Source organism: Pelagibacterium sp. (genome assembly GCF_048264985.1).
Lineage (GTDB): Bacteria > Pseudomonadota > Alphaproteobacteria > Rhizobiales > Devosiaceae > Pelagibacterium.
Map to the genome: position 1 here is coordinate 56429 of NZ_JBLXCL010000003.1, position 57671 is coordinate 114099.

52 protein-coding genes and 1 tRNA gene (1 of these 53 cut by a window edge) are annotated in these 57671 nt (G+C 58.4%); 24 read left to right on the forward strand and 29 right to left on the reverse strand.

Going from position 1 to position 57671, the window contains the following annotated elements; all coding sequences use genetic code 11:
- Nucleotides 1–65 precede the first annotated feature (65 nt).
- From ACN0TA_RS11955 to ACN0TA_RS11975, 5 genes are all read left to right on the forward strand, one after another.
- On the forward strand, nucleotides 66–905 hold the full coding sequence (locus ACN0TA_RS11955; protein WP_417583174.1) for a sugar phosphate isomerase/epimerase family protein: 840 nt from the start codon (nucleotides 66–68) through the stop codon (nucleotides 903–905).
- Between the two features lie 124 nt (nucleotides 906–1029).
- The gene (locus tag ACN0TA_RS11960; protein ID WP_417583176.1) at nucleotides 1030–2067 is read left to right on the forward strand and encodes a Bug family tripartite tricarboxylate transporter substrate binding protein; all 1038 of its coding nucleotides are present in this window, start codon (nucleotides 1030–1032) and stop codon (nucleotides 2065–2067) included.
- A 79-nt stretch (nucleotides 2068–2146) separates the two neighbouring features.
- Nucleotides 2147–2683, forward strand: coding sequence for a tripartite tricarboxylate transporter TctB family protein (locus ACN0TA_RS11965; protein WP_417583178.1), 537 nt, complete (start codon nucleotides 2147–2149; stop codon nucleotides 2681–2683).
- A 19-nt stretch (nucleotides 2684–2702) separates the two neighbouring features.
- Nucleotides 2703–4217 carry a tripartite tricarboxylate transporter permease gene (locus ACN0TA_RS11970; protein WP_417583180.1) on the forward strand — a complete coding sequence of 505 codons (1515 nt, stop codon included), beginning with the start codon at nucleotides 2703–2705 and terminating at the stop codon, nucleotides 4215–4217.
- Nucleotides 4198–4881: a TetR/AcrR family transcriptional regulator gene (locus tag ACN0TA_RS11975; protein WP_417583182.1), complete on the forward strand. Its 684-nt coding sequence runs from the start codon at nucleotides 4198–4200 to the stop codon at nucleotides 4879–4881. The genes ACN0TA_RS11970 and ACN0TA_RS11975 overlap by 20 nt, the downstream gene beginning before the upstream one ends.
- On the opposite strand, the gene ACN0TA_RS11980 is transcribed toward ACN0TA_RS11975, so the two are convergent.
- The 12 genes from ACN0TA_RS11980 to ACN0TA_RS12035 form a co-directional block, all read right to left on the reverse strand.
- Complete coding sequence (locus ACN0TA_RS11980) at nucleotides 4878–5594, reverse strand: spermidine synthase (RefSeq protein ID WP_417583184.1); 717 nt, start codon at nucleotides 5592–5594, stop codon at nucleotides 4878–4880. The genes ACN0TA_RS11975 and ACN0TA_RS11980 overlap by 4 nt on opposite strands.
- A gap of 126 nt (nucleotides 5595–5720) precedes the next feature.
- Nucleotides 5721–6422 (reverse strand): LrgB family protein, encoded by a 702-nt coding sequence (locus ACN0TA_RS11985; RefSeq protein ID WP_417583186.1) that lies wholly within the window; start codon nucleotides 6420–6422, stop codon nucleotides 5721–5723.
- Nucleotides 6415–6795: a CidA/LrgA family protein gene (locus ACN0TA_RS11990; RefSeq protein ID WP_417583188.1), complete on the reverse strand. Its 381-nt coding sequence runs from the start codon at nucleotides 6793–6795 to the stop codon at nucleotides 6415–6417. The genes ACN0TA_RS11985 and ACN0TA_RS11990 overlap by 8 nt, the downstream gene beginning before the upstream one ends.
- Nucleotides 6796–6801: 6 nt before the next feature.
- Nucleotides 6802–8037, reverse strand: coding sequence for an amidohydrolase family protein (locus tag ACN0TA_RS11995; RefSeq protein ID WP_417583190.1), 1236 nt, complete (start codon nucleotides 8035–8037; stop codon nucleotides 6802–6804).
- A gap of 10 nt (nucleotides 8038–8047) precedes the next feature.
- The gene (locus ACN0TA_RS12000; RefSeq protein WP_417583192.1) at nucleotides 8048–9022 is read right to left on the reverse strand and encodes an ABC transporter ATP-binding protein; all 975 of its coding nucleotides are present in this window, start codon (nucleotides 9020–9022) and stop codon (nucleotides 8048–8050) included.
- Nucleotides 9012–10019 carry an ABC transporter ATP-binding protein gene (locus ACN0TA_RS12005; protein ID WP_417583194.1) on the reverse strand — a complete coding sequence of 336 codons (1008 nt, stop codon included), beginning with the start codon at nucleotides 10017–10019 and terminating at the stop codon, nucleotides 9012–9014. Before ACN0TA_RS12005 ends, ACN0TA_RS12000 begins: the two co-directional genes overlap by 11 nt.
- A 143-nt stretch (nucleotides 10020–10162) precedes the next feature.
- A complete protein-coding gene (locus tag ACN0TA_RS12010) occupies nucleotides 10163–11107 on the reverse strand; it encodes a succinylglutamate desuccinylase/aspartoacylase family protein (RefSeq protein ID WP_417583196.1) in 945 nt (314 codons plus the stop codon).
- A gap of 24 nt (nucleotides 11108–11131) precedes the next feature.
- Nucleotides 11132–11977 carry an ABC transporter permease gene (locus ACN0TA_RS12015; protein ID WP_417583198.1) on the reverse strand — a complete coding sequence of 282 codons (846 nt, stop codon included), beginning with the start codon at nucleotides 11975–11977 and terminating at the stop codon, nucleotides 11132–11134.
- Nucleotides 11978–11982: 5 nt separating this feature from the next.
- The gene (locus tag ACN0TA_RS12020; protein WP_417583200.1) at nucleotides 11983–12963 is read right to left on the reverse strand and encodes an ABC transporter permease; all 981 of its coding nucleotides are present in this window, start codon (nucleotides 12961–12963) and stop codon (nucleotides 11983–11985) included.
- Nucleotides 12964–13014: 51 nt separating this feature from the next.
- On the reverse strand, nucleotides 13015–14190 hold the full coding sequence (locus ACN0TA_RS12025) for a M24 family metallopeptidase (protein WP_417583202.1): 1176 nt from the start codon (nucleotides 14188–14190) through the stop codon (nucleotides 13015–13017).
- 63 nt (nucleotides 14191–14253) lie between these two features.
- Complete coding sequence (locus ACN0TA_RS12030) at nucleotides 14254–15792, reverse strand: ABC transporter substrate-binding protein (protein WP_417583204.1); 1539 nt, start codon at nucleotides 15790–15792, stop codon at nucleotides 14254–14256.
- 39 nt (nucleotides 15793–15831) lie between these two features.
- Nucleotides 15832–16866, reverse strand: coding sequence for a GntR family transcriptional regulator (locus ACN0TA_RS12035; protein WP_417583206.1), 1035 nt, complete (start codon nucleotides 16864–16866; stop codon nucleotides 15832–15834).
- Nucleotides 16867–17084: 218 nt separating this feature from the next.
- On the opposite strand from ACN0TA_RS12035, the gene ACN0TA_RS12040 reads away from it, so the two are divergent.
- Nucleotides 17085–18056, forward strand: coding sequence for an aldo/keto reductase (locus ACN0TA_RS12040; RefSeq protein ID WP_417583208.1), 972 nt, complete (start codon nucleotides 17085–17087; stop codon nucleotides 18054–18056).
- A gap of 48 nt (nucleotides 18057–18104) precedes the next feature.
- Nucleotides 18105–19277 (forward strand): hypothetical protein, encoded by a 1173-nt coding sequence (locus ACN0TA_RS12045; protein WP_417583210.1) that lies wholly within the window; start codon nucleotides 18105–18107, stop codon nucleotides 19275–19277.
- 46 nt (nucleotides 19278–19323) lie between these two features.
- Here the strand turns inward: ACN0TA_RS12045 and ACN0TA_RS12050 are convergent, their stop codons facing one another.
- A complete protein-coding gene (locus ACN0TA_RS12050) occupies nucleotides 19324–19851 on the reverse strand; it encodes a MarR family winged helix-turn-helix transcriptional regulator (RefSeq protein WP_417583212.1) in 528 nt (175 codons plus the stop codon).
- Nucleotides 19852–20114: 263 nt separating this feature from the next.
- Between ACN0TA_RS12050 and ectA the strand changes: the two genes are divergently transcribed.
- From ectA to ACN0TA_RS12075, 5 genes are all read left to right on the forward strand, one after another.
- Nucleotides 20115–20675, forward strand: a complete 561-nt coding sequence (gene ectA / locus ACN0TA_RS12055) for a diaminobutyrate acetyltransferase (RefSeq protein WP_417583214.1) — start codon at nucleotides 20115–20117, stop codon at nucleotides 20673–20675.
- 176 nt (nucleotides 20676–20851) lie between these two features.
- Nucleotides 20852–22132, forward strand: a complete 1281-nt coding sequence (ectB, locus tag ACN0TA_RS12060; RefSeq protein ID WP_417583216.1) for a diaminobutyrate--2-oxoglutarate transaminase — start codon at nucleotides 20852–20854, stop codon at nucleotides 22130–22132.
- A gap of 33 nt (nucleotides 22133–22165) precedes the next feature.
- Nucleotides 22166–22567, forward strand: coding sequence for an ectoine synthase (locus ACN0TA_RS12065; protein ID WP_417583218.1), 402 nt, complete (start codon nucleotides 22166–22168; stop codon nucleotides 22565–22567).
- Between the two features lie 45 nt (nucleotides 22568–22612).
- Entirely contained in the window at nucleotides 22613–23539 is a 927-nt protein-coding gene (gene thpD / locus ACN0TA_RS12070; RefSeq protein WP_417583220.1) for an ectoine hydroxylase, read from the forward strand.
- Nucleotides 23540–23615: 76 nt separating this feature from the next.
- The gene (locus tag ACN0TA_RS12075; RefSeq protein ID WP_417583222.1) at nucleotides 23616–25070 is read left to right on the forward strand and encodes an aspartate kinase; all 1455 of its coding nucleotides are present in this window, start codon (nucleotides 23616–23618) and stop codon (nucleotides 25068–25070) included.
- Between the two features lie 77 nt (nucleotides 25071–25147).
- Here ACN0TA_RS12075 and ACN0TA_RS12080 read toward each other — a convergent pair whose 3' ends face one another.
- The gene (locus ACN0TA_RS12080; RefSeq protein ID WP_417583513.1) at nucleotides 25148–25819 is read right to left on the reverse strand and encodes an RluA family pseudouridine synthase; all 672 of its coding nucleotides are present in this window, start codon (nucleotides 25817–25819) and stop codon (nucleotides 25148–25150) included.
- 143 nt (nucleotides 25820–25962) lie between these two features.
- On the opposite strand from ACN0TA_RS12080, the gene ACN0TA_RS12085 reads away from it, so the two are divergent.
- From ACN0TA_RS12085 to ACN0TA_RS12100, 4 genes are all read left to right on the forward strand, one after another.
- Nucleotides 25963–26892 carry a transglycosylase SLT domain-containing protein gene (locus ACN0TA_RS12085; RefSeq protein ID WP_417583224.1) on the forward strand — a complete coding sequence of 310 codons (930 nt, stop codon included), beginning with the start codon at nucleotides 25963–25965 and terminating at the stop codon, nucleotides 26890–26892.
- A gap of 138 nt (nucleotides 26893–27030) precedes the next feature.
- Nucleotides 27031–28965 carry an autotransporter assembly complex protein TamA gene (locus tag ACN0TA_RS12090; protein ID WP_417583226.1) on the forward strand — a complete coding sequence of 645 codons (1935 nt, stop codon included), beginning with the start codon at nucleotides 27031–27033 and terminating at the stop codon, nucleotides 28963–28965.
- Entirely contained in the window at nucleotides 28965–33308 is a 4344-nt protein-coding gene (locus ACN0TA_RS12095) for a translocation/assembly module TamB domain-containing protein (RefSeq protein ID WP_417583228.1), read from the forward strand. Before ACN0TA_RS12090 ends, ACN0TA_RS12095 begins: the two co-directional genes overlap by 1 nt.
- Nucleotides 33309–33742: 434 nt before the next feature.
- Nucleotides 33743–34624 (forward strand): hypothetical protein, encoded by an 882-nt coding sequence (locus ACN0TA_RS12100; protein ID WP_417583230.1) that lies wholly within the window; start codon nucleotides 33743–33745, stop codon nucleotides 34622–34624.
- 106 nt (nucleotides 34625–34730) lie between these two features.
- Here ACN0TA_RS12100 and ACN0TA_RS12105 read toward each other — a convergent pair whose 3' ends face one another.
- Entirely contained in the window at nucleotides 34731–37034 is a 2304-nt protein-coding gene (locus tag ACN0TA_RS12105) for a methyl-accepting chemotaxis protein (protein ID WP_417583232.1), read from the reverse strand.
- A gap of 264 nt (nucleotides 37035–37298) precedes the next feature.
- Nucleotides 37299–37835 (reverse strand): translation initiation factor IF-3, encoded by a 537-nt coding sequence (infC, locus tag ACN0TA_RS12110; protein ID WP_417583515.1) that lies wholly within the window; start codon nucleotides 37833–37835, stop codon nucleotides 37299–37301.
- A 221-nt stretch (nucleotides 37836–38056) separates the two neighbouring features.
- Here infC and ACN0TA_RS12115 point away from each other — a divergent pair, with 221 nt between their 5' ends.
- A complete protein-coding gene (locus tag ACN0TA_RS12115) occupies nucleotides 38057–38821 on the forward strand; it encodes an alpha/beta hydrolase (protein WP_417583234.1) in 765 nt (254 codons plus the stop codon).
- Nucleotides 38822–38864: 43 nt separating this feature from the next.
- A complete protein-coding gene (locus tag ACN0TA_RS12120; RefSeq protein ID WP_417583236.1) occupies nucleotides 38865–39383 on the forward strand; it encodes a GNAT family N-acetyltransferase in 519 nt (172 codons plus the stop codon).
- Nucleotides 39384–39399: 16 nt separating this feature from the next.
- On the opposite strand, the gene ACN0TA_RS12125 is transcribed toward ACN0TA_RS12120, so the two are convergent.
- The 12 genes from ACN0TA_RS12125 to rpmI all read right to left on the reverse strand — a co-directional run bounded on the left by ACN0TA_RS12125 (nucleotide 39400) and on the right by rpmI (nucleotide 50535).
- A complete protein-coding gene (locus ACN0TA_RS12125; protein WP_417583238.1) occupies nucleotides 39400–39747 on the reverse strand; it encodes a VOC family protein in 348 nt (115 codons plus the stop codon).
- A gap of 2 nt (nucleotides 39748–39749) precedes the next feature.
- Complete coding sequence (locus ACN0TA_RS12130) at nucleotides 39750–40754, reverse strand: rhodanese-related sulfurtransferase (protein ID WP_417583240.1); 1005 nt, start codon at nucleotides 40752–40754, stop codon at nucleotides 39750–39752.
- Nucleotides 40755–40773: 19 nt separating this feature from the next.
- Nucleotides 40774–41586 carry a capsular polysaccharide synthesis protein gene (locus ACN0TA_RS12135; protein WP_417583242.1) on the reverse strand — a complete coding sequence of 271 codons (813 nt, stop codon included), beginning with the start codon at nucleotides 41584–41586 and terminating at the stop codon, nucleotides 40774–40776.
- A 4-nt stretch (nucleotides 41587–41590) separates the two neighbouring features.
- Nucleotides 41591–42466 carry a glycosyltransferase family 8 protein gene (locus tag ACN0TA_RS12140; protein WP_417583244.1) on the reverse strand — a complete coding sequence of 292 codons (876 nt, stop codon included), beginning with the start codon at nucleotides 42464–42466 and terminating at the stop codon, nucleotides 41591–41593.
- Nucleotides 42467–42469: 3 nt separating this feature from the next.
- Nucleotides 42470–43357: a glycosyltransferase family 8 protein gene (locus ACN0TA_RS12145; protein WP_417583246.1), complete on the reverse strand. Its 888-nt coding sequence runs from the start codon at nucleotides 43355–43357 to the stop codon at nucleotides 42470–42472.
- A gap of 19 nt (nucleotides 43358–43376) precedes the next feature.
- Nucleotides 43377–44642: an O-antigen ligase family protein gene (locus tag ACN0TA_RS12150; RefSeq protein ID WP_417583248.1), complete on the reverse strand. Its 1266-nt coding sequence runs from the start codon at nucleotides 44640–44642 to the stop codon at nucleotides 43377–43379.
- Entirely contained in the window at nucleotides 44620–45801 is a 1182-nt protein-coding gene (locus ACN0TA_RS12155) for a hypothetical protein (protein ID WP_417583250.1), read from the reverse strand. Before ACN0TA_RS12155 ends, ACN0TA_RS12150 begins: the two co-directional genes overlap by 23 nt.
- Nucleotides 45794–48202 (reverse strand): phenylalanine--tRNA ligase subunit beta, encoded by a 2409-nt coding sequence (gene pheT / locus ACN0TA_RS12160; RefSeq protein WP_417583252.1) that lies wholly within the window; start codon nucleotides 48200–48202, stop codon nucleotides 45794–45796. Before pheT ends, ACN0TA_RS12155 begins: the two co-directional genes overlap by 8 nt.
- A 2-nt stretch (nucleotides 48203–48204) precedes the next feature.
- On the reverse strand, nucleotides 48205–48606 hold the full coding sequence (locus ACN0TA_RS12165; RefSeq protein WP_417583254.1) for an ASCH domain-containing protein: 402 nt from the start codon (nucleotides 48604–48606) through the stop codon (nucleotides 48205–48207).
- On the reverse strand, nucleotides 48606–49691 hold the full coding sequence (pheS, locus tag ACN0TA_RS12170; protein WP_417583256.1) for a phenylalanine--tRNA ligase subunit alpha: 1086 nt from the start codon (nucleotides 49689–49691) through the stop codon (nucleotides 48606–48608). Before pheS ends, ACN0TA_RS12165 begins: the two co-directional genes overlap by 1 nt.
- A gap of 195 nt (nucleotides 49692–49886) precedes the next feature.
- Nucleotides 49887–50288 carry a 50S ribosomal protein L20 gene (rplT, locus tag ACN0TA_RS12175; RefSeq protein ID WP_417583258.1) on the reverse strand — a complete coding sequence of 134 codons (402 nt, stop codon included), beginning with the start codon at nucleotides 50286–50288 and terminating at the stop codon, nucleotides 49887–49889.
- A 46-nt stretch (nucleotides 50289–50334) separates the two neighbouring features.
- On the reverse strand, nucleotides 50335–50535 hold the full coding sequence (gene rpmI, locus ACN0TA_RS12180; RefSeq protein ID WP_417583260.1) for a 50S ribosomal protein L35: 201 nt from the start codon (nucleotides 50533–50535) through the stop codon (nucleotides 50335–50337).
- 241 nt (nucleotides 50536–50776) lie between these two features.
- On the opposite strand from rpmI, the gene ACN0TA_RS12185 reads away from it, so the two are divergent.
- From ACN0TA_RS12185 to ACN0TA_RS12210, 6 genes are all read left to right on the forward strand, one after another.
- On the forward strand, nucleotides 50777–51313 hold the full coding sequence (locus ACN0TA_RS12185; RefSeq protein WP_417583262.1) for a CAP domain-containing protein: 537 nt from the start codon (nucleotides 50777–50779) through the stop codon (nucleotides 51311–51313).
- 352 nt (nucleotides 51314–51665) lie between these two features.
- On the forward strand, nucleotides 51666–51983 hold the full coding sequence (locus ACN0TA_RS12190; RefSeq protein ID WP_417583264.1) for a hypothetical protein: 318 nt from the start codon (nucleotides 51666–51668) through the stop codon (nucleotides 51981–51983).
- 224 nt (nucleotides 51984–52207) lie between these two features.
- Nucleotides 52208–55093: a DNA polymerase I gene (polA, locus tag ACN0TA_RS12195; protein ID WP_417583266.1), complete on the forward strand. Its 2886-nt coding sequence runs from the start codon at nucleotides 52208–52210 to the stop codon at nucleotides 55091–55093.
- Nucleotides 55094–55096: 3 nt separating this feature from the next.
- Complete coding sequence (locus ACN0TA_RS12200; protein ID WP_417583268.1) at nucleotides 55097–56287, forward strand: hypothetical protein; 1191 nt, start codon at nucleotides 55097–55099, stop codon at nucleotides 56285–56287.
- Nucleotides 56288–56371: 84 nt separating this feature from the next.
- A tRNA-Arg gene (locus tag ACN0TA_RS12205) sits at nucleotides 56372–56460 on the forward strand.
- A gap of 50 nt (nucleotides 56461–56510) precedes the next feature.
- Entirely contained in the window at nucleotides 56511–56924 is a 414-nt protein-coding gene (locus ACN0TA_RS12210; protein WP_417583270.1) for a DUF1810 domain-containing protein, read from the forward strand.
- Nucleotides 56925–57320: 396 nt separating this feature from the next.
- Here ACN0TA_RS12210 and ACN0TA_RS12215 read toward each other — a convergent pair whose 3' ends face one another.
- On the reverse strand, nucleotides 57321–57671 hold the 3' portion of the coding sequence (locus ACN0TA_RS12215) for a DUF421 domain-containing protein (protein WP_417583272.1). It continues 171 nt past the right edge of the window; the window shows 351 of its 522 coding nt (coding positions 172–522); its start codon lies beyond the right edge, outside the window; the stop codon is at nucleotides 57321–57323.

The following is a 57671-nucleotide window of genomic DNA, read 5'->3' on the forward strand; positions in this document are numbered from 1 at the left end:
GATTGGGATCGTCAAGCAGCTAGGATTCTGTGATTGTCCCCTGTGCGCAATTGGGAGGAAGAACCATGCAGCTCAGCCTGTGCAATGAAGTGCTCATGCCGATGAGCCTTGAAGATCAGTGTGCGTTTGCACGGGCCGCAGGATATGACGGCCTTGAAATCGCGCCATTCACGCTTGCCGAAGATCCACGTGAAATCACCGGACGCCAAGCCGGCGAAATCCGTAAGATCGTCGAGTGGAGTGGAATGAGGGTCACGAGCCTGCACTGGCTGGCCATGGCCCCAAAGGGCATTTCGATAACCGCCCTGGATGCTGAAACGCAGAGCACAACGCGCGATGTCTTGATCCGGGTCGTTGATCTGGCAGCAGAGCTTGGTGCTTCAACCCTTGTCCATGGGTCGCCGCAACAGCGGCGCCTTGACGAAAACCCGTCGCGCCAGCGCACAACCGCGGTCGATCACTTCAGTGCGCTAGGTGCACACGCTCATGCGCTGGGGCTGACCTATTGCATCGAAGCGATCAACGCCAAAGAATGCAACTTCATTAACCGGCTCGAGCAGGTCGAAGCCATCATTGCAGAAGCACAAGCACCGGGATTGAAGCTTATGCTCGATGTCAGCCACGCGGCTCAGGAAGAAAGTGCTTCACTGGCAGATATTGCTGAACGCTACTGGCGTAGCGGGAACCTGGCACACATCCAGCTCAATGCAATAAATCGACAGGGACCGGGCCAATCGGACGACCTTGAGGGGCGTGATGGTATCGTCGATCTCATCGATAGATTGGCCGCTATCGGCTATGATGGCGTTCTTGCAATGGAGCCGTTCGTTTATGTGCCGGACGGTCCCGGCTGCGCCACTAGGGCGATCGGTTATGTGCGCGGCATAATCGACACCCTGACATAGGCGGGCCGCCTCTCAAAGAACTAACCGGTTACTTACTTCTTGACAGTCAGGTTTCCCCGTTTCACACTTGTGGCCAGCGCTGATTGGAGGAACCGCAGTGCTAAAAAACTCTAGGGAGGAGATAATGCGTTTCTTGACGAAAGCCACGCTAGCCGTGGCTGCCTCTGGACTTGCCCTGTCCGCGACCGGCGTTTTGGCTCAGGACTATTCCTGGCAGCCCGATCGCCCCATCAACATCATCGTGCCATGGGGCGCAGGCGGGTCGACCGATCAGGTCACGCGCGTCACCGCGCCAATTCTTGCTGATCAATTGGGCACCGAAATCGTTGTCGTCAACCAGCCGGGCGCCTCGGGCGCTGTGGGCACCCAGGAAGTGCTCAATGCGCCAAAGGATGGATACACCTGGACCGCCAACGCCATAGCCAACAATGCCACATATACAGTGACCGGCCTGGTGCCCGACACCAATATCGACGATTGGAACATCTATCTTTCGGTAGCGAACGTTCCTGTCGTTTCGGTCCCGGCCGACAGTGAATTTGAGGATTTCGGCGCTCTGCTTGAAGCCTTCCAGTCCGAGAATGGCAGCGCGATTACCGTTGGTACCGCCGGCGTAACGTCGTCGGGTGGCATGGCCATTGCCGGTATCGGCCACGAGGGCGATTTCGAATACCGCATGATCACGTATGATGGTGGTGGACCGGCAGCGATTGCGACAGCTGGCGGCGAAGCTATGGTCACGACCCAGCTTGCCGTCGAGCAGGCTGAACTCATCCGCGGTGGCCGCCTGCGCCCACTCGCTGTGCTGTCCGATCAACCGCTAACGCTTGAAGGCGTGGATCCAATTCCGCCGATCACCGAGTGGATGCCCGACTTCCCGCTCGCTCCGGACTATTTCGGAATTTTCATTCCTCAAGGCGTACCTGACGAGGTTGTCGAGACCGTCAACCAAATCTGGGAAGAGCACGTAGCCACATCCGAATCCCTGATGACCTACGCCGAAACAAACGGTGCCGTATTCGCTCCGTCCTATGGTGAAGAGGCTCGCGAGTTGGCGATGCCTGTCGTCATCATGGAGGCTTGCGCCGCCGAAGGTCGCGGCCTGCAGGTCAACGATCCCGAAACCATCGGCATCGACTGTGAAGCAGGCGCCGAAATGTAATCGAGCCGGTTACATCGATTTCTTCGGGCACCCGGGTCAAGCCGGGTGCCCATGTTGTTACAACTGACGGGTTCAATAAATGGACGAGCAGACATCCGATCCAGATCGCCAAGCCAGCCGTATGAACCGAGCCGATTTCATCGCCGGGCTGTTCTTCGTGCTCTTGGGACTAGTCACTGTTTACATGTCCTGGACCATGCCTCGGCTCGAAATTCGCGGCATCCATCCTTCCACAGTACCGGGGATTGTACCTGGACTATTGGGCTTACTGCTCACTGTTTGCGGCGTTCTGGTGGGGCTCAAAGGGCTGGCCGGATTGCGCGATCGTCAGGGCTGGGCAGATTTCTGGTCGATGTTTGCCTCGGTCGAAGCCGTCAGGTTTGCGGTCGTTGCCGGCCTTGCGCTGATCTATGCGCTGGTGCTTGTCGGCCGAATTCCGTTCTGGCTCGCCACTGGCCTGTTCGTTTTTGCTTTCATCGTTGCATTTGAAGTCTTCTTCAACGATACGCCCCGGCCGCTGGTTCGCGCCATGATTATGGCCGCCATCCAGGCGGTCATCGTCTCCGGACTGGTTACCGCTGTTTTCCAGTACGGCTTCCTCGTTCGTCTGCCCTAGTTTTCGCGAGATACGACACATGTTTGACGGCCTCTTCCTGCTTGCTGGCGGTATCACGCACTTTCTGACGCCCGAAGCGTTGTTCAATCTCGCCTGGGCAAGCCTGCTGGGCATCATAATCGGCGCGCTGCCGGGTCTGACGGCGACCATGGGCGTAGCGCTCCTGGTCACCCTCACCTACAAGATGGCGCCGGATCAGGCGATCTTGAGCCTGATGGCCATGTATGTGGGGTCGATCTATGGCGGCAGCCGCTCGGCGATCTTGCTTGCGATTCCCGGCACGCCGGCCAGCGCCGCGACAACGCTTGATGGTTTCCCGCTCGCCAAAATGGGCAGAGCTGGCATGGCCATGGGTATCGCAACGACATCCTCGGCGCTTGGCACCCTTGTCGGCGTTTTCTTTCTGGCGTTGATTGCACCGTGGCTGGCTGAGTTTGCGTTGCGTTTCCAATCATACGAGTTCTTCTGGCTGGCGCTGTTCGGTGTGATCATTTCGGGCCGCCTGACGGCTATAGACGCGCCGATCAAGGGATATATAGCGGGCATCTTGGGCCTCATGTTCGCGATGGTGGGCATGGAAAACCTTCATGCACATCAACGTTTCACCTTCGGCATCCCACAATTGGGCGCCGGCATCGACATCATCCCGGCAATGGTTGGGGCATTTGGCTTTGCCGAAATTCTGGCCGTTATGAAGCGCCGCCTCACCCCGCAAATGGCTCAGAGCACCGATCGCGTCATCCCGCGACTTGGTGAAGTTGCCAAGCATTGGAAAACCACAATCCGCTCGGGCATCATTGGAACGATTGCCGGCATCATTCCCGGCGTAGGCGAGGACATCGGATCCTGGGCATCCTATGCTGCGGCGCGCCGCGCCAGTAAAGAAAAGGAGCTTTATGGCAAGGGGTCGATTGAAGGGCTGGTCGCTGCGGAAACCGGCAACTCTGCGGTGATCCCCGGCGCCATGATCCCCACCCTCACCCTTGCCTTGCCAGGGTCGGCTGCATCTGCGGTTCTGATCGCGGCAATGTTGATACACGGCATTCGCCCCGGTCCCCAGATCATGACCGAAAATCCAGAGTTTGTGTATCAGGTGGTCGGCATGCTGTTGCTCTCGACAGTCGCGATCACGATCTACGGGCTTTCACTCACCAGATTGCTCGTCAAGGTTCTCACGGTGCCGCGCGAAAAGCTGATGCCCATAGTGTATGTACTTTGCGTCGTTGGCTCGTTTGCAATTACTCAACGGATGTTCGACGTTTACGTCATGGTTGCTTTCGGCTTGTTGGGCTTCGTTCTTAGGGAAATGAAATATCCGATGGCGCCCCTTGTTCTCGGAATCATTCTGGGCGATCTACTCGATGTAAACTTTCGACGCGGGTTGCTTTTGACCGACGGTGACCCAACGCCTTTCATCACACGACCGATCAGTGCAGTTCTCTGGATCGTCATCGTGATCACAATCCTCATGAGCTCGCGAAGGTTCAAGGAATTTGCCGCAGGACTTTTTAGACGTGGACCCGCAAAGTCCTGACGATGCCGAGCCTGCCGCGCAACAGACCGCGGCAGTCAAGGGCCGGGCGCGCGATGCGACGCGCACCCAGGCTGCAATTCTGGCTGCTGCACGGTACGAGTTCACGCGGCGCGGGTTTGAGGGCGCACGCATCGATGCGATTGCCAAACGCGCGAAGACCAACAAGCGCATGCTTTATCACTACTTCGAGCACAAGGAGGGCCTCTACAAACGGGTTCTTGTTGAGGCATACCGCGAGATCCGGCATGGGGAGCGCCAACTCAAACTCGATCAGTATGATCCAGTCGGAGCGGTTGAAAAGCTCGTGCGCTTTACTTTCCGGCATTTCCTGCGGAGTCCATGGTTCATAGCGCTTCTGACCAATGAGAACCTCTTGCGCGCAAAGTATCTCAAGACGCTGCCGGAGATGCACGGCTTGCACTCCCCGTTGGTCGAACAATTACGGACATTGATCACGCGTGGCACCGCCGACGGCGTGTTCCGCAAGGACATTGACCCCGTGCAGCTTTACATTTCGGTGGCAGCACTCGGCTATTTCTATGTTTCCAACAATGCGACGCTATCGGTGATCTTTGAGTCCGACCTGTCTGAAACGGACAAAGTCGATGCTTGGGAAGAGCATGCTGTGTCCATGGTGCTCAATCACCTCAAGACGAAAACTTAATTCCCTTTGAATCGAGCGTGGGGCTGACCGGGGGCCTGATGTGCTTTTGTGGCTATCCAGATGACGTGACGTGCCCCGCGACCACTTTTTCTGGCGCGCACTTTCACCTCTTCTGCCGCAAACCCTGCCTGAGTAAGACGGCGCGTGAAACTGGCGTTGGGCGCTGAAGACCAGACGGCGAGTACACCGCCGGGCCGTAGCGCTGCCAGTGTCTTTTTGAGACCAGACAACTGGTAAAGACTGTCGTTCTGCTCTCGGCTGAGCCCGTCCGGGCCGTTGTCCACGTCAAGTAAAACGGCGTCATAGTGGTTCTTTCGTGTGGTGATGAGACGCCCGACATCGCCGGTCAGTACCTCAACCCTTCGATCATCGAGGCACGCCCCGAACACCGGTAACAACTGGCCGCGCGCCCAGGTGACAACTTCGGGAACCAGCTCAGCGACCACAATCTCGCTTTTTGCGCTAAATCCCTCGAGTGCGGCGCGTAATGTGAATCCCATCCCAAGTCCGCCGATCAGAACGCGGGGCTCGGGCACACCGGCGATACGCGCAGCGGCCAGTTCGGCAAGGGCCTGTTCGGAGCCGCTAACCCGGCTGTTCATCAGCTCATTGGTGCCAACCATGATCGAGAACTCATCGCCCCTCTGCATTAGGCGCAACTGCGTGGTCCCGCCGGGGACATTGGCTGTGTCGAGATGGACCCACGGTTTCATGATAAAGCGGCGGCCTTTTGGTTAAGAGCTGTACGTTCCGCTCAATACCAATTCCGGATGCATTGCGCGAGTTGGTTTCAGCCAAGACCCAACGGTTAAGCGAGTGCTCTGCAAAATGCCAGTTTCCTAGGAGAACAGCCATCCAGCCAGGATGGCTGTTGCAATGCCGTTCAGTGCCATGGCCAGGCCCGAAAAAGTTCCGGCCAACGGATCAACCTGAAAAGCTCGCGCGGTACCGATGCCATGCGCGCTCAGACCTGCTGCAAATCCGCGCGCTGCGTAGTCCTTGACACCCATTGCGTTCATCAGTGGTGTGACGATTACAGCACCGATGATGCCCGTCACGATCACAAGGACCGCTACCAGCGAGCTATTGGCGCCGATCTGCTCGGCAATGCCTACGGCAACGCCGGCGGTTGCTGATTTGGGGACAAGGGCGAGTTGAAGGCTTTCGGACATGCCGATCGCCCTGCCGACTATCACCGCCGAAAACATGGCAAATGGTGCGCCGACCAACAGCGCAACGGCAATCGGTACTGCAAGTTCGCGTACTTGGGCACGGTGGCGCCAGAGCGGAATAGCCAGTGCAACCGTAGCGGGGCCTAAAATGAAGTGGATGAACTGAGCGCCCTCGAAATAATCGCCATAACTGGTGCCGGTCAGGCGCAGGATCAGGACGATCGCACCAACCGAGATCAGAACGGGATTGACCAGCGGATGATTGCCACTCGCTCGTGCCAGTCGGCTGGCCGTCAGAAATATGCCAATTGTCAGCGTCAGCCAGAACAGTGGGCTGGTCGCCAGGAACACCCATATCTTGTCACCCATCGCAGCGCTCTTCCGTGATCCGGCGCGCAAGAACAAACGTCCACACTGTCACGATGAGCGTGGCAGCGCTCGATCCGATCAGAGCAAGCGCAAGCGTCGGCCCATTGGCTGCAACGAGCTCGAAATGCTGGGATATGCCGACCCCCGCAGGGACAAAGAACAACCCCAACCACCTAAGCAAGTTATCCGATGCCTGCTCGATCGGGGCGTCTTCATCTGGTTTCTTTGCCCGTCCCGTGCCCTGACGGATATACAAAAGCATCACAAGCAAAACGATCCCGATCACCGGTCCGGGGATGGGCAGCGAAAAGGCGCGAGCGAGGATGTCTCCGGCCAACTGGCAGCAGAGCAGAACGAATAGCCCTAATAGCATAGTGGTCTAGGCCAGTGCAGATTTATGAATTTGGCCCTGCGCCATGATGAGCGGCATATGTGCGCCATCGTCCCCGAGCAGCGTGATGTCTGAGAGCGGGTCTCCATCGACAACGATCAGGTCTGCGAAGGCCCCCACAACGATTTCGCCGATTTGTCCTTCCAGTTGGCAGAGTTTGGCGCCGACTATTGTTGCCGATCGGATGATTTCGGCGGGCGAGAGAACCTTGGCAAGAAGCGCAAATTCCATGCAATGATATTTGCGCAATTGCCCAAGCAGATCCGACCCGAATGCCATCGGCAAGCCCGCTTCAGCCATGATTTCAAGTGACTTAAGCCCACCGTCGCGCACGATATCGATTTTTTCAAATTCGGCGGCGCCAAGTCCCAACTGCTTGCCTTCGATAGCTAGGGCCTCGTAGGCAACTAGGGTTGGCACGGCAATGCAGCCTGCCTTGGCCGCCATGCGGGCGGTTTCGTGTTCGATCAAATTGCAGTGTTCGAGAGAATGGACACCGAGTTCAACGCAACGGCGAATGGCCCTGTCGGTATAGACATGGGCCGAAACATAGAGACCTGCATTTTCGGCTTCCTCGACCATTGCGGCGATTTCCTCGCGCGAATATTGGATCGAATGGATCGGGTCATTGGGAGAAGAGACCCCGCCATTTGCCATCACTTTGATGAAATCGGCTCCCTCTTTGATCAGCTTGCGACAGGCAGCACGCACATTGTCGACGCCGTCGACGATCAAGCCCATCGAACCGACCCGGTCGGAAAAAAGCCCGGCGCGGTCATCGGTCCGTTGGCGCAGATCGGCGTGTCCGCCCGTTGTAGTGAGGCCTTTGCCGCAGATGATCAGGCGGGGGCCATCGATCAGCCCCTCATTGACCCCACGCACCAACCCGACATCGGCACCACCCAGGTCGCGCAAAGTGGTAAAGCCACGCGACAGTGCCTCATTCATCACCCGAGCCGCCCGCAGGGCGCCCAGAGAGGCCGGTGCAACCATATTGCCCCAAAGGTCGAGTGTTTCGGCTACCACATGCACGTGACAATCGATAAGGCCCGGCATAAGGGTGCGGCCCGCCAACGCGATGACTTCGGTCCCTTGAGGCGGAGCGATTTGGGTGCCGATCTCAACGATGCGACCATCGATGACGAGCACGCCGAGCCCGTCGCGCAGGACGCCTTCGTGCGGATCGAGCACTCGGCCGCCGGTGAACAGGTAATGTGTTGTCATGATATGGGCTCTAGCGATGATGGCAGGCAACGCGCTGACCGTCGTTGCGTGCTGTCAGTTCGGGTTCATGCTTGCGGCAGATTTCGGTGGCAAGCGGACACCGCGTGTGAAAGGCGCACCCGGTGGGCTTGTTCGTGGCGCTAGGGATGTCGTCATTGGATGCGGAGAAAACATGCCTTGCCCGCGGATCCAGTGAGGGCGCCGAACTCATCAGAAGTTCCGTATAGGGGTGGCGCGGGACCGAAAATATCGTCTTTTTCGTCGCGATCTCGACGATCTTGCCCAGATACATCACTGCCACGCGATGGGAAATGTGCTCCACGACTCCCAGATCGTGGGAAACCGAGAGATATGAAATCCCCAGGTCGTTTTGCAGATCGGCAAGAAGATTGAGAATCTGGGCCTGTACGGAAACGTCGAGCGCTGAAACCGGCTCGTCGCAGACGATAACATCAGGCTTTAGAGCCAGGGCGCGGGCTATGCCGATGCGCTGGCGCTGGCCGCCGGAAAACTGGTGCGGGTAGTTATCGGCCTGATCGGGCCGTAACCCGACGCGTTTCATCAAGCTCGCCACCTCGGCCTCGCGTTCCATTCTTGTCCCGACATTGTGGATGTCGAGTGGGGCCCTGATGATGTCCTTGACCCTTTGGCGTGGGTTCAAGGACGAAAAAGGATCCTGAAACACGATCTGCATCCGGCGCCTGTAATCCTTGAGCGCACTGGGATCAAAGCTGGTGATTTCCTGATCGTCAAACCGCACACGGCCGCCGGTCGGTTTCACCAGCCCCATGAGTGCAAGGCCCGTGGTCGATTTTCCGCACCCGCTCTCGCCAACCAGCGAGAGCGTTTCGCCGCGTCCGAGTGAAAAACTCACCCCGTCGACGGCCTTGACCGCCCCGACCTGTCGCTTGAACACGCCGGCGCGGATGGGGAAATGGACCTCGAGATCATCGACGGCGAGAAGGGGTGCTGTCTCAGGCTGCATCGTCATGCTCCCAGCAGGCGGCCATATGGCCGGGGGATTTTTCGACAAGAGGAGGGCGCTCCTCAAGGCATCGTGTAGATGCGCCAGGACAGCGCGGCGCAAAGGCGCAACCCTTGGGTAGATCCCAAAGCGGCGGCACAGTGCCTGGTATATCGGTCAGCCGTCCGGTTGCACTTTCGGCCAACCCCGAGCGTGGCACCGCGCCCATCAGTCCGCGCGTATAGGGATGAATGGGATTGTCGAAGAGATCATAGACGCTCGCTTCTTCCACCCGGCGTCCCGCGTACATAACGATCACCCTGTCGGCCACTTCGGCCACAACGCCAAGATCGTGGGTAATCAGGATCTGGGCGGTGCCCAGCCGATGCTGTAACTCCGAAATCAGCCCAAGGATCTGGGCCTGAATGGTTACGTCGAGCGCCGTTGTCGGCTCATCGGCAATGATGATCTTCGGTTCGCACGCCAGGGCCAGAGCGATCATGGCGCGCTGACGCATGCCCCCTGAGAGTTCATGGGGATATTGGCGAGCGCGCCGCTCAGGATCTGGCATCTGCACCATTTGCAAGGCTTCGATAGCGCGCTTGAATGCCTGCTTGCCTGAAACCTTGCGATGCTGGCGCACCGATTCCGCGATCTGTTCGCCAACCGTCAGCACAGGATTGAGCGCTGTTAGCGGCTCCTGGAAAATCATGGCAATCTCTTCGCCGCGAAAGTCCTCGACATTGTGCTGGTTCATCGCCAGAAAATCCTGGCCCGAGATCGTGATTGATCCGCTCTTGATCTGCGCGGCCTCCGGCAGAAGGCGCATCAGGGCCAGCGCCGTCATCGACTTGCCACACCCGCTCTCGCCCACAATGCAAAGGGTCTCCCCTGGTGCAACCGATAGCGAGATGTCCTGAACCACGGGAAACGACCCGCGATCGCCGCGGATTTCGATATTAAGACCACTGACCGCTATGGCCGATGTCTTGTGTGGTTGTTCGGCGAGTGCGTCCATCGCAATCATCCTTTTCAAAATTGCCGCCCGGCCCAAGAGTGGCAACAGCCGGGCGGGTCTGATCATTTCGAAGAAACGGCGAAAGGATCAGGGTTCCTGTTTCTTGACGTTCAGCCTTTCGCGAAACGCTCAAGCTGCTGCGTTCAGTCAGTCGCGCCGTCCAAATTGCCGACAATGAAGCCATAATCGCCGCTTTCGACGACGTTCCGAGTCAGGTGCTGCATGATCATTATGCCGTTCTCGAATGGGGTTTCGATTTCTTCGAGCGTCTCGAATGTGTAAGGGCTCACCACCCTTCCAAGAAGCTGTCCGGCTCTGATGATCTCGCCATTGACCGGGCAAAGCGGTTCGAGAAAACCGCCCCGGGTGGGGCGAACGCCCGCCAGTTCGTTGCAAACGATCTGCTTTGGATTGGGGACGACATCGCCCGGAATCATGCAGCGCAGGCGCAGCATGTTGAGCACGCCATTGACCGTGCGCTCGATATAGGGGGTCTGATCGACGATGCCGCCGCCCAACTCCACCACAACGCTTGGAATATCGCGCTCCTCGATGGTCACAGCTTTCGATGTGCCCGCAAAAACTGTGCCCTGCTTGTCGGGTACGGGGCGGTAGAGCACTCTTGAGCCGAAGGCGCGCGAGAGCTCTTCGTCGTTCCAGACATAGACATAGTCCACGGTCGGACGGTCGGTGCCCGAGTGAAGATCGATATGGATGTCAATCTTGCGCAGGAACTCATTGGAAAGCGCAAGGGCCAGCTGCTGGCTGTAGGTGCCCTTGGGCGATCCGGGAAACTGGCGGTTCAGATCGACCTTGTCATGGGTTGCAAAGCGCTGGTTCACGGCAAATGCCGAAGGATTGGCGACTGGCAAAAGCACGATTCGGCCCGACAGCGGGGTGTCCTTGAGGATGCGGAACAGCTCGAGGATGGCCTGGCTGCCGGTATTCTCGTTACCGTGGATTGATGCCGAAATGCCGACGGTGGGGCCGTCTTTCTCGCCCACCAGCTCATGCATCAGCAAGGCGGCATCCGAGCCGTCGGCGAGCGTTGTGAACGTGTGGCGAATGGGGTTGATGGATTTGACCATTCTTGTGGTGTCCTTTTATCGCGTCTATTTCGACTTGCCGCCGCTGCGCGAGAGCTGACGGGGGTCTAGGATGTCCCTCAGGCCATCGCCTAGGAGATTGAAGCCGAGCACGGTGATCATGATCGTTGCGCCCGAAATGATGGAGAGCCAAGGCTCGTCGCGGATGAATCGCGTGCCATAAGCCAGTGTCCAACCCCAGGTTGGAGTTGGGGGCGGCAAGCCGAAGCCGAGAAAGCTCAGTGCGGATTCGGAAATGATCGCGGTGCCCAGGCCGAGCGAAGCCAGCACGATGATCGGCCCGAACGCATTGGGCAAAACTTCGCGGAACAAAATCCGAACGGGGCTGGCGCCCAGTGCTCGCGCAGCCTGCACATAATTCTGTTCGCGTAACACCAGCGTCGTGGCGCGCACGACGCGTGCATATTCGGTCCAGGTCACGATGATGATGGCAAACGAGATATTGGTGATCCCCGGACCCATGACCGCCACGATGGCCAGTGCCAGGACAAGTGGCGGGAACCCAAGAAAGATGTCGGTGATCCGCATCAGGAGTTGGTCGACCCAGCCTCCGAAATAGCCCGACACCAGTCCGACGACAGTGCCCACAATAGCGGCGCAGACCACGGAGATGATGGCGATCGATAGCGAGACACGCGCGCCGTAGACCAGACGAGACCAAAGATCGCGCCCAAAATTATCGGTCCCCAGTACATGGCCTGGTGTGGGCCATGCAAATCGGTTGATCATGTCCATCTGCTCCACGCCATGTGTCGCAACAAAAGGCGCGAACACGGCGCAAAATATGATGGCGAGCGAAATCAGCGCGCCGACGACAAGTGATGTGTTCCTGAAAGCTTTTGGGATGCGCATGGATCCTATCCGAGCCTGATGCGCGGATCGACCGCGGCGTAGAGGAGATCGACGATCAGATTGACCAGCGCAAAAACAATGGCGAAGGTCAAAACGATGCCCTGGATCAACGGCAGGTCGCGCTGGGAAATCGCCGAGATGGTGAGTTGGCCCAGACCGGGCCAGGCAAAGATGGATTCGGTAAGAACCGCACCGCCCAGAAGTGCGCCAAAGCGCAAGCCGATGATCGATAGCACCGGTAATAGTGCGTTGCGCAGCGCGTGCCGGATGACGACGCGGGGGCGGCGCAATCCTTTTGCATAGGCAGTGCGCACGAAATCCTCACGCAGCACTTCGAGCATGGCGGCACGCACAAGGCGCGAGATGACCGCAGCCGAATTGGCGGCCAGCGCAATGGCAGGCAGCGCCAGGTGGGACACAGAGTCCCAGATTGGGCGGAAGTTGCCGGTGAACATGGCGCCTATGGCCTCAGGCAAGGGAACCCCGCGTCCGACGGCAGGGAGCCAGCCGAGCAGTACGGCAAAGGCGAGCATGAGCAAAAGGCCCAGCCAATAGACTGGCATGGAAACCCCAAGTTGGGCGAACAGCATCGTGGCCGTATCGACCCACGAGCCCTGGCGGATCGCGGCGACGACGCCGAGCGTCAGTCCGATCACTGTAGCAAGGATCAATGATACGATCGCCAGCTCCAGCGTCGCGCCCAACCGGCTGCCAATGATCGAGGCGACCGGGCGGTTCTGGAAGATCGACATGCCCATGTCGCCCTGCAACAACGCGACGAAATAGTCCCACAGTCTTATATACCAGGGGTCATTGAGCCCGAGCGTATTGCGCAAATTCTGGATGGCTTCGGCCGACGCTTCCTGCCCGAGCAGCACCGCGGCGGGATCGCCGGGGATGAGCAGCAGCAGCCCGAAGGTAATGACCACCATGCCGATGGCCATGGGGATCATCAAAAGAAGCCGGCGGGCGACATAAGCTAGCATGCAGTCCACCTATGATTTGTCTGCGAGGATTGGTTCATTGTCTCAACCGGTTCAGCCGATCACCACCTGATCGATGGTGCGGGGATATCTGGTCATGCTCTCGGGGCCGTCGGCGGCGATCAGAACGGTGTCGGCAATGCGGTACCCGGCAAAGCCGGGGACAAAGATTGCTGGCTCGCTCGACGTCACCATGCCGGGTTCGAGAATTGTGTCGTCCCCAGCCTCGACCCAGGGCGGCTCATGGAACATGACGCCCATGCCGTGTCCGACCCGGTGCAGCAGGTACTCGCTCATACCGCTGTCCCGGATGTAAGCGAGCGCCAGATTGTCTGCCGAAGCGCAAGTATGTCCCGCGATCAAAGCCGCTGTGGCCATCCGCTGCGCTTCAAAGGCCACAGCGTAGTGCCCTTCCTGCTTTTGCGTAGGCTCGCCGATAAAAAGCGTGCGCTCGCTCTCGGCGGCTCGGCCGCCCACGCGGCAGCCGAGCGAGAGGATGATGCTCTCGCCGCGTTTGACCGGGTTGCCTGTCGGCATGCCGTGCGGAAACGCCGAACGCGCGCCAGAATAGACCAACCCGCTGGCCAGGCCCTGCACCAGCAGAACGTCTTGATGATCCTCGTGCATGATCTTCATCGCATGGCGGGACACAAAGGATTCGATTTCGATTTCGCTTGGCAGCGTTCCGCCCGATGCCATGGCATCGGCGATGAGATCGACGCCGGCCTTGACCATTTCGTCGGAAATCCGCGCAGCCTCGCGGTGCAATATGATCTCTTCGGGATATTTGATGAGTCGCATCTGCCCGACGAGATTGGTCGGTTTGCAGATTTTCGCATTGGGAAATGCGGCCTCGATCTGGCCAACGCGCGCCAGCGAAATGGTGTGGCTATAGGCAATCGTTCCGAACATCTCGGGAAATGCGCGGCCCAACACGTCAAAGGGTTTGTCCACGCCCGGAAATTCGAAATAGACGATCGGCTCGGCTGCGATGTTCTGATGGGCTGCGTGGGCGCGTTCAAGCTCGGGGATCAGCAGCCAGGAGCCGTCGCGTGTGATCGCAAAGACGACGGGTCGTTCGGTCGTATAGTGAGAAAAGCCCGTGGTGTAGATCACATCGTCATTGGAATCGAGCAGCAGCAGATCGATGTCGGCAGCATCCATGCGCTTGCGGATGTCGGCGTGCACTTTGGCGTAAAAATCAGCGCCGAGCACCTGATGGAAGGTCATGAAGGGCTCCGGGTGTAGATGTAGGGAAGAGGGCCGGCGCGCTGTTGCGCCGGCCCAAAGCGATTAGTCGGAAAGCCCGATCACGCCGCGCAAGGTGCCCCGCGGATTGGCTTCGACTTCGACGGGAAGATCGCTGGCGTAGAACAGCTGATAGCCCTGGGCCGAAATGATGTAATAGGGCAGTTCTTCAGCCAGGATCTCTGCAGCGCCCCGATAGGCTTGGGCGCGGTCGGCCTGATCCAGGCTCGAGCGACCTGCGTCGAGCAACGCGTCGACTTCAGGATTGGAGTACCCACCCCAGTTCGTCGAGCCGCCTGTGGTGAGCTGGGCGTAGAGCAGCCGATCGGGATCGACAAGGTTCAGCCAGCCCAGCAGCGCGATCTGGTGCTGACCTTGCTGCACGTAATTGGTCGAAAACGATGGCCAGTCGCTGATTTGGATTTCAGCATCCACGCCTGCCGACTGGAAAACCGCCTGCAGATATTCTACCGATTGAACACGATTGGGATCTTCGCTGTGTGTCGAGAGAACAACACGAAGAGGATCGCCATCCTTGTCGAGGATGCCGTCGCCATTGGTGTCGGTCCAGCCCAGTTCGGCGAATTTCTCGACGGCAGCAGCCGGATCGAAAAGTGGCTGGGAAATCGCTTCGTCATACGCCCAAGAGGTTGGCAGAAGTACCGAATTAGTGACTTCGTCAACGCCCTGATAGATCTGGTTCACTATGGTGTCCTGATCGACCAGCATGGCAAATGCCTGGCGCATTTCGGGATCGGAAAGCAAAGGATCGGAAACGTTGAAATTGAGGTAGGTAACGCCTAGCCCTGCCATAATGGCATTGCCGAAACGATCGTCTGCGGCAAGCCGCTCGATGTCCTGAGGTGAAAGCGGCGATTGTACGATGTCGAGATCGCCCGCCTCAAAGGCCTGCGCACGGGCCGAATTGTCACCGATGATCTGGAGCGTGATATTTTCGATTTCCGGTGCTGTGCCCCAGTAGTTTTCGTTGGCTTCAAGCTGGATGTCGCTGCCGCTGTTCCAGGCAACGAGTTGCATCGGACCCGCGCCGATCGGCTCAAGGGCGATATCGGTTCCCCCTTCGACGGCGGCTTTGGAGACGATGCCCATATCCAGATAGGACAGCAGCGGTGCATAGGGCGCTGACAGGTTGAACTGAACCGTGCGCTCATCGACAGCCTCGATGGACTCGATCGGGGTGTATAGTGCGCGCTGCGGCGCGTTGAAGTCGGGGTCGAGGATGGTCTCGTAAGTGAACACGACGTCCTCGGCGGTCAGCGGACTGCCATCGGAAAAAGTGAGGTCGGGCCGCAACGTGAAAATGATTGTCTGCGGATCTGGACTTTCCCAGCTCTCGGCAAGCTCGGGGACGGCTTCGAGATTGGGGGCAATTTCAACGAGGCCGGAATAGATTAGATTTGCCGTGCGCGACGCTGTGGTGTCGCGCGTCAGCCGTGGATCGAGTGTACCTGCATCCACGTCGGTGCCGATGACGATAGTATCGGTTTCCTGCGCCACAAGCGCAGTGGCCGGGGCCAGTGTGACGGCGAATGCCGCTGTGGTTGAGAGAAGAAATGCCTTCATGATCGTTCCCTTTGATAATTCAGCTGTCTGATGGAGCTGTCAGTTTCCCTTGGATTTTCCTGCCACCTTCTGTGCCGGGTGACTTGTTTGGAGGCGCCGCATTTTTTGCCGCCGGAGGTCGGCGAGATGCGGCGCGAGAAGATTTTCAACGGCGCCCGGATCGGGCGCGTGGCGATATTCGAAACAGGGGATGCCATCGGGTACGTGTTCGGCAACGTGATCGGCCCCGGAGGCAAAGATCACTGCGTTGCATTGGGCCAGCGTTTCCTCGAGATCGGGAGCAGAGGACCAGGTCACCTTGACATCGGAGACATGAGGTGCGAACTCACGCACGCTTGGGCGCATGATGGCGATGTATTCCTTGAAGTGCGTGATAGCGGCGACCCTGGAGCGCGGGTCGAGCCGTGCAAGGTTCTGCCGGGTTTGCTCAGCCGGAATGAACCGAAGTCCCAGAATGTTGTCGGTATCGACATGGGACCGCACCTCGGCCTCGCGATTGACGAAGGTCAGAACAAGGTCAGCCTTGCGGCAAGCTTCGCGCAGCGTGTCGGAGCCCGACAGGCTTTCAAGCGTTATCAGGCGCACTTTGTCATCGCTGGCCAATACCGGGCGGATCTGCTCGACATAGTCGCGGCCTGGCCCTTCGAATATGCAAACGAAGACGATGTCCAGCCCGTCTCCGCCGCGGGGGAGCTGCGACTGCGCATTGATCATTGAAATCAGCGACAGGGTGGAAATTCCTAGATTGTCGGCTTTTTCGATGAGTGCGCCGATATCGGCGCGCAGCGCATCCAACGGGTTTGATCCCGAAACCTGTATCTTCGGATCCCGGATCGCAAAGGCGCCCAATCCATGGCGCATCTCGACCAGCCCCTCATCGCGCAGCTGCTTGTAGACCTGGGCCACAGTCATAGGCGCGATGCCGATATCGGCGGCGAGCTGGCGCACCGAAGGCAGTTTGGTGCCGTGAGCGATGTCGCCAAAACTGAGCATGTACGCGAGCAGACCGTGCAGTTGGGTACCCACTGGAACCGGGAGCGACTTATCGATGCTGGACGCGTCTAAAGTGAACATTTGAGTGTGCTATCTATTCAGTACACCTAAACGGTTGCACGAGATCTTTTTCGACGCAAGGGTGTGTGAGAATTTTTTGTACACAAATTGCATACGCCGCTTATTTATGCATTTATGCAGAAAATATGGATTTCGTGACTGGAAAACGAAGTTTCGAGGATGTTTTATCGGCCCTCGCGTCCAGTTGCGGAGAAATTTTGCGATGAAAGGGTGTACTAGTGGATTATATCAATCTCGGCAGAACCGGCTTGAAAGTATCGCAGCTCGTTCTGGGCTGCATGACGTTCGGCTCGTCGAGCTGGGCACCCTGGGTGCTTGATGAGGCTGAATCGCGACCCATAATTGCCAAGGCTCTCGATCTGGGCATCAATTTCTTTGATTTGGCGGATATGTATTCGCGTGGCGAAAGCGAGGTCGTTGTTGCAAACGCTCTCAAGGATGTTCCACGTCACAAGCTGGTGCTGGGTACCAAGCTCTATAACCCGATGAGCGGTGACCCCAATGATCGCGGTCTGTCGCGCAAGCATGTCTTCGAGGCGGTCGACGCCAGCCTGAAACGCTTGGGCACCGACTATATCGATCTCTACCAGCTTCATCGCTTCGATTACGACACTCCACTCGAAGAGACTCTTGATGCGCTCAATGACGTCGTTCGCGCTGGCAAGGTACGCTATCTTGGGGCGTCTTCGATGCACGCCTGGCAGTTCATGAAGGCCATCGGCATCCAGCGCGCCAATGGCTGGGCGCCTTTCGTGTGCATGCAGAACCACTATAATCTGATGTATCGCGAGGAAGAGCGGGAAATGCTGCCGCTTTGCCGTTCCGAAGGCATCGGGGTAACCCCTTGGAGTCCCTTGGCGCGTGGTCGCCTGGCGGGTCGCGGTGGTGATGCAACGACCCGATCGCAGACCGATAAGACGGCAAACGCGCTCTACGACGCCACGCATGAGCAGGACGAGGCAGTGATCGGTGCTGTCCGTACGGTTGCGGAGCGTCACGGACGCTCAATGGCGCAGATTGCCTATGCCTGGGTCGCCTCGCGGCCCGGCATTACAGCGCCCATCGTTGGGATATCCAAGCTTCATCAATTCGATGATGCGATTGCCGCGCTCGAAGTTGAGCTCTCCGGGGACGATGTTGAGCTCATGGAGGCGCCATACCGGCCAAAGCCCGTGGCAGGGCATGTTTAAAGCGCGCCAGCCCGCCAGACACGACACCGAGAATTACGGGATTGCATTATGAAAGCTGGCATTGAGCTTGCCGAGATCACCGCAGGGATCGATAGCCTCTATAGGCCTCAGCAGCAGGGCGACGGGTTCCTTGATGCCGAGGGATTGATCCCCGTTGCCGTTGCCGAAGTCCAGCCTCGCGCGTTCAGTAACTACACAGACGCGCGCGACGCCCTCGATCGCTTATCACAATCGCTGGATGCTGACGCCGAAAGCGAGCACCGTCGTGACTATATTGAAGAGATGATCGATTCCCTGCTCGCGCTCTTGGATGGTTTCGAAGGCAAGCCGATCAGCTTTGCCGAGCGCCTTAAGCGTCAGATCCGGGTCGACACCACACTGATCGGCCAAGACATTCTTGGCGGGTACCGCACAACGATTCGCGCCGGCCTTGATGAGCTAGGGTATCGTGATGGTGATCTGGCCCAGGACATCGCTCGTTGGGAAGTCGCCAACACCGTGCCGCGCGATGCCGTGATAATTGTGCTCGAGGATTTGCTCAGGCAGTCCCGCCGTCGGGTTGCAGAAACCATGTATGATTTCTCCAGCGATTGGATCGACCCTGTTGGGGTCATCGACAAGCCGTTCTCGGCGTACTGTGACTATCCGGGGCGCAAGGTCCTGCTCAATCTCGATTTTCCCTATACCCATTATTCATTGAAACATTTGGCGACACATGAAGCGTTTCCCGGCCATCTTGTTCATCTTGGCCTTAGAGAGCTTTACGTTGCCGAAGGGAAAATGCCGCTCGATGGCGCACAGGTCGTTACAAGTTCGGCTTCAAGCGCGCTGTTTGAGGGTATCGCGGACAATGGCATGGCGTTTCTGGATTGGCTCGATACCCCTGGCGACCAAATCGCTGTCGCACTCCAGCGCTTGCGCAGCGCGTTGCGCTGCAACGCGGCCTGGATGATGCATGAGCAAAACAAACAGCTAGATGAAATTGTCCCGGTTATCGCCGCTCAGGGCTATCAGTCGGAGGAGACCGTAAAGGGGCGGCTGGCGTTTTTGCACCACGACCTCAGGGCACCCTTTGTGTATGCCTATTGGTGCGGTGACGTTGCTGTCGAAAAGGTCTGGAAAGAAGTGCCTCGATCCGAGCGCTCGCGGTTCTGGCAGCATTTGTACGGCACCATGCACACCCCTTCGACTTTGGCCCGTTACTGGACACCGGGCAGTTAGGCAAAAGGGTACCTGGTGCCATTGCCCCTTGAGGGTATGCAATCGGCTATGAGCTGGCTGGCTCTGCGCGCGGGGCCAGAACCGGGTCGGCGGCCAGAACTGCAGCGGCGTCGTCCTCTGCGTCGAGCATTGAGGCGACGCGCTCCAGAGCGGCAATCAGCATGAGCTGCTCCCATTCCTGGAGATCCGAAAATGCGTTGTGAAAACGCGCGTGGGCGCCATCGGGCGCGATTTCGAGGATCTTGCGGCCCTTTTCGGTAAGGCTCAACCAAACCTGCCGCCTGTCGGCTTGTCCCTTGCGGCGGGCGATCATGTTTTGCGCCTCGAGCTTTTGAATCAACGCCGTCGTGGTGGCCTGGGTAATGCCCATGCGTGCCGCCACCGAACCTGCGGTGTGCTCAAGGCCGTCGTCGAGCAGCTGCATGAAGATAAGCTGCGACGGCGTCAGTCCTGTTTCGCGCATGAGCGCCTTGGAATTGAGTTCCGTTTTGCGCAGGATTTTACGTAGCGCTGAAAGCGCAGTCTTTGTCGGGGCTTGCACGGCGCGACTTGGCTCCAGCACGAGTGTGTTCATGGTCTTTACCTTTGCTTGTCGGCTCTCCCAAGCCCCAACCGGTGGTGTTTTGTCGAAATCATTTAGATAGACCTAATGAAATTGGCAAGTCATAGGCGTCCTGGGAAAATCAATAGCGGCGTTGCAAAATTATCATTTGGCGCGCTATGGCTTTGAAATTAAACAAATAAATAAACCGAGGCGCATTTTGGAACGATTTGTGCGGGTTGACATTTAGTTTGAACAAGCTAACTAACTGCGCGAACACAAATTGGAGGCATCCCATGAAACTCGCAGCAGTCAGCGACACGGATCTCAGCGCCGACCCGCGCGCCGCAATCTCGATTCGCGCTCCCAAGCGCGAAGACGGTGCCGGTGTATGGCAGCTCATTTCCGATACGACGTCGCTCGACGACAATTCCATGTACTGTAATTTGCTCCAGTGCAGCCATTTCGCATCGACTTGCGCGCTGGCTGAAATGGGCGGTGAAATCGTTGGTTGGGTGTCGGGCTATATTCCGCCTGAACATCCTGACACCTATTTCGTCTGGCAGGTGTGCGTGGCTGAAAAAGCGCGCGGCAAGGGGATGGCAAAGCGCCTGATCAACGCTGTGCTGGCTCGCAAGGGCTGTGCTGGTGTGACTCAAGTTCAGTCGACCATCACCAAGGATAACAAGCCCTCGTGGGCGCTGTTTGGGTCCATTGCCGATACGCTGGATGCCGATCTGGTTCGTCAGCCGCACTTCAAGCGCGACGATCACTTCGCCGGCATGCACGACACTGAATTTCTCGTCACGATCGGTCCGTTCGAGCGCGCGGCTCTGCCCGTTCGTTCTGCAGCGTAAGAGAGCAAGTGCGCTGCGGCCAGTGACTGCGGTCGCCGGTGCCACCAGATCTCATGCAGGCAAGAATTCCGCTGATTCCAAATTCCGCCGTCCCGCTCGAGGCGCCCCCGGCAGAAGTGGCTCCCACTTCTGCTGATCAGGAGCGCGATACGAGAGAAACAAGGAGACAAGGCAATATGAATACGACACACGAGACATTTGATCGCGTCGAGAGCCAGGTTCGCTCTTATTCGCGCAGCTTTCCAAAGCTCTTCGGCAAAGCCAAGGGTTCAATTATTTATGGCGAAGATGGTCGGGAATATATCGACTTCCTCGCGGGCTGCTCATCGCTGAACTATGGTCATAATGATCCCGATATGCAGGCTGCCCTGGTCGATTACGTCACGTCTGACGGCATCACTCATGGGCTGGACATGTTCACCAGGGCCAAGGAAGATTTTCTTGTTGCCTATGAGGACATCATCCTTAAGCCGCGGGGCATGGACTACAAGCTCATGTTTACTGGCCCGACAGGCGCCAATGCTGTCGAAGCGGCGCTCAAACTCGCTCGCAAGGTGACAGGACGCACCAACGTGATCGCCTTTACCAATGGCTTTCATGGCATGACCCTTGGCGCGCTGGCCGCGACGGGCAATGCCGGAAAACGCAATGGCGGCGGCATTGATCTGGGCGGCATTCATCGCGCGCCGTTCGAGGGCTATTTCGGACCCGAAGTGGACACAGCCGACATGCTCGAGCAGATGCTTGACGATCCCTCGGGCGGCATTGATGCGCCCGCTGCGATCCTGGTCGAACCTGTACAGGGCGAAGGCGGCTTGAACGCTGCGTCCGGCGAATGGCTCAAAAAGATTGAGGCGATTGCCAAAAAGCATGGCGCTCTGTTCATTCTAGATGACATCCAGGCGGGCTGCGGGCGCACAGGCACGTTCTTTTCCTTCGAAGAGTTCGGCCTCGACCCCGATATCATCACACAGGCCAAATCGCTCTCGGGCATGGGCCTGCCGTTCGCTTTGACGCTTCTCAAGCCAGAGCATGACATCTGGAAGCCCGCCGAACACAATGGCACTTTCCGGGGCAACAACCACGCCTTCGTTACGGCGAGGGTAGCACTGGAAAAATTCTGGAGCGATGACGCTTTTGCCAATTCGATCAAGGCCAAGGGCGCGCACCTTGAAACGCGCCTTGGCGCCATCGCCAAACGCTACGGGCTGACCTTGCGCGGTCGCGGTATGATGATGGGCATCAACACCGAAAACGGGGATGTCGCATCCGACATCTGTGCCAAGTGCTTCGATCAGGGGCTCATCATCGAGACCTCTGGCGGGCGAGATGAAGTGGTCAAGGTCTTGTGCCCGCTGGTCATAGATATTGCCCAGCTCGACAAAGGTCTCGACATCATTGAGGACGCTTTCGAAGCTGTGCTCGACAAAGATGCTTCGCGCGCCGCGGCTGAATAAGCGCGGCGACGCTAACGAGGAAAGGAAGACACAATGATCGTTCGTGATCTTGAAGACGCTCGCCAGGGCGACCGCTTGGTCAATTCAAATGGTTGGGATTCGACCCGCCTGCTTTTGGCCGGTGATGGGATGGGCTTTTCGTTCCACATCACCCGCATTCACGCCGGCACCAGCCACGAGTTTCACTACAAGCACCATTTCGAGAGCGTTTACTGCGTATCTGGCGATGGTGAGATCGAGGACCTTGAGACCGGAACTGTCTACCAGATCAGACCGGGTGTCATGTACGCGCTCGACAAGAACGACCGCCATCGCCTGACCGCCCGCGCGGAAATGGTCATGGCGTGCTGCTTCAACCCGCCGGTCACTGGCACCGAAGTCCATCGCGAAGATGGCTCTTACGCCCCGGCCGCTGAGTTGGCCAAAAGCGCCTGATATCAAGCGCACCTGCACACCCCGAACCAAGGAGTAGAGGAAGCAATGACACTCTCTGCAGTTCACACCCGAACGGACGCCTATCCCACACGACTTGCCGACGAAACCTGGCTTGAGCGCAAGGATCCTGTTTTCTGGGGCAACTGGACACCCCAGGCGCCTCTGACCCGCGCCCAGACCGAAGAGTTCGACAAGAACGGCTTTCTGGTCCTCAATAACGTCTTTTCGCCTGCCGAGGTAACAAAGCTGCAGGCAGAATCGAGCCGCCTTAGGTCCGGCGAGGCCAGCCTCAATTCCGATAATGTGGTGACCGAACCCGACTCGGATGCGGTGCGCACCATTTTCCGGCTTGAGGATGAAAGCTCGCTGTTCAATCGGGTTGCTCGTGACGAGCGTATTGCTGGCAAGGTCCGCTTTCTGCTCGATGACGACTTGTATCTTCATCAGAGCCGTTTGAACTACAAGCCCGGATTTACGGGCAAGGAGTTCTATTGGCACTCCGATTTTGAGACATGGCATGCAGAAGACGGAATGCCGCGGATGCGGGCAATTTCAGCTTCGATACTGCTGACAGACAATGATGCGTTGAACGGGCCGCTCATGCTCATGCCCGGTTCGCACAAGCATTATGTGTCGTGCGCGGGTGAAACACCCGACGAGAACCATAAATCCTCGCTCAAAAAGCAGGAAGTGGGCGTGCCGAGCCACGGAGCGCTGAGTGACCTGGCGGCAAAATTTGGCATCGAATACGCATCGGGCAAAGCTGGTACCGTGATCCTGTTCGAATGCAACACGATCCACGGCTCTAACGGCAACATCACCCCGTTCCCGCGCTCCAACGCGTTCTTTGTTTATAACGCCTGGTCGAACCGCGTCGAAGAGCCGTTTGCAGCAAACAAACCTCGGCCCGACTTTCTGTCGAACCGCGACCCAAAAGGTCCGTTTGAAATTGTCTCGGGCAAAATCGAATAGGCCCTGACTGGGCCATCAACCATCCGGCGGGATATCTGCAAACCCGCCGGGCACCCCGACCTAATCGGAGGCACAAGTGACAGCCAAGACCCATACAGTCGAAAAGATCGGTGGCACGTCGATGTCGCGCAGCCAGGAGCTTTTGCGCACCGTGCTCGTCGGCGACCGGCAGGGCCCTGAGCTCTACAATCGCATTTTCGTCGTTTCAGCCTATGGCGGCATGACCGACGCGCTGCTCGAACACAAGAAATCCGACGAGCCCGGGGTTTACGCCCTGTTTGCGAGTGCGGAAAGCGGCTGGCAATGGGGCGATGCTCTGTCGTCTGTAGCTTCGAAGATGGTCGAAAAGAACGCGGAGATTTTTCCCGATTCCGCAACGCGTGAACAGGCCGACAAGTTCATCCGCGAACGCATCGAGGGTGTTCGATCCTGCCTAATCGATCTTTCGCGCCTATGTTCGTTCGGCCATTTCCAGCTCGAAGCCCATCTTCTTACCGTGCGCGAAATGCTCTCGGCCCTCGGGGAAGCGCAATCGGCGTTCAATACCGCGCTGCTGCTCAACCAGAATGGCGTCAATGCCCGCTTCATAGATCTGACCGGCTGGCGCCAGGATGGCGAGCTGCCGCTCGATGAGCATATTGCGCGTCAGTTTGCGGGCGTCGATATGGCCACTGAATTGCCGATCGTTACCGGTTATGCCCAATGTGCCGAACAGCTCATGAAAACCTATGATCGCGGGTACTCCGAAGTGACGTTGTCGCGGGTGGCCGTGGTCACCGGTGCCAAGGAAGCGATTATCCATAAAGAGTTCCACCTCTCCTCGGCCGATCCCAAACTCGTGGGCTCGGACAAGGTGCAGGTCATTGGCGAAACCAATTACGATGTCGCCGACCAGCTTTCTAACATGGGTATGGAGGCCATCCATCCCCGCGCTGCAAAATCGCTGCGTCAGGCCGGTATTCCGCTCCGTGTCACCAATGCGTTTGAACCCGATCACCCTGGAACGGTCATTATGAGCGATCTCGCGCCCAAGACACCCGGCGCGGAGATCGTCACGGGCCTCAAGGGTGTGTTTGCGCTCGAATTCTACGATCAGGACATGGTCGGGGTGAAAGGGTATGACACCAAGATTCTTGAATCGCTGACGCGCCACAAGGTCTGGATTATCTCCAAAACCTCGAATGCCAATACCATCACCCATTATCTCAAGGGGTCGATGAAGGCGATCAAGCGTGTGGAATCCGATCTTGCCCAAGCGTTTCCGACGGCGACGACCACATTGCGCAAGCTGGCAATGGTGTCCGCCATCGGCCGCGATCTCGGCGGCGCAAGGATTTTGCCTCGCGCCATCGCCGCGCTCGATGAAGTCGGCATCGAACCGATCGGACTTACCGACATGATCCGCAAGGTCGATCTGCAGGTTCTGGTCGAGGAAAAGGATTTCGACGCAGCCATTATCGCGCTCCACAAGGGCCTCGTTGAAGAGCGAGCCGAGCGCAAGGCGCGTGCCGACATTCGTCGCGTTGCATAATCAGGATGCCTCCGATGGCATCGCGACGACAGGCCGGTCCCCTCCACGGGGGCCGGCTTTTTCCTTGCGCTCGTGATTTAGAATGGCGGCTCTGAGCGAAACACAACCGGTTCGCCGCCGCTCGGATGGCGGAACCCCAGCTCGGCTGCGTGCAATTGCAGACGGTCTGCAGCGTGAAGCGCGTCCCCGATAGAATAGAACTCATCGCCAAGGATCGGGTGCCCGATCTCTTTCATATGGACCCGCAATTGATGGGTGCGCCCGGTGATCGGGATCAGCTTTAACCGCGTGGCATTTGTTTCGCGATCGATCACCTGCCAGCGGGTCTGGCTGGCGCGACCGCGCTCGTGGTTGACCTCTTGGCGCGGCTTGTTCTCCCAATCCGTCGCCAATGGCAGATCGATCAACCCTTCATCGTCGACCACATGACCCCATACCCGGGCAATATAGAATTTCGTTGTCTGGCGATATTCAAACTGTTTGCCTATATGGCCATGGGCGGTCTTATGCTTGGCCATGATGATGATCCCCGAAGTGTCCTTGTCGAGCCTGTGGATCGTCCCTGCGCCGGGAAAGCGCTCGCGCGCGCGGGTTTGGAGGCTGTCGGCAAGATTTGGGTCCTTGCCCGGAACACTGAGCAGTCCAGAGGGCTTGTTGAACACGATAATGTCGTCATCCTCGTGGAGAATGTCGAGCCAAGGGTCCGTGGGTGGCCGATAATCGAAAGTCTTTGGCATGGGATTGAGCATGGCTGTGGCTGTAGCAGCATTGTGCTGACGCGAAAAGTTATCGGATTGCCCGATTGTCGCCAACAATTTGCCACATCAACTCCCATTATTGTCGTTTGCGTGCTAAGTGCACGGCTCAGGGTTCAATTTCTTCTTCGGGTCTCATGATTGCAAAACGGCTCATCGCGCTGTTTGCCGCCCTCGTTTTGGGGTTCTCAGCTGTGCCTGCGAGCGCGCAGAGCCATTCGCGCGGCGAGATCGAGATCCTCGCGCAATATTACTCGCAATATTACGGTGTGCCGCTTGAACTGGTCCGTCGTGTTATCAATCGCGAAAGTACATTTAATCCCGGCGCACGCAACGGCCCCTATTATGGTCTGATGCAGATCCTTCCAGCGACTGCCCGCACCATGGGCTTCAGGGGGCAGCCATCTGATCTACTCAACGCCGAAACCAATCTGATATACGCTGTTAAGTACCTGCGTGGCGCCTGGCTTTTAGCCAATGGCAGCCATGATCGTGCCGTCCAGCTTTATGCAAAGGGTTATTATTACGAGGCCAAGGCTGCCGGTTTGCTTGAGGAAACCGGATTGCGTCCTGGTCCGGCAACACCCGTTGCGCCTTCACCGCCGCAGTTCGACGCGCCGGTGGTAGCCGCCGTTGCGCCGCCGCCGGTCGAGCAAATTGCTGGAACTGTCGAAATGGCTGCCATCGAGCCGCTTGAAGCCGCATTTGAGGGTACCCCGCTTGGCTTCTTGCCGCCCACACGGCCTCTCGAGCTTCAGGCGCCGAATCCAGCCCCCTCCACCCGCACTGACGCCCTCGTCGCCATCGCTGCAGTGCAGGCGCCCCCAGTTGTTCCAGCCCGGCCGCAGCCAGCGCAAACAGTTGATGAAGCGCCCTCGGGGCTGGCCCATGCCCAACAGCGCGCGTCCAGCGATGCGCCTCAGCCCATGGTGGCGGCAGAGACCGAAACGCTCAATTTGCCGCAGGCAGCTATTGATCCCCAGCGCGGGACAGAGTTGCGCCCCTCGATCGATCTTGTCACGAGCACCTTCGCACTGCTCGATTCCATAGCCCCGGTGCAGCGCTGACCGTGCTCAGGCTGCGACACTGCGATCACAATCGCGTCCACGCCCTGCCGAACGGGGTTGCTGTTAACTTCCTCTGTGCTACGCTTTTGTTCAAATTGGAGCGATCTGATCTGCGGATCGTCTCTCCGATTGTGCGGAATGGATAGTGTGGATTGCGTACCAGCCGTGAAATTCAACAAGCGTCATAGACTGATCACCCTTTTCTTGGCCGGTGCGCTTTTGAGCGGACCAGCGCTTGGATTTGAGCTGTTTGGTATCCAGTTCTTCGGCTCTGAAGCCGAGGATGCAGATGCCGTTATTGCAGATCCACGCACTTACGATCTGACATTTGAAACCGGTGCAGACGGGGCCGTTGACGGTGCATTACGCGGCGCGTCTAACTTGTGGGCAGATCGGGAACAGCCTGCCTCCGGGGTGCCTGGACTGCTGGCCAAGGCGCGGGGCGACTATGCCCGCATGACAGGTGCTCTCTACAATCTCGGCTATTACGGTGGCGCGATCTCGATCTTGGTCAATGGGCGAGAGGCTTCTTCTATCCCGCCCGACGCAAATTTGCCCGAGCCAAGCCAGATCGTCGTTACCGTCAATTCCGGTCCCGAGTTCGTTTTTGGCCCGCTGCGCATTGCCAACCGCGTTCCGGTCTCTGTCAGCGAAGACGACGCTGTTGAAGCGCCTGAAGAGATCGGCTTCGTAACCGGTGATGTGGCTCGTGCTACAGTCATTGCGCAGGCTGAGCAGCGTCTTGTCGAGGCCTGGCGTCAACTTGGCTATCCAAAGGCTCAGATCGCATCGCGTGACGTTGTCGCCGACCATCCTAGCCGTACCCTCGATGTATCGATAGCAGTCGATCCTGGCGCTTACGCCGCAATCGGACCGGTCAGCGTCCAGGGCACCGAAAACATGAGCCCGGCCTTCATCGTCCGCCAGACCGGTCTGGTGCAGGGCGCCGAATATGATCCCGACGATATCGAAAGGGCACGTGAGCGCCTCAACAGGCTCGGTGTCTTCCGATCCCTGCGCATTGAAGCGGCCGAGAAAGTCCCGTCCAGCGGTTTGCTACCCTATCAGATCATCGTCCAGGAACAGGCCCTTCGCCGTTTCGGGATCGGCGCGAACTATGGCACACTCGATGGGCTTGGGGTGGAAGGCTATTGGCTGCATCGCAATCTGTTTGGTGAGGCAGAACGCCTTCGGCTCGATGCCAGGCTCGCGGGCATCAGCTTTCCCATCGACACAGCCGAATTCGACTATGCTTTCGGCGGGACGTTCACCAAGCCTGGAATCTATACTCCCGAGACCGATCTTGTCGCCTCGATTAGCGCCGACCGTTCGGTTCTGCCTCTCTACACTGAAACGTCGGTTCAGGGCCGCTTGGGCATCGACCAGCTCTTCAGCGATGAGATATCCGGTGGCGTCGGGTTGCAATTCCAGCATTCCTATTTTGAAAACGATGCCACCTTTGGAAACCGGAACTTCACCACTGCCGGCCTTTACGGGCGAGGCGTATTCGATAGTCGTGATTCCGATCTCGATCCGACTGAAGGATTCTATCTCGAAGCCAATGTCGACCCGCTCTACGAGTTCGAGTACGAGAACTTCATGGCGCGGGCAACACTCGAGGGGCGCGCCTATTTCGCCTTCGACGATGAGGCCAATTACATTCTTGCCGCCCGGATCCGGGCCGGTGCCGTGGCAGGTCCCACTCTGAACGAGATCCCCCCCGATCTGCTGTTTTTCGCCGGTGGCGGTGGCTCGGTACGCGGCTATGCCTATCGTTCGATCGGCGTCGATGACGGTATGGGCAATGTCACTGGCGGCCGCTACCTGCTGGAAGCTTCGGTCGAAGGACGCGTGCGCTTCAACGACCAGTTCGGCGCTGTGGCCTTTGTCGATGGTGGCTATGTTGCCGCCGACACCTTCCCCGGCCTTGAACAGTTGCGTCTCGGTGCAGGCGTTGGCATTCGCTATTACACAGCGCTCGGGCCCTTGCGCCTCGATGTTGCGCTTCCTTTGAACAAGAGCCCGGGAGATCCCGATTACGCGCTCTATGTCGGTATAGGACAATCGTTCTGATGCGCGTTCTGGCCGCCGCAATCGCCACTGTTTCGCTCGCCATGCCGGTATCGGCTGTTGCGCAGGAGGTCGAGGACGAAAGCTTGATGGACATGCTGGCTCGCGCCACCCAGCTCAATGAAACCGAGCAACGCGGTGCCTTGGTCCAGTTTGTCGAAAACCAGATTTCCTCGCCCGATCGTCAGATCAGGTTGAGCGGTATCGACGGTGCGCTGTCTTCAAATGCATCGATCGATCAGATCACCATCTCCGATACCCAGGGCATCTGGCTGATCGTGGAAAACGCCACATTGCAATGGAACCAAGGCGCGCTGCTGTTCGGGCGACTGGAAATCCAGTCTCTCGCCGCCGAGTCCATAGCCTATATCCGCAACCCGGTTTCGACCCAAGCCGCCGCTGCGCCCTCGCCGGAGGCAGGAGGGTTCTCTGTTCCCGAATTGCCCGTGGCGGTCATTCTCGAAGAACTTGCAATTCCAAATGTGCGGTTTGGCGAACAGGTTTTCGGGTTGGGGTCGGAAGTTTCGCTTGCCGGCGCGATGACGCTCGATGGGGGGGCAATCGATGCGCAGCTCGATATCATCCGGCTCGATGGTCCGGGTGGCACGCTCGATCTCGACCTGCAATATGCCAATAATACGCGCGAGATCGATCTTGGTCTCGACCTTATAGAGCCCGAAGATGGCATCGTCGCTAATCTGCTCAATATCGAGGGCCGCCCGGAGATCGAACTCGGCCTGCAAGGCGCCGGTCCGATCGATGATCTCGACATCGACCTTACATTCGACGCTGATGGAAACCGCATCCTGACGGGACAGGGCACGCTCGATCAGAATGCCGAAGGTCTTGCCATTGCCGCAGACCTCAGCGGACCGCTCTCAACGGTCCTGCCAGCGGCCTATAAGGAGTTCTTCGGTACCGAAACGGCGCTTTCGCTTCAGGCCCTGATGCGTGACGCAGGAGGGTTCGAAGTTTCCAATCTTTCGCTCAGCGGAGGCGAACTGTCACTGGTGGCAAATGCCGCCACCACGCAGGACGGATTTTTGAATCGTCTCGACATTGCTGGCGAAATTTCTCCGATGTCGGGCGATACTGTCACCTTGCCGGTACCTGGTGCTTCAACTCGCATCCAGCAGGCCCGCTTCGATGTCGATTATGGTGCCGAAGGGTCGGACGAATGGTCGGGACGTTTCGAAGTGCTCGGCTTTGCGACACCCGATTTTGCGGCGCAGAGCCTTGTGCTCGATACTTCGGGCGTTGCAGCAGATCTTGATGATCCCGCAGCGCGCCGTGTTACCTTCAACGGAGATGGCACACTACAAGGTGTTACCTCTGCGTCGGATGAAATTTCCCAAGCCCTGGGGAACACCATCGGGTTCGGCCTTGCTGGGATGTGGGAAGCTGGCGACCCTATCACCCTGGCGCAGCTCCGCCTTGTGGGCCAAGCGCTCAGTTTCGAAGCAGCCGGACAGATCGCCGACAACATCTTTACCGGCGATCTGGCGCTGAGCACAAATTCCATAGCACCGTTTTCTGGTCTGGCCGATCGTGATCTTTCGGGCGCCATTGCTCTGGACGCCACAGGCACAATATCCCCGCTTTCCGGCGGGTTCGATCTTACACTTTCGGGGGATGGCACCGATCTGGGCGTTGGCGAGGAGATTGCCGATAATCTGCTCGAGGGAACCGTTGCTCTTTCGGGACGCGTCGCGCGCAATGAGGAAGGGCTTGAAGCCGAAGATTTCCGGATTGCCAACCAGCAGGTGGAAATGGTGGCTGACGGAACCTATGCCACCGGCACTGCCGATTTCACATTCGATCTCGTGCTGGCCGATCTGGCGCTGATCAATCCCGAAATGTCGGGCCGCCTGACCGCCGCGGGCACTGCCCAAGGGGCTGAAGGCAATATCGCGCTGGTTGCCGATGTAGACCTCGCTGAGGGCACGATTGATGGGCGCTTGCTGCGTGATGCCAATATCGGATTCGACGGTACATTGACCGAAGATGGGCTTGTCGGCGCGCTGGCCGGAGAAGCCTCGCTCGATGGTTTCCGCGTCACGCTTGCCAGTGACATCGACAACAACGAAGAACGCCTCCGCCTGGCCGGTATCGCATTTCAGGCCCCGGGCACCGAACTTTCTGGCAACCTCACCCGCTTTGCGGATGGATTGCTCGATGGCCGCTTGACCCTGAACGCGCCCAATATAGAGACCGCTGCCGCTCTCGCCCTGGTTGAAGCCAGTGGTTCTGCCAATGCTGATATCGTGCTTGATCGCGACGGGGAGAGCCAGAGCGTGAGCCTTACGGCATCGCTCGATGGCGTCAACTTTAACGACATAACCATTGGATCGGCCAATGCCGAGGCGGCGATTGCCGATCTGTTCGGCGTGCCGGTCGTCAATGGGTCGGTGAGCGGCGCTGATATCGTTGCCGCAGGCACCAATGTGCAGACGGTCGCGCTTCGGGCGACGGCAAGCGGGGAGACCACGCAGTTCTCCGCCAACGGCTCACTCAACGCAGGCACCGATGTCGCGCTGGCGGGCCTTCTTGAGCCGATTGCTGATGGATATCGCATTGCGCTTGACAGTTTCCGGCTCGCGCAGGGCCAGATCGCAGCCAGCCTTGCCCGTCCTGCAGAACTTACTGTGGCCAATGAGACTGTGTCCTTCTCCGGCATCGAGTTGGCTGTCGGTTCTGGCCGCGTCACAGCCACGGGCAGCGCCGGGCAGACACTCGATATCGCTCTCGATGTCACGGCCTTCCCGCTCAATATCGCCAACACCATAGTGCCTGATCTGGGGCTGGCCGGTACGGTTTCGGGTGTCGCTCAAGTGAGCGGTGAGGCGAGTGATCCCCGTGCCAGCTTCTCGGTCGAGGCGGCAGGAATTAACGCCGCAGCAATTTCCGAGTTCGGTATCGCACCCCTATCGCTCTCGGCCCAGGGCAGCTTTGCCGACAGCACTGTCACCCTTACCCAGGCCCGTGCCAACGGTTCGGGTGGGCTCAGCGCAACGGCTCAGGGCACCATTCCGCTCGAGGGTGCCGGTCTCAATGTTGCTGTCAACGGTTCGGCACCGCTCTCTCTTGCCAATCGGTTCGTCGCCGATCGCGGCGCGCAGATCTCGGGCACGGCCACGCTCGATGCACGGGTCACTGGCCGCATCATCGATCCTCAATTTTCGGGCACCGTGTCGGTTGCCAATGGAGAGTTTATCGATCCTGGCCTCGCCCTTCGCCTTGTCGGCATCACCGGTAATGCCACCCTCAACACTGACCGGGTGACGATCAACACCCTCAATGCCAATCTTTCGACAGGTGGTTCGGTCTCTGCTTCTGGTTCCGTGGGCCTGGATTCGGGCTTCACCTCAGATGTGGCCATCAATTTCGATCAGGCCCGATATGCCGACGGCAACCTCGTCGTTGCCACACTCAACGGTAATCTGCGCCTGACGGGACCGATTGCAAATGGCGGCCGTTTAGCCGGCAATATCGACGTTGCCCGCGCTGATATTACTGTGCCTGATGGCTTTGGCGGTGCGGTGAGCATCATCGACGTCGACCATGTGCGCCCGCCTTCGCCGGTTGCCGCCACGCTGGCGCGCGCCCGCATCGACCAGCGCGCATCGAGCACAACCGTTTCCAGTGTGCCGCTGCAGCTCGCACTGTCTATTTCGGCGCCCAATCAGGTATTCATCCGTGGCCGCGGTCTTGACGCTGAGGTCGGCGGGGCGGTGCAGATCAATGGCAGTGTAGCCGATATCCAGCCGGTCGGCGGTCTCGAACTGATTCGTGGCCGTCTTTCGATCCTGGGCCAGCGCATTGATTTCGACGAGGGAACTGTCACCCTGATTGGTGATCTCGACCCCTTCATCAACTTGGTGGCGCGCACTCAGGGTAATGAAATTACTGTAATGGTTGCGGTTTCGGGGCGCGCCTCGTCTCCCGAAGTCACGTTTTCATCTGATCCCATGTTGCCCCAGGATGAGGTTCTTGCCCGTCTGATCTTTGATCGCGGCGTCGGCGAACTCTCGCCGCTGCAACTGGCCCAATTGGCTGCAGCCGCTGCCGAACTGGCCGGGGGCGGGAGCGGCTCGGGTTCACTGCTCGGATCGCTTCGGGACGCCGCGGGCCTTGATGACCTCGATATCGTCACCGATCAGGAGGGCAATGTAGCCGTCCGAGCGGGCACTTATATCGATGATAACATCTATCTTGGCGTCGAAGCGGGTGCCGGCGAAAGCAGCGTCACGATCGATCTCGATATCACAGAACAATTGCGCGCGCGCGGCACGACCAGTACGTCGGGCAATTCGGGTATCGGCCTGTTCTACGAGCAGGATTACTAAACAAACGTCCCGTAGGGTCGCCGCAGCTTAGAGGCGGTTTGAGCGGCAGTCTGTCATGGGACAGGTTGCCGCTTTTTTTTTGCTCGCTGAGACCACACCTGTCCGGCATTGGAACCAACCTGCGCCCCTGACTCTTATCCCCCACGATAAACAACAGCACATCAAGTGCAGTGAGGGACAACGACAAATGTTCAAAGGACTTTTGCTCTGGATGATCGGCATTCCCCTGCCACTGATCATCCTTCTTCTGATTTTCGTGCTTTAGCGAGCCGCCAAATCATTCATCACAAAACTGTCCGACCGGGTGCGCGGGCAGCACAGACGGAGAAAACCAATGAATTCCATTATCTATCTTGTCGGCCTCGTGGTCGTTGTCATGGCCATCCTGTCCTTCATCGGTCTCGCTTGACCACCTTCCAGCAAGGACATAACCAATGACCACACTTACCCCCACAGAGCCGGAAGTCGCACAGGAACACTCTTCCTATGTGGATTGGCCGGCCATTCTGGCGGGCGGCATCGTGGCCGCCGCTATCTCGTTCGTCCTGCTCGCCTTCGGCTCTGCCATCGGATTGAGCATGACCGACCCGTTCGGTCGGGACGGCGTATCGCTGTTCTGGATTGCCATCGCGATGGCAATCTGGGTCATTTGGGTGCAGGTTTCGGCCCTGATGATCGGCGGATACCTGACCGGTCGCATGCGCAAGCGAAATTACGACGCCACCGAGGATGAATCCGACATTCGCGACGGCTTCCATGGCCTCCTGGTCTGGGCCACGGCAGTGGTGTTCACAGCTGTTTTGGCTTTTGGCGGTATTGGTACGATTGCAAACAGTGCAGGCGCTGCCGTCGGCGGTGTTGCTCAAGGTGCGGGCCAGGCAGTCAGCGATGATGCTCTTCCGTTCCAGTCCAGCATCGACCGTCTGTTGCGTAGCGCAGCGGGCACACAAGGCGATGCAGCCGCAACCCGGGACGAAGTCGGTCGTATTCTGATCGATGGCGTAACAGGAGAAGGCATTGGTGAAGACGACAGGGCCTATCTTGCCCAACTCGTCGCTGCACGTACCGATCTGGACCAGACAGAGGCAGAGGCCCGCGTCGACGAGGTGATTGCTCAGGCTCAGGGCGTGCAGGAAGATGTGGTTGCCGCCGCTGATCAGGCTCGTACTGTCGGCATCCTTGGCGCCTTCCTCACAGCCGCCTCGCTGGCCATCGGTGCCGCTGGTGCCTGGTTTGCCGCAGTAACCGGTGGCAACCATCGCGACAAGCACACGGTTACAGCGTTCTTTGCGCGTCGGCGTACGCCGATCGCATGAGGGCCTGCTGATCTGATAAAAAAGCCCCGCTCGATCGGCGGGGCTTTTTTTAGTTTATGTTATCTCACGCGGTTAGCACTCTGACCATTCATTGGCGATTGCAACATTACTTACCTACGCTGGCACTCCGCCCGCGTGCTATGGGTCGGCCTGCGTGATCTTCTCCGTCAGCCGCCCATGCGGCCATGTCGCTGCCCGCGCCATGACCATGGATGGTAAATCGGGCAACGATCCCGTCAAGCGTCATTACCTGGGCTTCGGTCTGTTCAATCGTTGCGTTGGTTTCTTCGACAAGTGCAGCATTGTGTTGAGTCATCTCATCGAGCAGTTGCACTGAAGAGGCAACGTCAGAAATTGCCAATGCCTGTTCGCGGCTGGCACTGGAAATGCCACCCATAATGTCTGCGTTTTCGATCACGGCCTCACGGATTTCCCGCAAGGTCTCGGCGGCTTGGGCCACCAGTTTGGAGCCGCCCTCCACTTCATTGGCGCTTTGCTCGATCAGCAATTTGACCTCAGAAGAGGCTTGCGCTGCCGATTGCGCGAGGCGACGGACCTCAACGGCAACCACGGCAAAACCTTTACCCGCTTCCCCGGCCCGTGCCGCCTCCACCGAGGCATTCAGTGCCAGAAGATTGGTCTGGAAGGCGATGTCGTCGATCATCTTGATGATGTCGGAAACCTTGGCCGAGGAGGTGGTGATACGCTGCATGGCCCGGTTGGCTTCGCTCATCACGGTACCTCCCTTTTGGGCCAATTCCGAAGCCGCGCGCGTCTTATCCAAAGCGCCCAGGGCCTTCTGCGCGGTTCCCGTCACAGCAATCGCAATTTGTTCCATGGACGCTGAAGTTTCCTCGAGAGTGGCAGCCTGGCGAGTGGTACGTTCGGACAGATCATTGGCGCCCGAGAGAATTTCTCCCGTTGCGGTCTTAAGGGCTCGCGAGGTGTCCTTGAGCCGCCCGACGATTTCGGCGAAACTGTCCGCCATGGCGTTCGTATCATTCTTGAGCCGCGAAAACGCGCCCTCATAGGTGCCGTTCACCCGCAATGACAAATCTGCGTCCGCCATTGCCGAAAGAACCTGGCCGGCCTCGGAAAGCCCTCGGTCGACAGTCTGCATCACCATGTTGACGCTCTGGGCGAAGCTTTCGAGTTCAGGGTCATCGTAGCGGACGGCAATGCGGCCAGAAAAATCTCCGGCCACTGCTGCTGAAACGACAGTTTTGATGCGGGTCTGCAGATCGGCACGGATGCGCTGTTCTTCGGCATCGCGCGCCGCCATCTCGGCCTTCTCGTGGTCCATCTCGCGCATGGCGCGGCCATTGTCGCGAAACACTGACAACGCCTCGACCATCTGGCCAATTTCGTGTCTATGTTTCTGGCCCAGATCAAGATCGAGATCACCCTCGGCAAGCTGATGCATGCGCCGTGCAATCTGCTTGATGGTGCCCGACAGGCCGCGTCCGATGATCACGGCGAGTGCAGTGCCGAAAAGCAGAGCGCCCAGACCAGCGAGCAGAACAACGCTGAGCGTTGTATCGGCCATCGCCGCGCCTGAGGGGCCGAGCGCATCCTGGCGTGCTTGAACGCGTGCGAGCATGTCTCCGAAGGCTGCCTCCATCTGGGGCCCCAGAACGTCGAGCTGTTCACTCATGATGCCATTGCGCGCATAGACGGCCTGGGCGATGTCGCCGGCTTGCGCCATATAGGCGTCGAGACCCTCCATCATGCGATTTGCAGTCGCCTTCTGGGAGTTGGAAATCACGGCATCATGAAGCTTTTGCAGGTTTTCCTTGGCAAAAGCTGCATTCTCGCTCGCTGTTTCCAACCGCGCAGGATCGGCTGTGAGCAGAAACTGCTCAACTTCGAACTGCGTCAGGATCGTCGATTGTACGCCGAACCCCGCAGAGCCCGTTGCGTTGAAATTCCCGCTTACGGCGCGCAGCGCAGCGGTTGCATCGGCACGAAGCTGATCCCCAGCGGCCCGCAATTCGACAACACCAGCGTCGATTTGGGATTGAAGCGCGGTCATTTCGACGAACGCGGTTTCATAGGCCTGGGCCGAGCTGGCAAACGCTGCGATGGCCGCCTCGGTTTGCGCGTCCCCCTCAAATACTGCCATCACTTCGGCGTCGTTGGCTTGCAGTGTGGCTATCCGGTCGGCCAGTGCCTGAGCTTTCTCGGCAGACGTTTCCAGCCGATAATCGAGATCGGCAAGGCGCGCAGCAGCAAGCTGCTCGACAAATCCCGAAATGGCCAAGGTCTGCCGTGCTGCGCCCCTATAGTCGGTAAATGTCTTCGATACAGCACTAACGCCGAAGAAAGCGAAAACAACGATGGCTGCCAAAAGCGCGATCATTGCGCCAAATGATGCGTATATGCGCTGTGCGACGCTAAGTCTGAACAGCATGATACCCGGCCCCCTTGACCCTTCTGGGAAAATGCGTGGGGAACAGTAAGAGCGTACCGAGTTAATGAAGGCTCAACTCATGCAACAATTTTGATGTCATGATGCGCACAATTTTTCGCCTGCCGACTTTTTAGGCGTTTCGCGCATTTCCTGCGACCAGATCACCTGTTTGCGTACAACCTTGGGGCGGCGTTTGGTGCGCAAAACAAAAGGCGGCCTTTCGGCCACCTTTGCATTTGCGTTCGGCATGGCAGGGTGTTGGACTCAGCGCGGAGCAAGCACCATCACCATCTGACGCCCTTCGGCGCGTGGGTTGGACTCAATCTTGGCGATTTCGTCAAACTGATCCTTGACCTTGTGCAGCAGTTCAAGACCGATGTTCTGGTGCGCCATTTCACGGCCGCGGAAACGCATGGTCACCTTGACCTTGTCGCCTTCGCCAATGAACTTTTCCAGCGCGCGCATCTTCACATCGTAATCGTGCGTGTCGATGTTGGGTCGGAGCTTGATCTCCTTGACCTCAATCACCTTCTGCTTCTTGCGGGCCTCGGCGGCCTTCTTCTGGGCGGCGTATTTGAACTTGCCCAGATCGAGGATCTTGCAGACCGGCGGCGCCGAATTGGGCGCGATCTCGACCAGATCCATCCCGGCTTCCATGGCCATAGCCATAGCTTCGCTGGTGCGAACGACGCCAATATTGGTGCCTTCAGCATTGATCAGCTGGATTTCGGGGACGTTAATTTCGTTGTTGGAGCGCGGCCCATCCTTTTGGGGCTGCACGGGTCTCATCGGACGACGAATGGCTGAATTTCCTTTCAGTGGTTTCCCATAGCTGCGCTGGCCTGCTCGTAGCTGGCGCAACACGCCTAAAATCTTGGTAAACTGGCATAAAGTCAACAGGCAAAGCGGCGCTCGTGCCCAACCAGTCTCACCGGTGCCAAACGGACGGCATTTGGCGCGGCCTTGCGCACTTTCCGGCCAGCGGCTACATCCCGCATATGGTGAATAGGCCGGGAAATTCAATGAGCGAGAAAATCGAGACCATTAAGGTAGGCAACGCCGATCAGGCGCGCGACATCGCCACGCTTGTGCGCCCAGGGCAGGCGCCGGGTCTGTTCTGGCTCGGCGGGTTCCGTTCTGACATGGTCGGCTCCAAAGCCCAGGCGCTGGACAGTTTTGGCGCCGAAAAGGGACTGGCGGTTACCCGGTTCGATTATTCCGGTCACGGCCAATCGGGCGGTGCTTTTCTCGAAGGTACCATTTCGCGCTGGCTCGAAGAAGCACTTGCCGTTTTCGAGACCACGCAGGGCCCCCAGATCGTTGTCGGTTCCTCAATGGGCGGATGGCTGGCTCTTCTGCTCAACAATGCACTGCGCATGCGGGACAACGACAGGGTGCAGGCCATCGTGCTGATTGCCCCGGCAACCGATATGACGCGCGACCTGATGCGCGAAACATTCAACGATGCCGAATTGCTCGACCTATGGGAGAAGGGTAGGGTCGAGCAGCCGTCCGACTACTCGGACGAACCCTATATCCTGACCCGCGCACTGATCGAGGACGGCGAAAACCACCTGCTTTTCGGCGCGCCCATCCGCACTCATTGTCCGGTGGCTATATTGCAAGGTGGCCACGATACCGACGTGCCCCCGGCCCATGCGCTTAAGCTTGTCAGTCACCTTGTGTCCGATCCTGTGACGTTTACCCTGATACCCGACGGGGATCATCGCCTGTCACGCGCCAGCGATCTTGATCTGCTCCGCCAGACCCTGGAGCGCATGCTCTAGAACTGTTTCCGCCTTCCGCATTTCAACAGGTGCATACCGCCCGATGAAAATCCGTCCTGCCACCGACGCCGACCTGCCCGACATTTTGGACATCCACAACGATGCAATCCGTCGGCTCGATGCCATCTGGAGCGAAGACGAGGAAACTCTTGCCGACCGAAAGGTATGGCTCGATGAGCGGAACGCCAATGGTTATGCGGTACTGGTTGCGGAAGACGCGGGCCGTATTCTCGGCTATGGCAGCTACGGCTCATACCGTTCGCGCGCTGGCTATAGAAAGACGATCGAACATTCGATCTATCTGCGTGACGAAGCGCAGGGCAGGGGCGCAGGTACGGGATTGATGAGGGCCCTGATTGCCGAAGCCAAAGCCAGAGGCTTTCACCTCATGGTTGGCGTCATCGATTCAAAGAACGAAACCTCGATTCGCTTTCATGCCCGCCTGGGCTTTGAAATGCTCGGCGTGCTGCCGCAAGCCGGATTCAAGCATGGACGCTGGCTCGATCAGGTCAATATGTATCTCATCCTCAACGACGATTCGGCGCCCCCACGCGGGTACTGACGCATCCCGAGGGCGATCAGAGATGGGTGAGAACGTTGATGAGCTTGCCAAACGGGTCGCGCACGTAAAACCGGCGCACGCCCCATTCTTCCTCGGCAGGGCCATATTCGAGCGTCAGGCCCATCGTCTGCGCCTTTGCGAGTACGGCATCGAAATCGTCGACCTCAATCGACATGTCGGGCACCGCGGTGCCTGAACCGCCCTGTGACATGACGCTGAACTGGATCGTCATCTGCCCATCGGCGCCGTACGTTCGGATCCAGCCCATATCCATCTTAATGTCGAGCCCAAGCAGTTCTTCATAAAACTGCACCGCCCTGGTTGGATCGCCCTCTATGTTGGTCACGATGCGCCTGACCGCCATCGCTATTGCTCTTGGTTTCGCGCTCGATCGGCCGCGCGCCGCGCCTTGTTGGCCAACCGTCGTTCTTGGGCCGCCTTGTTCACGTCTTGGCCGATGTGAGTTTCGCCGCGCGCTGCGGCCAATTCGATCTGTCGTTGCCGCTCGGCCGCTGCGGCCCGCTTTGCCGCGTATTCTTCACCGGCGCAATGGTGACATTGGACGCCCTCGATAAACGTATCGCGCTGGCGATCGTAAGGAGTCAGCGGCTGTCGGCAGGCGCGGCACAATTGCGCATCACCGATCTTCAGCCCGTGACTCACCGAAACGCGCTCGTCGAAGACGAAGCACTCACCATCCCAGAGGCTGTTATCTTCAGGCACATGCTCGAGATAGTTCAGAATGCCACCCTTGAGGTGAAAAACTTCCTCGAATCCCTGCGCCAGCATATATGACGATGCCTTCTCGCACCGAATGCCGCCCGTGCAGAACATGGCGACCTTCTTGTGCTTTTGCGGGTCGAGCGTCTTGGAAACGTAGTCCTTGAATTCTGTAAAAGTCGAGGTCTGCGGGTCTTTGGCATTTCGGAACGTCCCAAGTGCCACCTCGTAATCATTGCGCGTGTCAATGACCACAACGTCGTCCTGATCGATCAGATCGTTCCAGTCTCCCGGCTCGACATAAGTGCCTACCTGCTTGCCAGGATTGGCCTCGGGGGCACGCAGCGTCACGATCTCGGACTTAAGCCGTACCTTCATGCGATAAAACGGCTGGCTCTCGGCGAATGAATATTTGATCTCGGCGCCCCGAAACCGTCCGCCAAAGATATTGCCGTCGCTCAGCCAGCCGACCAGCGCATCAATCGCCTCTGGTGTTCCCGCGACAGTTCCGTTTATCCCCTCAGGCGCCAAAAGCAGCGTCCCTTTGATCCCGCGCGCGCCACAAAACTCCCCCACCGGCCCTTGCAGCGCCTCAAAGTCGGGCTGATCGACAAACTTATAGATCGCGAGAATTTTTATGGGCTGGGTCATGAAGCGTGGTTTAGCAGTGTCAGATCAGTTCAAACAAGCGCAATTGCCGGTCGATAAAACTACCTGGTTCTGGCTCTCGGCGTGACTTGGAATGACGTCCAGTCAGTGCGCTGTTCCAGATATGGACCGACAGCGTCCTCTCGGTGATCAGGCCTTCAATGTCGCTGCCCTTTTCAAGGAGATTCGCTGCATCGTCATAAGCGAGCGGATAGAGAACGTCCTTGGGTTGTACCTTGTCGATCAAACCGAGTTTACGCACGAAATATCCAAGCGGGGACGGCCCGGTGGCACCAAACTGCATGTGATGGATTGGCAAATCCTCGCCGACTGCTCTTCGCACAGCCACCTCGGCGCGTCGCCAGAACGGCAGGCCCGGTGGGATGGCTCCGGGTTCGAAAATTGCCCGCATCGCGCCAACCAGCTGGCTATCGGCCGGCATGCCCAATACGGCGTTGTTGATCTGTGCGGTCCAGACATTGCGCCAGCTGGGGTCACTGTCAAAACCGAACAGATAGTCGAGTGTTTGGTTGAACGGGCGCACGCAAAATACATCGCAGTCGACCCAGATGCCACGATCCTGTTGCAGCAGCTCTATCCGGAACAAATCCGCAAACACGGCCGGCGTTCGGTCGCCTTTGTAAAAAAAGATACGTTCCTTGCCGATGATCTCGTTGGCATCTTTGAATGTCACCCCGGAGGGCAGATTGTAAGGCTGCTCATAAGCGTAAAGTTCGACAACATGACCGTGCGCGACAAACGAGGCAAGACACAGACGCTCAAGATAGCCCAACGGCCCGTGCCAGAACGAAACTATGGTAGGAAGCGGTTGCAAGGGTTTATGACCTCTTGCCGAACGGCCAGAGTTTTAAGAGGCGGTGTTTCATGCGGTGGCGCCAGTAGCGATAGAACAACGCGTTTGTCATGACATGCCGATATGTCCGGGCAAAGGCAACGCCCGAGTACAAGTTCCAAGGCTTGCGTTCGCCGGTGTAGTGCAGAATGAACGGATTCAGCGCTTGGTGCGCAGGCCTGGGGCCGATCAAATTCCAGCGTTGATCGAGCAGATAAGCGTCGTTGCAGAAGACGATGTTGAGTAGATCTTGATCATAATAGATCCGTTCTATGGTGCCGTCCTCGATGTAGCGATTTAATCGTTCTGGAATCTGCGCTGCATGCCATTTCTGGCGATCGATCACGACAAGTCCGGCATTGAAATACGGATCGGCCGGATCGATAAGGTCGCGATTGACTCTGGCATCACGCTGATTGGCCACCTGAAGCGCGGAAGGTTCTTCGACTGCTGCAATCGATTTACCTTGCAGGTCAAGTTCTGCGAGCTTTTCGATAGGCGCCATGACCATCATATCGCAATCGAGGTAGATCACGCGCTCGACATCTGCGGGCAGGAAGCGGTCGAGCATGAGCCGTGCATAAACGATATTGGTCATGCGCTTGTGGTAAGGTGCATCCTTTACCAAGCTCAGAAATTCAGCATTCTGTGTCAGATCGTAAAACGCGAGCTTGCACCCAAACTCTGCTTCTATCGCCAACAGGTCGTTTCGGTGCTCGTCGGTCAGCGGGCGATGGCACAAATGGAACACAAGATCGGAGCGCCGATGCGTATGCAGACAGATCGAGCGCATTACGGCATAGGCAGGTGCCCAGAAAAAATCGTCAAACGTAAGCGCAACATGAATTTTTTGACTGGGCATTGCCTAATTCGCTTTGACAAAGGGCAGGAATTTGGAGACGCGCTTCAGAATCCTGAAGTGCAGATATCGGTAAAACAATGCATTGGTCATGACATGGCGATACTGGCGCGCATATCCAGCCCGAGAGAGCAGATGCCAAGGCCGTTGTGTGCCCGTGTAATGCAGGTTTGATGGATTGTACGAGACGTGAGCTGGTGTCGGGTCGACGATGTTCCAGCGGTCAGCAAGTCGCTGCCACTTGCCACCAAGGATCAAGTTGATGACGTTCTGGCTATAATTGAGCCGCGCCACCGTGCCCCCGAGAATCAGCGCCTCCATTTGCTCTGCAATATTTTCAGAGCGCCAGCGGACTAGATCCATGACCATGAGCCCTGCATTGAAGTAAGGTTCGGCGGGATCGAGCAGGTCACTTGTCGTCTTGATGTCGCGTCCTGATCCAATGAGCTTGCCCCATGGATCAAGAACGGCGCCAATGACCTTGTCTTCGAGATCTGCATGCCAGAGCTCTTCGATAGGCGCCATGACCATCATATCGCAATCGAGATAAATCAGGCGCTCCACAGTTTCAGGCAGGAACCGATCCATGACAAAGCGGGCATAGACGATATCGGTCAATCGCTTGCTCTGAGGAACGCGACCGGAAATTGCAAGAAATTCGGGGGTTGTTGTCAAATCATAAAAGCAAAGGGTAGCGCCGAACTCTGTTTCGATCTCCATCAGGTCGGCTCTGTGCGCAGTGCTCAATGGCCTATGGCAGATATGGAATACCAGATTGTTTCTCTGCGACGTTGCAAGGCAGATTGAACGCATAGTCGCGTAAGCTGGCGCCCAGAAGCTGTCATCGAACGTAAGCGCGATGTGAATTGATTTGGCGCTTGGAACTGGCGGCATGAGGTTCCGATGTCTTGGGTTACCGGGCAGGGAGACGATTCGTCGGTTGGTCTTTGCAATAGCCTAAAAGCACAGCAGTGGCGACAGGAGCAAAACAGAACAGCAATTCCGCTCCGAACGCTGTGTTGAACAGGCCGTGGACGCCATAGGTGGCGCTGATTGTCATCGCGCCATAAAGGCGAGCAGCGAACTGACCATCATGTTCGCTTCGGAATGCCCCCCAGATCGGCAGGAGCAGATACAGCGCGTAAAATGCCAGACCGAAGATCCCGGCAAGGGCGGCAAAGTTGAGGTAGTCATTATGATAGTGGGACCACCCGGCGACCAGTTCGGCGACATCTGGTGCCATGAATTGCCGGCCAGCCTCGACATGGTCGTACCACCCATACCCAAAGATCGGCGCTTCAAGAAAAGCGTTTATCGCGCCGACGTAAAGCTGTACGCGAACTTCGCTTGACCGGTCGGGTACTGTCCCCTCGGTGATGAAACTGTAGATGACGTCGAGACCACGGAGGGCTCTAAGATTGTCGCCAAAAGCAAACAGAGCCAATATGACCGAAACGACAACAAGAATAATCGCGCCGACCCAGATTAAGCGTAGCCTTTTTGGCAACCTGAAAAAGAGAAATCCGGCAAAAATTGTGGAAACAACGACAGCGATGAGCGGCGCTGATCGGGTACCTGCGAGAAGACCAGCCATGATCCCGAATACTGGACCGAGCAAAAATATGAGCCGCCACGGGCCCTTCCCCGTCAGCAGCCCCATCAGTGGCAAAAACCCAAGCATGATAGAGGCCATGGCAAAAGGGTTGGTCAGATTGACGAACCCTTTTGCGCGGTCCAGCCCCGCCCACCAGACGTCGTAAATAGCGCTCGCAAGAGCCACGCCCGCCCCCAAGAGCGCGAATAAAGCGAAAACTTGCGTGCCGTTGGAATTGGCTTGCCGATTGAAAAGCGCAAATGCTGGGAAAAACAGGATCAGCGGCAGAAAATTGCCGAGATGGGCCACATCCTCCATGGAGGATGCCGAGCCTGCAAAACCAACGGCAACGCACGCGAATGCTAACAAATAGCCGATGCCGACCGGATGCTTCATGGCATCGCGGCCATTCTGGTCGCGCAACAAGAAGGGCCAAGCGAGCACGAGGCAGACGAGGTAAATGTATGGGGAGGCATTTCCTATGCCATTGGCCAGCACCAGCAGCGCACTCAAGACAAGAAGGGCAGCGGTGCGCTCTGCGAAGGCGATCCGGGGGGACGCTTCAGGCTGTATGGTGCTTTGCAAGGTAGCTCTCAATCTCTGCGTCCAACCCCGAAAAACGCATCAGCGCGCGAGAGTCCTTGGACCGAGCGCTCGTGCGTTCTTCTTTCCAGTTGGTGTTGATGCCTTTGAAATGGAAAAATTGCAAACGCGGCGCGCTGGCATTGGTCGTTCTCGGCAGACCATAGATGCGGTGCATCATGGGTGTGAATGCAAAGTCCTGCGCCCATGGCTGACGCGGATCGATAGCCCATTTGTTGGCGCACACTGCCTTGAGAGGGTTTTTGTGGCGGTAACGATAGCGCAGATGAAACGGTTGATCGGCAGCGTCCTCGGCAATTTGGGGTTCCACCCAATTGCCCTTAAGTGTCACGAGCCCGTTTTCGCTTTTCTCTAGAGCGTCGTACACCCCGCCGTTCGGGCCCTGCGCCACCAACTCGTCGATGTCGCAATTGAGTAGACCTTCTGCCTTGGGGGCCAGCCTGCTCACAGTGACGCGGAAACTCGCGACCTGCAGAAAATTCGCCCAATAGGGATGAAAGAGGACACCTGGATCGACAGGGCCATACCGATGCGGCCACGAGGGGACCGCGACTCTTGAAATGCCGGGAACGTCAAGGAGCCTGTTTGCGATACTGCCGGTGTTATAGCTGGTCGATCCATTGTCGAAAACGATGATCGCATCGACGCCGTGCAGCCGCGCGTGCCAGTCGGCCCAGAGCGCCATCCAATCGAGATCATTGTCCTTGTTCATAGTGAACATCACCCGCCGGCCAGCAAAAAAATCGCCGAAATTGGGCTGAACAGGAACAGTGAATGTTTCGTCGGCGAATTCGAGTGTGACCCCGGTGGTATCGGCCGGCGCCTCAGGCAAAGCGATGGTCATTGTCGAACGCGATATTGAGAACGCAGGCGTTAGCGAATGACCCGATGGCTGAGCTGAAAAGCGGGCAGACAGCCATTGAGGCGAGAGGGAGTTTGGTGGAGGACAAGAGAGGACGATCTTGGTTTCGTCTGCGGACCAAAATGCGTCGTAAACGAGCGCGCGATCTTCAAACCGTTGCCAGAACGTGTCCGGACGGCGGCGCGTAGGCACCCGCGGCTGGCGCCGGAGCGCCTTGCCTTCGGGCAGGAAAACGAAAGAGGATTGCACGTCAATGCGACGCGGGCCATCCTCACCCACGCAACGTACCTCCGGTGGCTTTCTCCACGGCGGCGACGACTTTGCTCGACACAGCTTCGATTTCCTCGTCGGTTAACGTCTTGTCCTTCGGCTGCAGGGTAACTTCGATGGCTATCGATTTGTTGCCTTCACCCACATGCGCACCGGCGAAAACGTCGAAAATTGTGACATCGGTGACCAGCGATTTGTCCGCTCCGCGTGCAGCCCGCAACAGGCTCGCTGCTTCGATGTCCGCGCCGACGACAAACGCGAAATCGCGCTGCACCGGCTGCAAGGGAGACAGCGTCATCGAGGGTTTGGCCCGCGTCGCCTTCCTGCGTGGTTCGGGCAATGCGTCGAGATCGATTTCAAAGGCAGCGACCGGTCCATCCAGATCGAACCTGGTGACCATCGCTGGATGCAGTTCGCCGAACCAGCCAAGAATGACCTTCGGGCCCAGCTGAATGCGCCCGCCTCGTCCCGGATGGCTCCAGGGTGCGGGGTCTGCCACCACCTGGACCTTATCGATATCGACACCGAGCGCGTCGAGCGCTGCTCCGATATCAGCCTTTGCATCATAAACCCCGACCTTGTCGGCTTTGTGCTGCCAGTGCCGGCCGGCTCCGGCAAAGCCGGCGGTGCCGGTGCGGATGCCAGTGGCGTGGGTACGCTGCCCATCAGGCGCATCCGAAAAGAATACCTGTCCCACTTCATAAAGTGCAACGTCATCATAACCGCGATTGCCATTGCGCTCGGCGCCGGAAAGTAGCCCCGGCAAGAGCGATGGCCGCATATCGGTCATGTCCGATGCAATGGCGTTGGCCAGCCGCAACTCGGGCTTGCCACCGCCGAACGCTTCGGCGAGCTCGCCCGAGATGAACGACCACGTCATGGCCTCGTCCATGCCGCGCGCCGCCAGCGCCCGACGCACGATGCGCCGGCGGTTCTGGATTGGCGTCAGCATTTTCGGCGCAACGCCCGACAACCGGGCCAAAGGCTCGACCGGAATGCGGTCAACGCCAACGATCCGCATCACTTCTTCGACCAGATCGGCTTTGATCGTCACGTCCGGTCGCCATGAGGGAACCGCAACTTTGACTATATCGCCCGAGCCCGACATCCAGAAACCCAGCCGGGTCAGAATGGCCTTAACCTCGGCAAAGGGCACCTTGAGCCCGGTCAGGCGCTCGATCTCGCTCAACGGCAAATCGATGACCGTTTCGGGCGAAGCGACAGCGCCATCGATTACAATTTCGGCCGGCTCGCCGCCGCACAATTCCATTACCATTTGCGTCGCCAGTTCGATCCCCGGCTTGACGCTTTCGGGGTCCACTACGCGCTCGAACCGGTAGCGGGCATCGGAGTTGATACCCGTCTTGCGACCCGCTGCGGCAATTGCTGTCGGCTCGAACCAGGCGCATTCGATGAACACGTTGGTGGTTTCTTCGGAGCTGCCAGTGTCTTCTCCACCAATGATACCACCAAGACCGAGAACCTTCTCGTCGTCGGCGATAACGCACATGGTCTCGTCAACGCCATAGGTCTTGCCGTCGAGGGCTTCGAAGCTCTCCCCGGTCCGGCCCATGCGCGCGGCTATGTTGCCCTTTAGCTTGTCAGCGTCATAGACGTGCAAGGGCCGCGCGCGGTCGAGCGAGACATAATTGGTTATGTCGACAAGCGCATTGATGGGGCGCAGGCCCACGGCGCGCAACCTGTCCTGCAGCCATTGCGGCGAAGGTCCGTTCTTTACGTTCTTGACAAGGCGCCCTGCAAACATCCTGCACACCTCGCCATCGACGCTCACCGATATGGGGGAAGGGCCAGCGGTGGCGGGAACAGGCTTGATTGTGTGATCCTTGAAATCGCCGACGCCTGCAGCAGCCAGATCGCGCGCGATTCCACGCACGCCGGCACAATCGCCGCGATTGGGGGTCAGCCCGATATCGACGACAACTTCATCGATTCCGGCGTAATCGGGGTAGGGTACGCCAATTGGCGCGTCTTCTGGCAGTTCGATAATGCCGTCATGATCGTCCGAGAGTTCCAGTTCGGCATTCGAGCACAGCATGCCGTTGGACACCTGTCCGCGGATATTGCCCTTGCCGATCGTCATATCCTTGCCCGGAATATAGGTGCCGGGCGCCGCAAAGACCGATTTCAGGCCGGTGCGTGCATTGGGTGCGCCGCACACGACGTCGATCAGTTCGCCAGTGCCTGCATCGACTTTGCAGACACGCAGCTTGTCGGCGTTGGGATGCTGCTCGGCGCTCACGACATGGGCCGTCACAAACCCGGCCAACGCCGCGCCGGTGTCGCTCACTTCTTCAACCTCGAGGCCAACCATTGTCAGCGTATCGATGATCTCCGAATTGGGAGCCGTGGTCTCGAGATGATCTTTGAGCCAGGAAAGGGTGAATTTCATCTTCAGGTCCTATCGAACACTTCAACGAGCGCAAACCGCTCGCAAACAAGTTTCATTTGGCCGTCCCAGCCGCCATTGCGACCGAAAAAGGCGATATGGCCGTGGCGCCAGGCCTCATAGGGACCTTCGCCTTCGGCTTCAGCAAATTCGGCGGTAACCTCGTCGAACGGCACGATGTCGACTTTTGTGGTTTCGATTACGCAGGCCGGGCGCCCGCGTCCGTCAAGAACCACGTCCCGCCGTCCAACGTGTGGCATGGGTTCGCCCGCTTCGTGGCTGCGCAGTGCGCCACATGTTGCCGTCTTCTTACCCGCGATAACCAGCGCGAGCAGTTCGTCGGCCAGTTCGGGGCTGTCTCCGAAGGCGAATTGAACCGCGCCGCTGTAACGCTCGGGCAAACCCATCAGCCCGACAGCCCACCGAACAAGGTCGGCAGATCGAGAGGCCGGAAGCCATAATGGTCCAGCCAGCGCTTGTCGGCGTCGAAAAAGGCGCGCAAGTCCGGCATGCCATATTTGAGCATGGCGATGCGGTCGATCCCCATGCCCCAGGCAAAACCTTGATAGACTTCGGGGTCCAGACCGCCAGCCCGGATCACATTGGGGTGCACCATGCCGCAGCCAAGGATTTCAAGCCAGTCGTTGCCTTCGCCAACCTTCACCTCATTGCCCGAGCGGTCGCATTGTACGTCCACCTCCATGCTCGGCTCGGTAAAGGGGAAAAAGCTCGGGCGAAACCGTGTCTTGACGCTCTCGACCTCGAAGAAGGCCTTGAGGAACTCTTCGAGCACCCAGCGCAACTGTCCGATATGGCTCTGCTTGTCGATAACCAGCCCTTCAACCTGATGGAACATCGGGGTGTGAGTCTGGTCGCTGTCATTGCGATAGGTGCGTCCGGGTGTGACGATGCGGATCGGTGGTTCGCCCAACTCCATTGTACGGATCTGCACGGGGGAGGTGTGGGTGCGCAGCAGCTTGCGCTGCCCGTCGGCGCCGGGCTCGAAAAAGAATGTGTCGTGCATCTCCCGCGCCGGATGGCCCTCGGGAAAATTGAGCGCCGTAAAGTTGTAGTAGTCGGTCTCGACGTCCGGCCCTTCGGCAATCGCAAACCCCATATCCGAGAAAATGGCAGTGATCTCGTCGATCACCTGGCTCACGGGGTGGACGCGGCCCATGGCGGTGGGGGCAGGACGCAGCGGAAGGGTCACATCGAGTTTTTCGGTGGCCAGCCGCTTTTCCAGTGCGGCCGCTGCCAGCGCAGTGCGGCGCGTTTCGATGGCGGCGCTGATTTCAGCCTTGAGGCCGTTGATCGCGGGGCCTTTTTCCTTGCGCTCGTCGGGTGTCATTTTGCCTAGAGTTGCAAGCAGTGCCGAAATCGATCCCTTCTTGCCCAGCGTCGAAACGCGCACGGCTTCGAGCGCGGCTTCGTCCTGCGCATTTGCAATTGCAGCGTGGATCGAAGTGGACAGGTCGGCGATCTCGTCGGACATGATTTTCTCTAACATGGGAAACTCTTTTGCGGGCGAAGCGGTAGCAAACGAAAAAGCCTTGCGCCACCCCAAAAGGGGCAGCGCAAGGCTTTGATATTCGGCCTCAGCGGGCTGGAGCGTCGTTAGATCGAGCAGAACCGTTTTTGCGGTTCGACGACGTGATCCAGCAAAGGCTTTACAAGCTGCAACGCCAGATTAGGCGGAGATGCGCTCGTGTGTGGTCGCTTCGACGTCGCCCAGATAGACGAGGGCTTCCTTGGCTTTGACAACCAGCGCTTCGAAAGCTGCCGGCTCATGCACTGCCAGATCGGCCAGAACCTTGCGGTCCACAGCAACCTCAGCCTTGCTGAGGCCGTCGATAAATCGACCATAGGTCAGGCCGTGGCTACGCACGGCAGCGTTGATGCGCTGAATCCACAGGGCGCGGAAATTGCGCTTCTTGTTCTTGCGATCGCGATAGGCGTACTGACCGGCCTTCTCGACGGCCTGTACGGCAGAACGGTAATTGGTTGAGCGGCGACCGTAATAGCCCTTTGCGGCCTTGATCACCTTCTTGTGGCGGGCGTGGGCGGTAACGCCTCTTTTTACGCGTGACATATTTTAATTCCTCAAATCTGACGTGAGCGCTGTATCAGGCAGCCGCTTACCGGTCGTACGGCATGTACTTCTTGACAATGCGAGTATCGGGCTCGGAGAGCGCCGACGTGCCGCGATTGGAGCGGATGTACTTTGCGTTGTGGCTGATCAGGCGGTGGCGCTTGCCAGCGGGGCCAGCCATAACCTTGCCGGTTGCCGTCACCTTGAAGCGCTTCTTGGCGCCAGACTTGGTCTTCATCTTGGGCATTTTGCGGGTCCTTTTTGGTCTTCTTGGATGCCCGGTTTCCCGAACGTCCGCTTTCATGAGCTGCCACGGCATGCCTTTTGGCCGGACGGCTCGTTTAATAGATGGCTTCGGCCGGCCCAATGGACCAACCGGAGACGCGGCGTTATAGGGAGATTGAGCGCCGAGTGCAAGGCCAATTCGCTGGCCGTGCCGCGCCATTTTTACAGCTTCCAAACCTCATAGGTTTCGCTAAAGTCGGCCCATGATCGAAATCACCCGCCGCCGATTCCTTACCCTTTCCGCTTTTGGCGGCGCTTCGCTGGCGCTGGCCGGCTGTTCATCGGGCGCTGTCATCATGACCACCGAACGTGCATCGCCTGTGTCAGCTGTCTCGATTGCTGAAGCCACCGAAAAGCTTAACGCCATGCGGGCCGAGCGCAATCTGCCGCTGCTCAACCACAATGCCACCTTGCAAAAGGTCGCCGAGGAACAGGCGCGGCTGATGGCTGAAAACTCTGTTGTTGCCCATACCGCAGCGCCCGAGCAAACCCTGCATACCCGTCTGCGCCGGATGGGTTTTGGTGGTGGTGCCGGGGAAAACCTGGCCGGCGGCTCGCCCAATCTCGATTCTACCATCGTTGGCTGGCTCAAATCGCCTTCGCACAACAAGACAATGGTCAACCCCGATTACGTTCAGTTCGGCATTGCCATCGAACGTGGTCCAGCCACGACCTACAATACTTACGGCACCTACTGGGCGCTTCTCATGGGCGTCCGCTCGCCCGCCGGCCGTCCTTAGGGGGCGACCTAGTCGGGCCGGAACGTGACAGGCTGTTTCCGTATGCCCTTTGGTAAAAGGACCATGTGATCGAATGTGCTTTGCAGCCCTGCTTTGACATTCTTTTTCAGGCGCACCAGAGCGTGGCGCAACGGGTGACGGTCCCTGTAGAGATTTTCATAGCTGACAGCGTTCAGATCACTCCAGCCTATACAGTGTTTGCGATGTGCGGCGTCAATATCTCCCATTTGAATGCCAAGCGCGGGCCCGGTTGGCCAAGCATCTTGCCGGCCGCTCCTGCGCCAATGATGTATCCGGACGCACCGCCCAACGTTGAGCGGAAAGGGCGCAGCTTGCCCGGCGGAGCCGCAACGTGGGCAGGGGGCTGCATGCGGATTTTACGATCGGAGCCTTCAAAGCGCAGGAGGTCGAAGACTATACCCTCAAGGCCCTCGAGAAAGGCCGGCAGCGAGCGGGAAAGAAGGGCATCGTCCTCCAAAGCGACGGCCCGCTCTTCTCAGGCATCGCGCATCGTCTGCCACGCCTTCTCGTGGCTCAGCGTACAGGCAAGTTCATTGGGTCGGATGGATGCTGCTCGGGTATTGTCGCAATAGCGTGCGATATCGCCGGAATGTCGGCAGGTATCACCGCTTCGATGCGTGTGCCTGAAACCCCCAGTTGGGCCAACTGATGTTCAATGAATGCGCGGCGGTCCGGGCGACTGGCAAGGTTGACGAAGTCGATAGGTATGGACAAGAGCTGGCCGTTGTCTTGCGATGAACTGGATATTCCAATCATTCTGTGCGGACCTCGACCGGTGTTCCGTTTCTATCGACCTTGCCCCATTCGCATAATCGCGCGAAAGTCCGCCCAAATCAGAATCGAAGGCGCGCAGTCGCGCCCGGGGAGCCCCAAATGCATCTCGTCCTCGTCGACGGCTCGTCCTTCATTTTCCGCGCCTATCATGCGCTGCCGCCGCTGACGCGCAAGTCCGACGGTCTGCCGGTTGGTGCGGTCTCGGGCTTTTGCAACATGCTCTACAAGCTTACCGAGGATCTGAAGGGCGAAAATGAGCCAACCCATTTCGCCGTGATCTTCGATCATTCAGGCAAGAGCTTCCGCAACGATCTCTACGATCAGTACAAGGCCCACCGTCCCGAAGCGCCCGACGACCTGATCCCCCAGTTCCCGCTTACCCGCGCCGCGACCCGTGCCTTCTGCCTGCCCTCGATTGAGCAGGAGAACTACGAGGCCGACGACATCATCGCGACCTATGCCTGCCAGTTCCGCGATGCAGGGGGCAAGGTCACCATCGTTTCTTCCGACAAGGATCTGATGCAGCTTGTTGGTCCCAATGTTACAATGCTCGATACCATCGCCCGCCCCGGCCAGCCTCCGCTGCGTTGGATCGGTCCCGACGAGGTCGTCAAGAAATTCGGCGTCACGCCCGACAAGGTGGTGGACGTTCAGGCCCTGTGCGGCGACCCGGTCGACAACGTCCCCGGCATACCCGGCATCGGCATCAAGACAGCGGCTTTGCTTATCAACGAATATGGCGACGTCGAGACCCTGTTGGCTCGCGCCTCCGAGATCAAGCAGACCAAGCGCCGCGAATCGATAATCGAGAACGCGGAGCTGGCCCGCATTTCGCTAAAACTCGTCGAACTCGATTGCAACACGCCCGTAGAATTGCCCTTCGATGCACTGGCCCGCGAGCCACTCGAAGCCAAGACGATCATTCCGTTCCTCAAGGCCATGGAGTTCACGTCCATTACCCGCCGTATCGGCGCTCTGCTTGAGGTCGACCCCGACGATTTCGAGGCCGACGCCGAGCTGGCCGCCAAGGGGGCCTCGATCCCCGGCGCCGTGGATGTGTCCGATGGCCCCGCCCCTGCATCTGGCCATGGCCCGGAAGCCCACGCCGAAAAGATGCTCGAAGCCATCCGCGCCATTCCCTGCAATCTCGACGATTACGAGATCGTCCGCGACGAGACCGCGCTTGCCGCCTGGATCGCCGATATCATCGCCACGGGCCACGTGGCCGTCGATACCGAAACCACCGGCCTCGACAATCAGGCCGCCGATCTCGTCGGCATCTGCTTGTCCACCCGGCCGGGCAGGGCGTGCTATATCCCGCTTGGCCACACCACCGGCAATGACGACATGTTCGGCGGCGGCCACGCCGAGGGCCAGATGGATATGCGCCTGGCGCTCGACATGCTGCGCCCGGTTCTCGAAGACCCGGCCATCCTGAAAATCGGCCAGAACGTCAAATACGACATGGGCATCTTTGCCCGCTATGCCATCACCATGGCCCCCATCGACGATACGCTGTTGATGAGCTACGCGCTCGATGGCGCCCGTAACAACGGCATGGATGCGTTGGCCCTGCGCTGGCTCGATCACACCTGCATCAAGTTCACCGACCTTGCCGGCACCGGCAAGAACCAACTCACTTTCGACAAGCTCGAAATTGCGCCTGCCGCGCGCTACGCCGCCGAAGACGCCGATATCACCCTACGCCTTTGGCATATCTTGAAGCCCCGCCTCACGGCGCAAGGCGTCACCACGGTTTATGAAACTCTCGACCGTCCATTGACCCCGGTGCTGGCCCGCATGGAAGCGCGCGGCGTTTCGGTCGATCGCCAGATCCTTTCGCGCCTCTCGGGCGATTTTTCCCAGCGCGCTGCCGCGCTGGAAGAAACCGCTCACGCCCTGGCCGGCGAAAAGTTCAATCTCGGCTCCCCCAAGCAATTGGGCGATATCCTGTTTGGCCGCATGGGCCTCGAAGGCGGCACAAAGACCAAGACCGGCGCCTGGGCTACCGGCGCCTCCGTGCTGGATGATCTGGCGGCGCAGGGCGTGCCCCTGGCCCAGACCATTCTCGATTGGCGCGGCGTCACCAAGCTGCGCTCGACCTACACCGACGCGCTGCCCTCCTATATCAATGAGCGCACCAAGCGCGTCCACACCTCATACAATCAGGCCTCGGTCGCCACCGGGCGCCTCTCGTCCAACGAACCGAACCTGCAAAACATCCCCATCCGCACCGAGGATGGCCGCAAGATCCGCACCGCCTTCATCGCCGCGCCGGGCAATCTGTTGATTTCCGCCGACTATTCCCAGATCGAGCTGCGCGTCCTCGCCCACATCGCCGATATCGATGCCCTCAAAGACGCCTTCGAGGAAGGTCTGGACATTCACGCCATGACGGCGTCCGAAATGTTTGGCGTCCCCATCGAAGGCATGGACCCCATGGTGCGCCGCCGCGCCAAGGCGATCAATTTCGGCATCATCTACGGCATTTCCGCCTTTGGCCTTGCCAACCAGCTCGGCATCGCCCGGTCCGAGGCCGGGGACTACATAAAGACCTATTTCGCCCGCTTCCCCGGCATTCAGGATTACATGGCCGAACAGCGTCGCATCGTCAAAGCGCAGGGCTACGTCTCGACCATTTTCGGGCGCAAAATCCCGTTCGAAAACGTCAACACCAAAAACCCCTCCGAACGTGCCTTCATCGAACGCGCTTCGATCAACGCCCCCATCCAGGGCTCGGCCGCCGACATCATCCGCCGCGCCATGATCCGCATGGAACGCATCCTGACCGAGGAAAAAGTCCCCGCCGATATGCTCTTGCAGGTCCACGACGAACTGATCTTCGAGTCTCCGGCCGACAAGGCCGAACAGGCGATTCCGATTATCAAGCGTGTGATGGAAGGGGCTGCGGAACCGGCGCTGCGGCTGTCAGTGCCGTTGCAGGTGGATGCCAAGGCTGCGGAGAATTGGGAAGCGGCGCATTAAGCAATGGACGAACTTGCCCTTCTTCGATCCCTAATCGCGGGCGAGAAGCTGCAGGAAGGGGAACTGCTCAAGCTCCTGCGTAAGGCCCATCAGCCCGATATGAGAGATGTGGCGCTCTGCAACGAGATTTTTGCAGGTGCAGGCGATGTATTACACGTTTCTTGCTTTCGACAGATCATTAGAGCCGACGTCTCGGATGAAACGATTAAGGCTTGGGTAAAAACTCGGAAAGCGCTGATCGAGAGACACAAAATTCTTCTGCCAACTATATTTTCTTATCTTAGCCCGAAAGATTCGCACGAATTATATTACGCAGTGCGTCGCATTGATGATTTTTGCGAAGACCTGCCTAACACGATTAGTTCTGGGAGAAGGGATCACAATTTACGCAAAATAATAAAACAGAATGATCACCTAGAGCGCGTCCTTCGCGAAGCGAAGGAACTGCTCGAAAAATCTCGGAATGACAATGTTGCATTCTTGTTCGACGAGGTTCGGCACGGCTACCTAGCGTCGAATCCAGTTTATGATGAACTTCCCAGTTTTGACGCTCTTGTATCCTATTTTGATTTCCTAGTCGGAAGTGTAGCCCTTAATAGGATAGAACTTCTAGAAGGGCGGAGGGGATATATCCCAGCAAATAATGCAAAATTCGACGCAGTGGAGGTGACCTACGACCTCTTCCGCATATCAGGAGGACCAGCCTTAAAGACCACGCCGGGATCTGATTTCACGCATTTGGCGTCGTTACTTTATGAATTGGCAACAGGCGACCGAGATCAAAGCATGGCGGGCGCGGTGATAGAGTTTCGGCGAAGCGATGAGCGCAAAGAAGCTGATCAATACGACGTTGAATACGGGCCAGAACGCGATCGACAGCTTGAAGAGGATAACTTTTTCCACATTCGCGAACGTATTGAGGAAGCCGCCGCCAAACTTGAGCTACGCAAGAAACTGCTTGAGAAGCACGATGGTGGAGACGAGCTTCGCTTGGTCAATCTGGCCTTGGCGGCTGGAGCGTTGGCGGACCTCCGATCTGCAACAGCAACACACGGACCCTTCCTAGTGTGGGCCAGCCAGATCAGTGAAGCGGACCAACAAAGTTCTTGGGATGAACTGACGGACTCGCGGGAAAAAATGAGGGCTTTGGAGATCGAACTCGGGAGACGCAGGCGCGGGCTATCCGGCGATTGAGGTTAATGAGATCGTTTCCGCCCCGCTTGATCTCAACCTTGTATTTGCTCGATGTCGTATGTTGCCTACGTCGACTCGCGTTGACGCGGCGTAGCTCAACTGGATAGAGCCCCTGCTTTCTACGATCTATAGGTCGGGCGGGGAGACTGCAGGTTCGAATCCTGCCGCCGCAATATCACGCCACACCAATCAAGTGGGTCCTTTGAGATTTTGGTTTACTTATATGCCGACGAATATGAACCACTTCCTCACCGCCCAAGCCCCCATCTACCAAACCGCCCTCGCCGAACTCCGCGCCGGTCACAAGCGCACCCATTGGATGTGGTTCATCTTCCCGCAAATCGCCGGGCTGGGCATGAGCGCCATGAGCCGGCGCTACGCGCTTGCCTCCCTTGACGAAGCCCGCGCCTATTTCGCGCACGAAACCTGCGGCCCGCGCCTCATCGAATGCACCCGCGCCGTCCTCACCCATCCCGAAAAATCCGCCAACGCCATCTTCGGCGCCCCGGACGATCTCAAATTCCGCTCGTCCATGACCCTCTTCGCCCACGCCGCCCCCGACCAGCCCGAATTCCGGCAGGCGCTGGACATGTTCTTTGACGGCAAGGACGACCCCGAAACGCTCAAGCGCATCTGAGCGGGCAGGGCGGCGACCCCGGCACGCCACACAGTGCCATACGGCCCCAACACCCCGGCTTCCCCTCCCTCGCTTCCCCGGCGCACGCCGGGGCCCATGTGCCTCTCCTCAAGCACCGAAGGGTCGGCAAGGCTGCTGGGTCCCGGATCGCGTCCGGGACAGCGATGGGGTGGGTTGGGCCTGCGGCTCCATCACCACCACTTCACCCCCACCGTCATCCTCGGGCTTGACCCGGGGAGTGAGTACCGTCCGTAGGCAAATCGCTCCGGTGGAGCGATTTGAGGCGCGAACGCCCGGAGCGCTACGCGCGAGGGCACCAACGCCCGAGGTTGACGCGGGGTGAGATGCCCGAATGCACCCCGCCCACCCGTCAATGTTCCCATCGCAAGCACGCCCTCACGCCGAATGCTCGGCCATCCCCTCAACGGTGTCCATCGCGCCCCGATCGTCCCCCAGCGTTCTGACAACCGAAAACGATCCGTCGGTTTCCAGCACCACGGCCTCGACAGCGCCCAGCGATCCCGCCCCGCTCGCCCGCATCGCCGCCAGAATTTCCGCGCGCGTCACCCGTTCGCGCTTGAGGTGCCGGTCCAGATACCGCCCCTTGAAAAACAATAGGCTCGGCTCGGCCTTCACGAACCCCTGCACGGCGTCCGAGCGCACCGAGAGGAACGTCACCCCATATTGCAGTGCGCACAAAAGGACGAACGCCAATAGCCCTTCCGAGAGCGAAACGTCCTGGCTCAG

Excerpts from the sequence above, each read along its gene's own strand:
- ACN0TA_RS12030 (WP_417583204.1), bottom strand. The coding sequence starts at position 15,792 with ATGAAGGCATTTCTTCTCTCAACCACAGCGGCATTCGCCGTCACACTG.
- rplT (WP_417583258.1), bottom strand. The coding sequence starts at position 50,288 with ATGTCACGCGTAAAAAGAGGCGTTACCGCCCACGCCCGCCACAAGAAG.
- ACN0TA_RS12130 (WP_417583240.1), bottom strand. The coding sequence starts at position 40,754 with ATGACCCAGCCCATAAAAATTCTCGCGATCTATAAGTTTGTCGATCAG.
- ACN0TA_RS11985 (WP_417583186.1), bottom strand. The coding sequence starts at position 6,422 with ATGGGTGACAAGATATGGGTGTTCCTGGCGACCAGCCCACTGTTCTGG.
- ACN0TA_RS12025 (WP_417583202.1), bottom strand. The coding sequence starts at position 14,190 with ATGACCTTCCATCAGGTGCTCGGCGCTGATTTTTACGCCAAAGTGCAC.
- ACN0TA_RS12015 (WP_417583198.1), bottom strand. The coding sequence starts at position 11,977 with ATGCGCATCCCAAAAGCTTTCAGGAACACATCACTTGTCGTCGGCGCG.
- thpD (WP_417583220.1), top strand. The coding sequence starts at position 22,613 with ATGACACTCTCTGCAGTTCACACCCGAACGGACGCCTATCCCACACGA.
- ACN0TA_RS12050 (WP_417583212.1), bottom strand. The coding sequence starts at position 19,851 with ATGAACACACTCGTGCTGGAGCCAAGTCGCGCCGTGCAAGCCCCGACA.
- ACN0TA_RS12065 (WP_417583218.1), top strand. The coding sequence starts at position 22,166 with ATGATCGTTCGTGATCTTGAAGACGCTCGCCAGGGCGACCGCTTGGTC.
- ACN0TA_RS12080 (WP_417583513.1), bottom strand. The coding sequence starts at position 25,819 with ATGCTCAATCCCATGCCAAAGACTTTCGATTATCGGCCACCCACGGAC.
- ectA (WP_417583214.1), top strand. The coding sequence starts at position 20,115 with ATGAAACTCGCAGCAGTCAGCGACACGGATCTCAGCGCCGACCCGCGC.
- ACN0TA_RS12005 (WP_417583194.1), bottom strand. The coding sequence starts at position 10,019 with ATGGACGCACTCGCCGAACAACCACACAAGACATCGGCCATAGCGGTC.
- ACN0TA_RS12095 (WP_417583228.1), top strand. The coding sequence starts at position 28,965 with ATGCGCGTTCTGGCCGCCGCAATCGCCACTGTTTCGCTCGCCATGCCG.
- ACN0TA_RS12020 (WP_417583200.1), bottom strand. The coding sequence starts at position 12,963 with ATGCTAGCTTATGTCGCCCGCCGGCTTCTTTTGATGATCCCCATGGCC.
- ACN0TA_RS12165 (WP_417583254.1), bottom strand. The coding sequence starts at position 48,606 with ATGGGTTTGCCCGAGCGTTACAGCGGCGCGGTTCAATTCGCCTTCGGA.
- ACN0TA_RS12105 (WP_417583232.1), bottom strand. The coding sequence starts at position 37,034 with ATGCTGTTCAGACTTAGCGTCGCACAGCGCATATACGCATCATTTGGC.
- ACN0TA_RS12115 (WP_417583234.1), top strand. The coding sequence starts at position 38,057 with ATGAGCGAGAAAATCGAGACCATTAAGGTAGGCAACGCCGATCAGGCG.
- ACN0TA_RS11970 (WP_417583180.1), top strand. The coding sequence starts at position 2,703 with ATGTTTGACGGCCTCTTCCTGCTTGCTGGCGGTATCACGCACTTTCTG.
- ACN0TA_RS12100 (WP_417583230.1), top strand. The coding sequence starts at position 33,743 with ATGACCACACTTACCCCCACAGAGCCGGAAGTCGCACAGGAACACTCT.
- ACN0TA_RS11995 (WP_417583190.1), bottom strand. The coding sequence starts at position 8,037 with ATGACAACACATTACCTGTTCACCGGCGGCCGAGTGCTCGATCCGCAC.
- ACN0TA_RS11965 (WP_417583178.1), top strand. The coding sequence starts at position 2,147 with ATGGACGAGCAGACATCCGATCCAGATCGCCAAGCCAGCCGTATGAAC.
- pheT (WP_417583252.1), bottom strand. The coding sequence starts at position 48,202 with ATGAAATTCACCCTTTCCTGGCTCAAAGATCATCTCGAGACCACGGCT.
- ACN0TA_RS12210 (WP_417583270.1), top strand. The coding sequence starts at position 56,511 with ATGCCGACGAATATGAACCACTTCCTCACCGCCCAAGCCCCCATCTAC.
- ACN0TA_RS11955 (WP_417583174.1), top strand. The coding sequence starts at position 66 with ATGCAGCTCAGCCTGTGCAATGAAGTGCTCATGCCGATGAGCCTTGAA.
- ACN0TA_RS12010 (WP_417583196.1), bottom strand. The coding sequence starts at position 11,107 with ATGGTCAAATCCATCAACCCCATTCGCCACACGTTCACAACGCTCGCC.
- ACN0TA_RS11960 (WP_417583176.1), top strand. The coding sequence starts at position 1,030 with ATGCGTTTCTTGACGAAAGCCACGCTAGCCGTGGCTGCCTCTGGACTT.
- ACN0TA_RS12045 (WP_417583210.1), top strand. The coding sequence starts at position 18,105 with ATGAAAGCTGGCATTGAGCTTGCCGAGATCACCGCAGGGATCGATAGC.
- ACN0TA_RS11980 (WP_417583184.1), bottom strand. The coding sequence starts at position 5,594 with ATGAAACCGTGGGTCCATCTCGACACAGCCAATGTCCCCGGCGGGACC.
- ACN0TA_RS12185 (WP_417583262.1), top strand. The coding sequence starts at position 50,777 with ATGATCGAAATCACCCGCCGCCGATTCCTTACCCTTTCCGCTTTTGGC.
- polA (WP_417583266.1), top strand. The coding sequence starts at position 52,208 with ATGCATCTCGTCCTCGTCGACGGCTCGTCCTTCATTTTCCGCGCCTAT.
- ACN0TA_RS12000 (WP_417583192.1), bottom strand. The coding sequence starts at position 9,022 with ATGCAGCCTGAGACAGCACCCCTTCTCGCCGTCGATGATCTCGAGGTC.
- ectB (WP_417583216.1), top strand. The coding sequence starts at position 20,852 with ATGAATACGACACACGAGACATTTGATCGCGTCGAGAGCCAGGTTCGC.
- ACN0TA_RS12090 (WP_417583226.1), top strand. The coding sequence starts at position 27,031 with ATGGATAGTGTGGATTGCGTACCAGCCGTGAAATTCAACAAGCGTCAT.
- ACN0TA_RS12120 (WP_417583236.1), top strand. The coding sequence starts at position 38,865 with ATGAAAATCCGTCCTGCCACCGACGCCGACCTGCCCGACATTTTGGAC.
- ACN0TA_RS12200 (WP_417583268.1), top strand. The coding sequence starts at position 55,097 with ATGGACGAACTTGCCCTTCTTCGATCCCTAATCGCGGGCGAGAAGCTG.
- ACN0TA_RS11990 (WP_417583188.1), bottom strand. The coding sequence starts at position 6,795 with ATGCTATTAGGGCTATTCGTTCTGCTCTGCTGCCAGTTGGCCGGAGAC.
- ACN0TA_RS12125 (WP_417583238.1), bottom strand. The coding sequence starts at position 39,747 with ATGGCGGTCAGGCGCATCGTGACCAACATAGAGGGCGATCCAACCAGG.
- ACN0TA_RS12145 (WP_417583246.1), bottom strand. The coding sequence starts at position 43,357 with ATGCCGCCAGTTCCAAGCGCCAAATCAATTCACATCGCGCTTACGTTC.
- pheS (WP_417583256.1), bottom strand. The coding sequence starts at position 49,691 with ATGTCCGACGAGATCGCCGACCTGTCCACTTCGATCCACGCTGCAATT.
- rpmI (WP_417583260.1), bottom strand. The coding sequence starts at position 50,535 with ATGCCCAAGATGAAGACCAAGTCTGGCGCCAAGAAGCGCTTCAAGGTG.
- ACN0TA_RS12140 (WP_417583244.1), bottom strand. The coding sequence starts at position 42,466 with ATGCCCAGTCAAAAAATTCATGTTGCGCTTACGTTTGACGATTTTTTC.
- ACN0TA_RS12035 (WP_417583206.1), bottom strand. The coding sequence starts at position 16,866 with ATGTTCACTTTAGACGCGTCCAGCATCGATAAGTCGCTCCCGGTTCCA.
- ACN0TA_RS12085 (WP_417583224.1), top strand. The coding sequence starts at position 25,963 with ATGATTGCAAAACGGCTCATCGCGCTGTTTGCCGCCCTCGTTTTGGGG.